Source organism: Enterobacter cloacae complex sp. P38RS (genome assembly GCF_014930775.1).
GTDB classification, from domain to species: domain Bacteria; phylum Pseudomonadota; class Gammaproteobacteria; order Enterobacterales; family Enterobacteriaceae; genus Enterobacter; species Enterobacter bugandensis.
The window spans coordinates 57,672-115,342 of sequence record NZ_JADBRS010000020.1 but is presented as its reverse complement, the minus strand read 5'-3'; the positions used below and the strand labels follow the sequence as shown (position 1 = coordinate 115,342).

At 56.9% G+C, this 57,671-nt stretch carries 52 protein-coding genes, 1 pseudogene and 1 riboswitch (2 of these 54 cut by a window edge); of the genes and pseudogenes, 29 read left to right on the top strand and 24 right to left on the bottom strand.

All coding sequences use genetic code 11. The annotated features are described in order from the left end of the window. On the bottom strand, positions 1-15 hold the start of the coding sequence (btuB, locus tag IM303_RS20260; RefSeq protein ID WP_048998208.1) for a TonB-dependent vitamin B12 receptor BtuB. It extends 1,833 nt beyond the left edge of the window; the window shows 15 of its 1,848 coding nt (coding positions 1-15); the start codon lies at positions 13-15; its stop codon lies beyond the left edge, outside the window. A gap of 65 nt (positions 16-80) precedes the next feature. After that, a riboswitch (cobalamin riboswitch) is annotated at positions 81-257 on the bottom strand. 104 nt (positions 258-361) lie between these two features. Here btuB and trmA point away from each other — a divergent pair. Beyond that, complete coding sequence (gene trmA, locus IM303_RS20255) at positions 362-1,462, top strand: tRNA (uridine(54)-C5)-methyltransferase TrmA (RefSeq protein ID WP_048998209.1); 1,101 nt, start codon at positions 362-364, stop codon at positions 1,460-1,462. 55 nt (positions 1,463-1,517) lie between these two features. On the opposite strand, the gene IM303_RS20250 is transcribed toward trmA, so the two are convergent. Together IM303_RS20250 and fabR are read right to left on the bottom strand one after the other, a co-directional pair. After that, on the bottom strand, positions 1,518-1,877 hold the full coding sequence (locus IM303_RS20250; RefSeq protein WP_008501783.1) for a YijD family membrane protein: 360 nt from the start codon (positions 1,875-1,877) through the stop codon (positions 1,518-1,520). 9 nt (positions 1,878-1,886) lie between these two features. Next, entirely contained in the window at positions 1,887-2,525 is a 639-nt protein-coding gene (gene fabR, locus IM303_RS20245; protein ID WP_008501784.1) for an HTH-type transcriptional repressor FabR, read from the bottom strand. Between the two features lie 196 nt (positions 2,526-2,721). On the opposite strand from fabR, the gene sthA reads away from it, so the two are divergent. Continuing rightward, on the top strand, positions 2,722-4,122 hold the full coding sequence (sthA, locus tag IM303_RS20240) for a Si-specific NAD(P)(+) transhydrogenase (RefSeq protein ID WP_045260262.1): 1,401 nt from the start codon (positions 2,722-2,724) through the stop codon (positions 4,120-4,122). Here the strand turns inward: sthA and oxyR are convergent. From oxyR to argC, 4 genes are all read right to left on the bottom strand, one after another. Beyond that, positions 4,105-5,022: a DNA-binding transcriptional regulator OxyR gene (oxyR, locus tag IM303_RS20235; RefSeq protein ID WP_025758848.1), complete on the bottom strand. Its 918-nt coding sequence runs from the start codon at positions 5,020-5,022 to the stop codon at positions 4,105-4,107. The two genes, sthA and oxyR, sit on opposite strands and share 18 nt — an antisense overlap. A gap of 295 nt (positions 5,023-5,317) precedes the next feature. Continuing rightward, positions 5,318-6,691 (bottom strand): argininosuccinate lyase, encoded by a 1,374-nt coding sequence (gene argH / locus IM303_RS20230; RefSeq protein ID WP_045260261.1) that lies wholly within the window; start codon positions 6,689-6,691, stop codon positions 5,318-5,320. Between the two features lie 74 nt (positions 6,692-6,765). Continuing rightward, entirely contained in the window at positions 6,766-7,542 is a 777-nt protein-coding gene (gene argB / locus IM303_RS20225; RefSeq protein ID WP_098946274.1) for an acetylglutamate kinase, read from the bottom strand. 6 nt (positions 7,543-7,548) lie between these two features. After that, positions 7,549-8,553 (bottom strand): N-acetyl-gamma-glutamyl-phosphate reductase, encoded by a 1,005-nt coding sequence (gene argC / locus IM303_RS20220; protein WP_192972076.1) that lies wholly within the window; start codon positions 8,551-8,553, stop codon positions 7,549-7,551. Positions 8,554-8,641: 88 nt separating this feature from the next. Between argC and argE the strand changes: the two genes are divergently transcribed. The 5 genes from argE to IM303_RS20195 all read left to right on the top strand — a co-directional run bounded on the left by argE (position 8,642) and on the right by IM303_RS20195 (position 15,445). Further along, positions 8,642-9,793, top strand: a complete 1,152-nt coding sequence (gene argE, locus IM303_RS20215; RefSeq protein WP_028014830.1) for an acetylornithine deacetylase — start codon at positions 8,642-8,644, stop codon at positions 9,791-9,793. 271 nt (positions 9,794-10,064) lie between these two features. Further along, entirely contained in the window at positions 10,065-12,716 is a 2,652-nt protein-coding gene (ppc, locus tag IM303_RS20210; protein WP_049138076.1) for a phosphoenolpyruvate carboxylase, read from the top strand. 57 nt (positions 12,717-12,773) lie between these two features. Further along, positions 12,774-13,538 carry an AraC family transcriptional regulator gene (locus tag IM303_RS20205; RefSeq protein WP_193360199.1) on the top strand — a complete coding sequence of 255 codons (765 nt, stop codon included), beginning with the start codon at positions 12,774-12,776 and terminating at the stop codon, positions 13,536-13,538. Between the two features lie 128 nt (positions 13,539-13,666). After that, positions 13,667-14,329 (top strand): fructose-6-phosphate aldolase, encoded by a 663-nt coding sequence (fsa, locus tag IM303_RS20200; protein ID WP_048959182.1) that lies wholly within the window; start codon positions 13,667-13,669, stop codon positions 14,327-14,329. Positions 14,330-14,341: 12 nt separating this feature from the next. Then, positions 14,342-15,445: a glycerol dehydrogenase gene (locus IM303_RS20195; RefSeq protein WP_048959186.1), complete on the top strand. Its 1,104-nt coding sequence runs from the start codon at positions 14,342-14,344 to the stop codon at positions 15,443-15,445. 91 nt (positions 15,446-15,536) lie between these two features. Here IM303_RS20195 and katG read toward each other — a convergent pair whose 3' ends face one another. From katG to metB, 4 genes are all read right to left on the bottom strand, one after another. Then, positions 15,537-17,717, bottom strand: a complete 2,181-nt coding sequence (gene katG / locus IM303_RS20190; protein WP_126300697.1) for a catalase/peroxidase HPI — start codon at positions 17,715-17,717, stop codon at positions 15,537-15,539. Between the two features lie 147 nt (positions 17,718-17,864). After that, complete coding sequence (metF, locus tag IM303_RS20185) at positions 17,865-18,752, bottom strand: methylenetetrahydrofolate reductase (RefSeq protein ID WP_041911801.1); 888 nt, start codon at positions 18,750-18,752, stop codon at positions 17,865-17,867. 225 nt (positions 18,753-18,977) lie between these two features. Further along, positions 18,978-21,410 (bottom strand): bifunctional aspartate kinase/homoserine dehydrogenase II, encoded by a 2,433-nt coding sequence (locus IM303_RS20180; protein WP_041911800.1) that lies wholly within the window; start codon positions 21,408-21,410, stop codon positions 18,978-18,980. A gap of 2 nt (positions 21,411-21,412) precedes the next feature. After that, positions 21,413-22,573, bottom strand: a complete 1,161-nt coding sequence (metB, locus tag IM303_RS20175; protein WP_021242813.1) for a cystathionine gamma-synthase — start codon at positions 22,571-22,573, stop codon at positions 21,413-21,415. Positions 22,574-22,848: 275 nt separating this feature from the next. Here metB and metJ point away from each other — a divergent pair, with 275 nt between their 5' ends. Continuing rightward, positions 22,849-23,166, top strand: coding sequence for a met regulon transcriptional regulator MetJ (metJ, locus tag IM303_RS20170; RefSeq protein WP_003862042.1), 318 nt, complete (start codon positions 22,849-22,851; stop codon positions 23,164-23,166). 48 nt (positions 23,167-23,214) lie between these two features. Here metJ and rpmE read toward each other — a convergent pair whose 3' ends face one another. After that, a complete protein-coding gene (gene rpmE / locus IM303_RS20165) occupies positions 23,215-23,427 on the bottom strand; it encodes a 50S ribosomal protein L31 (protein ID WP_003862040.1) in 213 nt (70 codons plus the stop codon). Between the two features lie 200 nt (positions 23,428-23,627). Here rpmE and priA point away from each other — a divergent pair, with 200 nt between their 5' ends. The 11 genes and pseudogenes from priA to IM303_RS22305 form a co-directional block, all read left to right on the top strand. Next, positions 23,628-25,823, top strand: a complete 2,196-nt coding sequence (gene priA / locus IM303_RS20160) for a primosomal protein N' (protein ID WP_193360198.1) — start codon at positions 23,628-23,630, stop codon at positions 25,821-25,823. 119 nt (positions 25,824-25,942) lie between these two features. Then, positions 25,943-26,968, top strand: a complete 1,026-nt coding sequence (gene cytR / locus IM303_RS20155; protein ID WP_048998260.1) for a DNA-binding transcriptional regulator CytR — start codon at positions 25,943-25,945, stop codon at positions 26,966-26,968. A gap of 93 nt (positions 26,969-27,061) precedes the next feature. Next, on the top strand, positions 27,062-28,048 hold the full coding sequence (gene ftsN, locus IM303_RS20150) for a cell division protein FtsN (RefSeq protein ID WP_028014839.1): 987 nt from the start codon (positions 27,062-27,064) through the stop codon (positions 28,046-28,048). Positions 28,049-28,142: 94 nt separating this feature from the next. Continuing rightward, complete coding sequence (gene hslV / locus IM303_RS20145) at positions 28,143-28,673, top strand: ATP-dependent protease subunit HslV (protein WP_008501802.1); 531 nt, start codon at positions 28,143-28,145, stop codon at positions 28,671-28,673. Positions 28,674-28,682: 9 nt separating this feature from the next. Further along, on the top strand, positions 28,683-30,017 hold the full coding sequence (hslU, locus tag IM303_RS20140) for an HslU--HslV peptidase ATPase subunit (protein WP_028014840.1): 1,335 nt from the start codon (positions 28,683-28,685) through the stop codon (positions 30,015-30,017). 62 nt (positions 30,018-30,079) lie between these two features. Further along, positions 30,080-31,006 (top strand): 1,4-dihydroxy-2-naphthoate polyprenyltransferase, encoded by a 927-nt coding sequence (menA, locus tag IM303_RS20135; protein WP_127334627.1) that lies wholly within the window; start codon positions 30,080-30,082, stop codon positions 31,004-31,006. A gap of 92 nt (positions 31,007-31,098) precedes the next feature. Beyond that, a complete protein-coding gene (gene rraA / locus IM303_RS20130) occupies positions 31,099-31,584 on the top strand; it encodes a ribonuclease E activity regulator RraA (protein WP_014885702.1) in 486 nt (161 codons plus the stop codon). A gap of 362 nt (positions 31,585-31,946) precedes the next feature. Next, the gene (locus IM303_RS20125; RefSeq protein ID WP_048998266.1) at positions 31,947-34,598 is read left to right on the top strand and encodes a T6SS effector BTH_I2691 family protein; all 2,652 of its coding nucleotides are present in this window, start codon (positions 31,947-31,949) and stop codon (positions 34,596-34,598) included. After that, on the top strand, positions 34,591-35,685 hold the full coding sequence (locus tag IM303_RS20120; RefSeq protein WP_048998269.1) for a DUF6708 domain-containing protein: 1,095 nt from the start codon (positions 34,591-34,593) through the stop codon (positions 35,683-35,685). The genes IM303_RS20125 and IM303_RS20120 overlap by 8 nt, the downstream gene beginning before the upstream one ends. Positions 35,686-35,903: 218 nt before the next feature. Continuing rightward, the gene (locus IM303_RS20115) at positions 35,904-36,992 is read left to right on the top strand and encodes a DUF6708 domain-containing protein (protein ID WP_048998272.1); all 1,089 of its coding nucleotides are present in this window, start codon (positions 35,904-35,906) and stop codon (positions 36,990-36,992) included. A 31-nt stretch (positions 36,993-37,023) separates the two neighbouring features. Next, a pseudogene (locus tag IM303_RS22305) lies at positions 37,024-37,131 on the top strand (hypothetical protein); the annotation flags it as partial. A 58-nt stretch (positions 37,132-37,189) separates the two neighbouring features. Here IM303_RS22305 and zapB read toward each other — a convergent pair. Next, entirely contained in the window at positions 37,190-37,429 is a 240-nt protein-coding gene (zapB, locus tag IM303_RS20110) for a septal ring assembly protein ZapB (RefSeq protein WP_028014842.1), read from the bottom strand. Positions 37,430-37,827: 398 nt separating this feature from the next. On the opposite strand from zapB, the gene IM303_RS20105 reads away from it, so the two are divergent. From IM303_RS20105 to fpr, 4 genes are all read left to right on the top strand, one after another. After that, complete coding sequence (locus IM303_RS20105) at positions 37,828-38,673, top strand: MIP/aquaporin family protein (protein ID WP_193360197.1); 846 nt, start codon at positions 37,828-37,830, stop codon at positions 38,671-38,673. A gap of 21 nt (positions 38,674-38,694) precedes the next feature. Continuing rightward, positions 38,695-40,203 (top strand): glycerol kinase GlpK, encoded by a 1,509-nt coding sequence (gene glpK, locus IM303_RS20100; protein ID WP_028014844.1) that lies wholly within the window; start codon positions 38,695-38,697, stop codon positions 40,201-40,203. A gap of 123 nt (positions 40,204-40,326) precedes the next feature. After that, a complete protein-coding gene (gene glpX, locus IM303_RS20095; protein WP_028014845.1) occupies positions 40,327-41,337 on the top strand; it encodes a class II fructose-bisphosphatase in 1,011 nt (336 codons plus the stop codon). A gap of 96 nt (positions 41,338-41,433) precedes the next feature. Next, positions 41,434-42,180, top strand: a complete 747-nt coding sequence (gene fpr / locus IM303_RS20090) for a ferredoxin--NADP(+) reductase (protein WP_047362494.1) — start codon at positions 41,434-41,436, stop codon at positions 42,178-42,180. Here the strand turns inward: fpr and IM303_RS20085 are convergent, their stop codons facing one another. Beyond that, a complete protein-coding gene (locus IM303_RS20085; RefSeq protein ID WP_028014847.1) occupies positions 42,181-42,600 on the bottom strand; it encodes a DUF805 domain-containing protein in 420 nt (139 codons plus the stop codon). It lies immediately after the preceding gene. 112 nt (positions 42,601-42,712) lie between these two features. On the opposite strand from IM303_RS20085, the gene IM303_RS20080 reads away from it, so the two are divergent. Then, positions 42,713-43,309 carry a DUF1454 family protein gene (locus IM303_RS20080; protein WP_028014848.1) on the top strand — a complete coding sequence of 199 codons (597 nt, stop codon included), beginning with the start codon at positions 42,713-42,715 and terminating at the stop codon, positions 43,307-43,309. A gap of 111 nt (positions 43,310-43,420) precedes the next feature. After that, a complete protein-coding gene (gene tpiA, locus IM303_RS20075; protein ID WP_006808674.1) occupies positions 43,421-44,188 on the top strand; it encodes a triose-phosphate isomerase in 768 nt (255 codons plus the stop codon). 38 nt (positions 44,189-44,226) lie between these two features. Here the strand turns inward: tpiA and IM303_RS20070 are convergent, their stop codons facing one another. From IM303_RS20070 to cpxP, 6 genes are all read right to left on the bottom strand, one after another. Next, positions 44,227-45,531 carry an SLC13 family permease gene (locus IM303_RS20070; RefSeq protein ID WP_028014849.1) on the bottom strand — a complete coding sequence of 435 codons (1,305 nt, stop codon included), beginning with the start codon at positions 45,529-45,531 and terminating at the stop codon, positions 44,227-44,229. Positions 45,532-45,604: 73 nt separating this feature from the next. Further along, complete coding sequence (locus tag IM303_RS20065) at positions 45,605-46,348, bottom strand: CDP-diacylglycerol diphosphatase (protein ID WP_059357410.1); 744 nt, start codon at positions 46,346-46,348, stop codon at positions 45,605-45,607. Positions 46,349-46,455: 107 nt separating this feature from the next. Next, the gene (locus IM303_RS20060) at positions 46,456-47,445 is read right to left on the bottom strand and encodes a sulfate ABC transporter substrate-binding protein (protein WP_028014851.1); all 990 of its coding nucleotides are present in this window, start codon (positions 47,443-47,445) and stop codon (positions 46,456-46,458) included. 134 nt (positions 47,446-47,579) lie between these two features. Continuing rightward, positions 47,580-48,542: a 6-phosphofructokinase gene (gene pfkA, locus IM303_RS20055; RefSeq protein ID WP_028014852.1), complete on the bottom strand. Its 963-nt coding sequence runs from the start codon at positions 48,540-48,542 to the stop codon at positions 47,580-47,582. Between the two features lie 174 nt (positions 48,543-48,716). After that, positions 48,717-49,610: a CDF family cation-efflux transporter FieF gene (fieF, locus tag IM303_RS20050; RefSeq protein WP_028014853.1), complete on the bottom strand. Its 894-nt coding sequence runs from the start codon at positions 49,608-49,610 to the stop codon at positions 48,717-48,719. A 153-nt stretch (positions 49,611-49,763) separates the two neighbouring features. Next, entirely contained in the window at positions 49,764-50,270 is a 507-nt protein-coding gene (gene cpxP, locus IM303_RS20045) for a cell-envelope stress modulator CpxP (RefSeq protein ID WP_028014854.1), read from the bottom strand. Positions 50,271-50,420: 150 nt separating this feature from the next. On the opposite strand from cpxP, the gene cpxR reads away from it, so the two are divergent. Further along, on the top strand, positions 50,421-51,119 hold the full coding sequence (gene cpxR, locus IM303_RS20040; RefSeq protein ID WP_006179159.1) for an envelope stress response regulator transcription factor CpxR: 699 nt from the start codon (positions 50,421-50,423) through the stop codon (positions 51,117-51,119). Next, complete coding sequence (cpxA, locus tag IM303_RS20035; protein ID WP_003862003.1) at positions 51,116-52,489, top strand: envelope stress sensor histidine kinase CpxA; 1,374 nt, start codon at positions 51,116-51,118, stop codon at positions 52,487-52,489. Before cpxR ends, cpxA begins: the two co-directional genes overlap by 4 nt. A gap of 52 nt (positions 52,490-52,541) precedes the next feature. Here the strand turns inward: cpxA and yiiM are convergent, their stop codons facing one another. Then, positions 52,542-53,216, bottom strand: coding sequence for a 6-hydroxyaminopurine reductase (gene yiiM / locus IM303_RS20030; RefSeq protein ID WP_048959404.1), 675 nt, complete (start codon positions 53,214-53,216; stop codon positions 52,542-52,544). A gap of 70 nt (positions 53,217-53,286) precedes the next feature. Beyond that, positions 53,287-53,907: a superoxide dismutase [Mn] gene (sodA, locus tag IM303_RS20025; RefSeq protein WP_003861999.1), complete on the bottom strand. Its 621-nt coding sequence runs from the start codon at positions 53,905-53,907 to the stop codon at positions 53,287-53,289. Between the two features lie 288 nt (positions 53,908-54,195). Here sodA and rhaT point away from each other — a divergent pair, with 288 nt between their 5' ends. Next, entirely contained in the window at positions 54,196-55,230 is a 1,035-nt protein-coding gene (gene rhaT / locus IM303_RS20020; protein WP_049000057.1) for an L-rhamnose/proton symporter RhaT, read from the top strand. On the opposite strand, the gene rhaR is transcribed toward rhaT, so the two are convergent. Together rhaR and rhaS are read right to left on the bottom strand one after the other, a co-directional pair. Then, positions 55,231-56,079 (bottom strand): HTH-type transcriptional activator RhaR, encoded by an 849-nt coding sequence (gene rhaR / locus IM303_RS20015; protein WP_049000056.1) that lies wholly within the window; start codon positions 56,077-56,079, stop codon positions 55,231-55,233. A gap of 73 nt (positions 56,080-56,152) precedes the next feature. Further along, positions 56,153-56,989 (bottom strand): HTH-type transcriptional activator RhaS, encoded by an 837-nt coding sequence (rhaS, locus tag IM303_RS20010; RefSeq protein ID WP_192972067.1) that lies wholly within the window; start codon positions 56,987-56,989, stop codon positions 56,153-56,155. Between the two features lie 301 nt (positions 56,990-57,290). On the opposite strand from rhaS, the gene rhaB reads away from it, so the two are divergent. Next, on the top strand, positions 57,291-57,671 hold the 5' end (the start) of the coding sequence (rhaB, locus tag IM303_RS20005; RefSeq protein ID WP_049000053.1) for a rhamnulokinase. The gene runs 1,089 nt beyond the window's last position; the window shows 381 of its 1,470 coding nt (coding positions 1-381); its start codon is at positions 57,291-57,293; the stop codon falls past the right edge of the window.

Sequence of the window (57,671 nt, the reverse complement as noted above, 5' to 3'; positions counted from 1 at the left end):
TACTTTTTTAATCATTGTTAAAGCATCCACAATATAAGAAGGATGCCGCAGGCCTCATCTATAGCACGCGATGATGAAACCAAATGCGACGTGATCCCGGCAGGTCTTCGGGCTAGGTGGCGTTATACGGATGAAGACTTCCCATTTTCACAGTGTCTACAGCTCTCATCCCGCCAGTCTTTACCGCTGCGCGTCAGCTCCAGATTTTCACTGGATTCCCTTTTCACTCTCAGGAGACCGGAAACAGAATGCTACAATTAGACACGTATAGATGTCCAGACAGCTATTGGCCATTAAATCTGGACATCCCCTGAACAATCCCTACAATCCCCGCGTAATTCTTTATCACTCAGGACGCATCATGACCCCAGAACACCTCCCGACAGAACAGTACGACGCGCAGCTGGCCGAGAAAGTTGTCCGTCTGCAAAGTATGATGACGCCTTTCAACGCGCCCGTTCCCGAGGTGTTCCGCTCCCCTGTCAGCCACTACCGCATGCGCGCCGAGTTCCGCATCTGGCATGACGGCGACGACCTGTACCACATCATTTTCGATCAGCAGACCAAATCACGCATTCGCGTGGACAGCTTCCCGGCAGCGAGCGAGCTTATCAACCAGCTGATGACGCTGATCATTGAAGGCGTGCGCAACAATCCGGTGCTGCGCCACAAGCTGTTCCAGATTGACTATCTGACCACGCAAAGCAATCAGGCGATTGTCTCTCTGCTGTACCACAAAGCGCTGACCGACGAATGGCGCGAGCAGGCCGAAGCCCTGCGCGATACGCTGCGTGCGCAGAACATCAACGTGCACCTGATTGGCCGCGCGACCAAAACCAAAATCATGCTGGATCAGGATTACGTCGACGAGCGTCTGCCGGTGGCAGGTAAAGAGATGGTTTACCGTCAGGTGGAAAACAGCTTCACCCAGCCGAATGCCGCGATGAACGTGCAGATGCTGGAGTGGGCGCTGAAGGCGACGGAAGGGTCTAAGGGCGATCTGCTTGAGCTGTACTGCGGTAACGGCAACTTCTCGCTGGCGCTGGCGCGTAACTTCGAACGCGTGCTGGCAACGGAAATCGCCAAGCCGTCGGTAGCGGCCGCGCAGTACAACATCGCCGCTAACCATATCGATAACGTGCAGATCATTCGCATGGCGGCAGAAGAGTTCACCCAGGCCATGAACGGTGTACGCCAGTTTAACCGCCTGGAAGGGATCGATTTGAAGAGCTACCAGTGTGAGACGATTTTTGTCGACCCGCCGCGCAGTGGCCTGGACAGCGAAACCGAGAAGATGGTGCAGGCGTATCCGCGTATTTTGTACATCTCCTGTAACCCGGAGACGCTGTGCAAGAATCTGGAAACATTAAGCCAGACGCACAAGGTTGAACGTCTGGCGCTGTTCGATCAGTTCCCGTATACACACCATATGGAGTGCGGTGTACTGCTCACGGCGAAGTAACTAGCCGGCGTTTTTGGCAGGTGGCGCTTCGCTTACCTGCCCTACTCAGACCTCATTACTCTGGCAGTTGGCTCTTGCGGCTACGCATGCGCGAGCCAATCCAGAACACCAGCGCCACGGACAGTACCGCAGGGAAGAAGTTAGAGCCGATATCCGGATACTCCGCGCGCACCACGGTGCTATACAGCAATACGCCCAGAATAAAACAGGCAGCGGCCAGCCCCGGTAACCCGACCGGCATCGTACGGTTCAGGTAACGCTGATGCAGGCAGTAGACCGTCAGCACCAGCGCAATAAGCGGGAAAATCGAAAATGGCACGATGGAGCTAAAAATAGCGGCAAACGTGCCATTAATGGATAAGCCAGCGATCAATGCCAGCAACAGCGTCCCTTTATCCTGACCTGACTGTTTCATTACTCACCTTCACTCTTCGGTTTGATGTGCCAGTTTCTCTTGTTCACGGCGATACCAGTAGTACGCGCCTTTGGAGATCATCCTGAGCTGCAATACCAGTCGCTCTTCAAGCTGCTTGCGTTGTTCAATGCTGACGTCCAGCGCTTCGGCACCCGCGCTGAACACAATCGTCACCATCGCCTCGGCCTGTGCTTCAGTAAAGGCACGCGGCATATGGTTTTCGAGTTCAAGATAGTCGGCAAGTTCCGCGATGAAGTGCTGAATTTCCCGCGCGACGGCGGCACGAAACGCTGCCGATGTGCCCGAACGCTCGCGCAGAAGCAGACGAAACGCGTTGGGGTTATTGCCGATAAATTCCATAAACGTCGACACGGAGGTGCGGATCACGCTGCCGCCTTTGGCGATACGCTGACGCGCCTGGCGCATCAGCTGGCGCAGCATCAAACCGCTCTCGTCGACCATGGTCAGGCCCAGTTCATCCACATCACGGAAGTGACGATAGAAGGACGTTGGCGCAATCCCGGCCTCGCGTGCGACTTCGCGCAGGCTCAAACTGGCAAAACTCCGCTCAGCACTCAGTTGACTGAATGCGGCTTCCACCAGCGAACGCCGGGTTTTCTCTTTTTGTTGTGCTCTTACGCCCATCACGATAGTTGAATCCTTCCAAAGGCCTGATGGCACTATACCAGAGAATAAAATTAATCTGTTTGCTCAGCTTTGTGAATGATTGTTTACGTGCGGTTTGTGCTCCACTGCCGGAAAAAAGCACAACGATAATTGGGTTACCCTGGCAATGATGTTATGATTCTGTTGCTTTTATGTATAAGAACAGGTAAGCCTTGCCATGCCACATTCCTACGATTACGACGCAATAGTTATTGGTTCCGGCCCCGGCGGCGAAGGTGCTGCTATGGGTCTGGTGAAACAGGGAGCCAGAGTAGCGGTCATCGAGCGCTACCATAATGTCGGCGGCGGTTGCACCCACTGGGGCACCATCCCATCGAAAGCCCTCCGCCACGCCGTTAGCCGCATTATCGAATTTAACCAGAACCCTCTTTACAGCGACCACTCCCGACTTCTTCGTTCCTCCTTTGCCGACATCCTGAATCACGCGGATACCGTCATTAACCAGCAGACGCGCATGCGTCAGGGCTTTTATGAGCGTAACCATTGTGAAATCCTGCAGGGCAACGCGCATTTTGTGGATGAACACACCCTGGCACTCGAATGCCACGACGGTTCGATTGAGACGATCACCGCTGAAAAATTTGTGATTGCCTGCGGTTCACGCCCTTACCATCCGGCCGACGTCGACTTCTCACACCCGCGCGTCTACGACAGCGACTCCATTCTGAGCCTGCACCATGAACCCCGCCACGTCATTATCTATGGCGCAGGGGTCATCGGCTGCGAATACGCGTCGATCTTCCGCGGAATGGATGTCAAAGTTGACCTCATTAACACCCGCGATCGCCTGCTGGCGTTCCTCGATCAGGAAATGTCAGACTCTCTCTCCTACCACTTCTGGAACAGCGGCGTGGTGATTCGCCACAACGAAGAGTACGAGAAAATAGAAGGCTGCGATGATGGTGTGATCATGCACCTGAAGTCCGGTAAGAAGCTGAAAGCCGACTGCCTGCTGTACGCCAACGGCCGTACCGGCAATACCGATTCACTGCGGCTGGAAAATATCGGGCTTGAAACAGACAGCCGCGGTCAGTTGAAGGTCAACAGCATGTATCAGACCGCGCTGCCGCACGTATACGCGGTGGGCGACGTAATTGGCTACCCGAGCCTGGCCTCCGCCGCTTACGATCAGGGCCGCATTGCCGCTCAGGCGCTGGTGAAAGGCGAAGCGACGGCGCATCTGATCGAAGATATCCCGACGGGGATCTACACCATTCCGGAAATCAGTTCTGTCGGGAAAACCGAGCAGCAGCTGACGTCAATGAAGGTGCCTTACGAGGTAGGTCGCGCGCAGTTTAAACATCTGGCGCGGGCGCAGATCGTGGGGATGAGCGTGGGAACGCTGAAAATTCTGTTCCATCGCGAGACGAAAGAGATCCTCGGGATTCACTGCTTTGGTGAACGCGCGGCGGAAATCATTCATATCGGCCAGGCAATCATGGAGCAGAAAGGCGGTGGTAACACCATTGAGTACTTCGTTAACACCACCTTTAACTACCCGACCATGGCAGAAGCCTATCGGGTAGCCGCGCTGAACGGCTTAAACCGCCTGTTTTAACGCGCTGTCGAAATGGCCATCCATCGCACCGCGGATGGCCTCTGCCAGCTGCTCATAGCGGCTGCGCAGCGGTGACCCTGGGCGATACACCAGGCCAATGGTGCGACGCGGCTCCGGCTTAATGCACGGCAGGTACACCACGCCATCACGCTTACGCTCGCGCGGCACGGCCAGCGCAGGCAGCAACGTAATACCGCTTCCCGCCGCCACCATATTACGCAGCGTTTCCAGACTGGTTGCGCGGAAGTGGGTATCTTCGTCAGCGCCCGCTTCGAAGCAGAAACCCATCGCCTGATCGCGCAGGCAGTGACCGTCTTCCAGCATCAGCAGCTTTTCCCCGGCCAGATCGGCCATCGGCACGCGATCGCGGTTCGCCCACGGGTGATCTTCATAGATCGCCAGCATCATCGGCTCATCGAACAGCGGTACTTCAATAAACGCTTCGCTCTCTTTTACCAGCGCCAGAATGGCGCAGTCGAGCTTGCCGCTGTCCAGCTGCGCCAGCAGCTGATGGGTTTGCGCTTCGTGCAGGTACATTTCGAGTTTCGGGAACGTCTGGTGCAGCATGGGAATGATGTGCGGTAACAGGTACGGGCCAACGGTTGGGATCAGGCCAATATGCAGCGGGCCGGACATGGCCTCTCCCTGCTGGCTTGCCATTTCCTTGAGCACTTTGACCTCGCGCAGCACGGTGCGCGCCTGATCCACCAGCAGAAGACCGGCCTGGGTGAACAGCACCTTACGGCTGGTGCGCTCCAGCAGCATCACGCCCAGCTCGTCTTCCAGCTTGCGGATCTGCCCGCTCAGCGTCGGCTGGCTGACGTGGCAGGAATCTGCCGCGCGGCGAAAGTGACGATGCTCGGCTAACGCTACCAGGTATTCAAGATCACGAATATTCATTATTCATCCTCCGTCGCCACGATAGTTCATGGCGATAGATAGCATAGCAATGAACGATTATCCCTATCAAGCATTCTGTTGAATAATACACCACATAGACGAGGCGGCACGTGTTTGACCCTTGACGTCCCCGCACCGTCAGCGAGTTTCTCTCAAAACTCGAACAACTAAAGCCAACGTGAACTTTTGCGGACCCCGTGGTCCGCTTTTTTTTTGCGTAAAAAAGCCCAACTCAGGGTTGGGCTGGGGTTTTGTAGGTCGGGTAAGGCGAAGCCGCCACCCGACGTTTCAGGCATCAAATCAGGCGGTTTTTCGCATCCGCAATCGCCTGCGCCACCTGCTTCGGCGACACGCCGCCTTTCGCCGCACGCTTATCCAGGCAGGACTGCAGCGCCAGAATCGGGTACACATCCTCCCCGATCGCCGCGCTGAATTTTTGCAGGTCGGCAAGCGCCAGATCTTCCAGCGGTTTACCCTGACGAATCGCTTCCACCACCGCTTCGCCAACAATATGGTGCGCCTCGCGGAACGGTACGCCCTTCGCGACAAGGTAGTCCGCCAGTTCGGTAGAGTTGGCATAGCCCTGCTGCGCCGCTTCCTGGCAGCGCGGACGTTTCACCTGAATGCCGTCCAGCACCAGCGCGCCCATGTGCAGACAGTCCAGCCAGGTGTCGAGCGCGTCGAACAGCCCTTCCTTGTCTTCCTGCATATCTTTGTTATACGCCAGCGGCAGCCCTTTCAGGGTCATCATCATGCCGGTCAGCGCGCCCTGCACGCGACCGCACTTGCCGCGGATCAGCTCCAGCGCGTCCGGGTTTTTCTTCTGCGGCATCAGGGATGAGCCTGAGGTCACGCGGTCGGACAGCTCAACGAAGCCCGCTTCGCCGGAGTTAAAGAAGATCAGGTCTTCGGCAAAGCGCGAAAGATGCACCATCCCGATAGAGGCATTGGAGAGCAGCTCCAGCACATGGTCACGGTCAGATACGCTGTCCAGGCTGTTGCGGGTGGCGGAAGCAAAGCCCAGCCATCCTGCCAGCTGCTCGCGGTCGATTTCATACGCCGTACCGGCCAGCGCGCCGCTGCCCAGCGGGCTGACGTCCAGACGCTTCAGGGTATCCTGCAGACGGCTTTCGTCACGCGCCAGCATCTCAACGTAGGCCAGACACCAGTGCGCAAAGGTCACCGGCTGCGCGCGCTGCAGGTGGGTATAACCCGGCATCACCGCGTCCTGATTGTTCTGCGCGGTCTCTACCAGCGCACTTTGAAGCTGACGGTTGGCCGCCAGTAGTTCGCCAACGGTCTCTTTACACCACAGCTTCAGGTCGGTGGCGACCTGGTCGTTACGGCTACGACCGGTGTGCAGCTTTTTACCCAGCTGGCCGACTTTGTCGATCAGCTTGCCTTCCACCCAGCTGTGAATATCTTCGGCATCGCTCTGCAGGATTTGCTGCGGATCCAGACGCACCTCTTCCAGCAGGTTGTTCAGCGCCTCTTCCAGCTGCTGCTGTTCGTCTGCGGTCAGTACGCCAACGGTCACCAGCGCTTTGGACCAGGCCACAGAGCCGACAATATCCTGTTCGGCCAGGCGGTAGTCGAAGCGCAAAGAGTCGTTGAACTGTTTGAACCGTTGATCCGCTGCCTGTGTAAAACGCCCACCCCAAAGTGCCATAACATCGTTCCTTTATTCGTTAGTTCCGCCGGGTGGCGCTTCGCTTACCCGGCCTACGGTCATTCACTAAAAACTTACGCTAAAATACGCGTGCCAATCGGCGTGCCGTTAAACAGCGCCGGGAGCTGCTCCGCGTGACGCCAGGAGGCGATATCCACCGGGCGGCCCAGCGTGCGCGCTGCATCCAGCGCGGCGTTCACTTTGACGATCATGCCGTCGGTAATAATGCCCTGAGCGATCAGCTGCTCGGCTTTGGCGGCGGTCATTTCCGCTATGCGCTGGCCTTTACCGTCGAGAATGCCGCTCACGTCGGAGAGCAGGATCAGGTCTGCGCCCAGCGTGGCCGCCAGCGCGGTTGCCGCCTGGTCCGCGTTAACGTTCATCAGCTCGCCCTCTTCGGTCACGCCGATAGAGCTCACCACCGGCAGGAAACCGCCTTCCAGCAGGGTGTTAATCAGCTTAGGCGAACCTGGCTGCGCCAGTCCAACATGGCCGAGCTCTTCATCGAGCTGGGTCACTTTTACGCTATCACCGTCGCCCAGGTAGAGGCCAACGGACGCAATATGGTGTTTCTTCGCCCATGCCAGCAGCGTTTTGTTCGCCGTGCCCGCCAGCGCGCCGGTAATGATGTCAATCTGGTCAGCAGGCGTGACGCGCAGGCCATTTTTCTTTTTCACCGGCAGATTCAGCCCTTTCATCAGCTCATCCACCACGCAGCCGCCGCCGTGCACAATCACCAGCGGACGCTGGTGCGATTCGCGATAGTTCACCAGCGCGGTAAACAGGCGCTCCAGCGCTTCTTCGCTGTCCAGCAGTACACCACCGAGTTTGATAATTAATGGGTTCATCATCACACCTTAAATAAGAGCCTGCGTTTCAGGGAAGCCGAAACGAATATTTGCACACTGCATTGCCTGTGCGGCAGCGCCTTTGAGTAAGTTATCTTCTGCGGCGACCACAATCAGATGCTCGCCCTGTACGGCAAAGCCGATATCGCAGAACGGCAGGCCAACCACGTTTTTGAGCGCCGGCACGCCTTTGTCGTACAGACGCACCAGCGGTTTATCCGCATACGCCTGCGTGAAGGCCTCGCTCACCTGGTCTTTCGTCACGCCCGACTTCAGGCGACAGGTGATGGTTTCGAGGATCCCGCGCGGGAAGCTGCCCAGGTGCGGGGTAAAAATCACCTCCGCGCCCAGATGGGTGGTGATTTCAGGATGATGGCGGTGATTAAACACGCCATACGGCTGAAGGCTCACTTCGCAGAAGCTGTTGGAGATAGCGGCCTTGCGCCCCGCACCGCTCACGCCGCTGGTGGCGTTGATCACCGGCCACTGGCTCAGATCCAGCAGACCGGCGTCGATCAGCGGCTTCAGGGAGAGCTGCGCCGCCGTCGGGTAGCAGCCCGGAACGGCAATCAGGTCCGCTTCTTTCAGTTTATCCGCACTCCACTCCGCCAGGCCGTACACCGCTTTTTCAAGCAGATCCGGATGCTGATGAGTGAAGCCGTAATATTTTTCGTAGAACGCGCCGTCGTTAACGCGGAACGCGCCGGAGAGGTCAAAGACCACGCAGCCGGCCGCCAGGAACTGCGGCGCCAGGTCGTGGCTGACCTCGTGCGCGGTGGCTAAAAACACCACGTCGACGCCGTCGGTAAACTCGCTGATGTCAGACATCGGCTGCAGCGGCAGATCGACAATGCCCTTAAGCTGCGGATGCAAATCGGAAATTAACTTTCCTGCATCATTGCTTTGCGCTGACACGGTCAAAGCGGTTATGGTCATATGAGGGTGGCGATTTACGTAGCTTACAAGCTCTGCGCCCGCATAACCGCTAGCGCCTACAATCAGCGTATTCAACATCGGGTTCCTTTATGCTCAACGTTAATGTATTTTTATTCACATTTATTGCATGAATATTGATACTATCACGACCTAAGGTGTGTCAACAATGAAAATGAACTTACCGCCATTTATCGAGATCTACCGCGCCCTGATTGCCACACCGTCCATCAGTGCGACCGAAGAAGCGCTGGATCAGAGCAATGAGTCTTTAATCAATCTGCTGGCGGGTTGGTTTAGCGATCTTGGGTTTAACGTTGAGGTTCAGCCCGTCCCCGGAACACGCCACAAATTTAACCTGCTCGCCAGCACCGGAACCGGTGCGGGCGGCCTGCTGCTGGCCGGCCATACCGACACCGTACCGTTTGACGACGGCCGCTGGACGCGCGATCCGTTCACCCTGACCGAGCATGACAACAAGCTCTACGGTCTGGGTACCGCCGACATGAAAGGCTTCTTCGCCTTTATCCTCGACGCGCTGCGTGACGTGGACGTGACGAAGCTGAAAAAACCGCTCTACATTCTGGCAACCGCCGATGAAGAGACCAGCATGGCGGGCGCACGTTATTTCTCTGAAAACACGTCGATTCGTCCGGACTGCGCGATCATCGGTGAACCGACTTCTCTGCAGCCGATCCGCGCGCACAAAGGCCATATTTCTACCGCGGTGCGCGTGCTGGGCCAGTCCGGTCACTCCAGCGATCCGGCGCGAGGCGTGAACGCCATTGAGCTGATGCACGACGCCATTGGCCGCATTATGACCCTGCGCGACGATTTGAAAGAGCGGTATCACTACGAGGCATTCACCGTGCCGTATCCGACGCTGAACCTCGGTAGCCTGCACGGCGGCGATGCGTCCAACCGCATCTGCGCCTGCTGCGAACTGCATATGGATATCCGTCCTCTGCCGGGCATGACGCTGAGCGATCTGGATGGCCTGCTGAATGAAGCGCTGGCCCCGGTGAGCGAGCGCTGGCCGGGACGCCTGACGGTCTCCGAACTGCATCCGCCAATCCCGGGCTACGAATGCCCGCCAGACCATCAGCTGGTTCAGGTGGTGGAAAAACTGCTCGGCGAGAAAACCGACGTGGTGAACTACTGCACCGAAGCGCCGTTTATTCAAACGCTTTGCCCGACGCTGGTCCTCGGCCCTGGCTCCATTAATCAGGCCCACCAGCCGGATGAATATCTGGAAACCCGCTTCATCAAGCCCACCCGCGAACTGATTACCCAGGTTGTGCATCACTTCTGCTGGCATTAAAACCGCACCGAAAAGTCCCCTCTCCCTGTGGGAGAGGGTTAGGGTGAGGGCGACAAATCGCATGATCACCGTCACATTTCCATAAGCATCTCTTATCTGACGCAATGCGAATTAAATTTCGTAAATTGCCCGCATTTATTCGTTTGCTGAACCGTTTTCGCAGCAATTGACGACGGGGGTTTTACGTGGCTTTATAAAGGGAGATGACAAAATAATGTCCAGAAGATTTTCGCCTGGGCATAAACAAAAATGATGGGGTGACTGGGTTTTTATGAACGAACAATATTCCGCGTTGCGTAGTAATGTCAGCATGCTCGGCAAAGTGCTTGGAGATACCATCAAAGACGCGCTGGGAGAGAACATCCTCGACCGCGTTGAAACCATCCGCAAGCTGTCTAAATCTTCCCGTGCCGGTAACGAGGCCAGTCGTCAGGAGCTGCTCACCACCTTGCAGAACCTCTCTAACGATGAGCTGCTGCCCGTTGCCCGCGCCTTCAGCCAGTTCCTGAACCTGGCAAACACCGCTGAGCAATACCACAGCATTTCGCCAAACGGCGAAGCGGCCAGCAACCCGGAAGTCATTGCCCGCACCCTTCGTAAACTGAAAGACCAGCCAGACCTCAACGAAGCCACCATCAAAAAAGCGGTGGAGTCCCTTTCGCTGGAGCTGGTGCTGACCGCACACCCAACCGAAATCACCCGTCGTACGCTGATCCACAAGATGGTGGAAGTAAACAGCTGCCTGAAGCAGCTGGATAACAAAGACATTGCCGACTACGAGCGCAACCAGTTGATGCGCCGTCTGCGCCAGCTGATTGCCCAGTCCTGGCATACCGATGAAATTCGTAAGCATCGCCCAAGCCCGGTCGACGAAGCCAAATGGGGCTTTGCGGTGGTGGAAAACAGCCTGTGGGAAGGGGTACCGAACTACCTGCGCGAGCTGAACGAACAGCTGGAAGCGAACCTGGGCTACCGCCTGCCGGTAGACTTTGTGCCGGTGCGCTTCACCTCCTGGATGGGCGGTGACCGCGACGGCAACCCGAACGTGACCGCGGAAATCACCCGTCACGTCCTGCTGCTGAGCCGCTGGAAAGCGACCGACCTGTTCCTGAAGGATATTCAGGTGCTGATCTCCGAGCTGTCGATGGTTGAAGCGACGCCGGAACTGCGCGCGCTGGCCGGTGAAGAAGGTGCCAGCGAGCCGTACCGTTTCCTGATGAAAAAGCTGCGCGGTCAGCTGATGGCCACCCAGGCGTGGCTGGAAGCGCGCCTTAAAGGCCAGCGCCTGCCGAAGCCGGAAGGTCTGCTGAGCCAGAACGAACAGCTCTGGGAGCCGCTATACGCCTGCTATAAATCACTCCAGGCCTGTGGCATGGGCATCATCGCCAACGGCGAACTGCTTGATACCCTGCGCCGCGTGAAGTGTTTCGGCGTACCGCTGGTGCGTATCGACGTCCGTCAGGAAAGTACCCGCCATACTGAAGCCCTGGGCGAGCTGACCCGCTATCTCGGCATCGGCGACTATGAAAGCTGGTCCGAAGCCGACAAGCAGGCGTTCCTGATCCGCGAGCTGAACTCCAAGCGCCCTCTGCTGCCGCGCAACTGGGAGCCAAGCAACGACACCCGCGAGGTGCTCAACACCTGTAAAGCGATCGTCGATGCGCCGAAAGGATCGGTGGCCGCCTATGTGATCTCCATGGCGAAAACCCCGTCCGACGTGCTGGGCGTTCATCTTCTGCTGAAAGAAGCGGGCATCGACTACGCCCTGCCAGTCGCCCCACTGTTTGAGACCCTCGACGACCTGAACAACGCCAACGACGTCATGACCCAGCTGCTGAACATCGACTGGTATCGCGGCTTTATTCAGGGCAAGCAGATGGTGATGATTGGCTATTCCGACTCCGCGAAAGATGCGGGCGTGATGGCGGCGTCCTGGGCGCAGTATCAGGCTCAGGATGCGCTGATCAAAACCTGCGAGAAAGCCGGTATTGAGCTGACCCTGTTCCACGGTCGCGGCGGCTCCATTGGACGCGGTGGCGCGCCTGCTCACGCGGCGCTGCTCTCTCAACCGCCGGGAAGCCTGAAAGGCGGCCTGCGCGTGACCGAGCAGGGCGAGATGATCCGCTTCAAGTATGGCCTGCCGGAAGTGACCATCAGCAGCCTGTCGCTCTATACCAGCGCGATCCTGGAAGCGAACCTGCTGCCGCCGCCGGAGCCAAAAGAATCTTGGTGTCGCATCATGGACGAGCTGTCAGACATCTCCTGCGACCTGTACCGCGGCTACGTGCGTGAAAACAAAGATTTTGTCCCTTACTTCCGCTCGGCCACGCCTGAACAGGAGCTGGGTAAACTGCCGCTGGGCTCGCGTCCGGCCAAGCGTCGCCCGACCGGTGGCGTTGAATCCCTGCGCGCCATTCCATGGATCTTCGCCTGGACGCAGAACCGCCTGATGCTGCCCGCCTGGCTGGGTGCCGGTGCCGCGCTGCAAAAAGTGGTGGAAGACGGCAAACAGAACGAACTGGAAACCATGTGCCGCGACTGGCCGTTCTTCTCTACCCGTCTGGGCATGCTGGAGATGGTCTTCTCGAAGGCCGACCTGTGGCTGGCGGAATACTACGACCAGCGGCTGGTGAAACCAGAGCTGTGGGCGTTGGGTAAAGAACTGCGCGAACTGCTGGAAGGCGACATCAAAGTGGTGCTGGACATCGCCAACGACTCGCACCTGATGGCGGACCTGCCGTGGATCGCCGAGTCAATCCAGCTGCGTAACATCTACACCGACCCGCTGAACGTTTTACAGGCTGAACTGCTGCACCGTTCGCGTCTGGCGGAAGAAGAAGGGAAAGAGCCGGATCCGCGCGTTGAACAGGCGCTGATGGTGACGATTGCGGGCGTTGCGGCGGGTATGCGTAACACTGGGTAATGCTTTATGCCGGGCAGGCGTTTTTAGCGCCGCCCGGCACGTTTCGGTAGTCTTCTCATGTATTCCGATATCACCCGAATTTTGGCTGACCTGGTGAACCGTACGTTACCGCTGGGCCAGATTCATTTCTCAGCGCTGGCTGAACAGCATCCCCGAACATCTCCCTGCCTCGTCATTACCCTTGCTACCCCCTGTGAGGCGATATTTTCATCCTTTGGACACATCACGCTTCCACCGCCTAACGCCCTGAGCATACATTTCGGTAAGCAGCAGCTGACTCTCGATTTACAGCGTGACAACGCATTTTTGCAGCAGCTACAGGTTCCCCGGCGTGGCCCGCGAACGGGTGCTTTTCTTCTGCAAGCGCTCACCGAATTACAGATGCAGCCAGACGAGCAAGACACAGCCATGCTGGTGGTATTAAGCTTGCTCAGCCACTGCCGGGATCTGCTTGGCAGTGACATCCACACCGCTAACCGCAGCCGGGCGCTATTCGAAGCCGTTCGTAACTATATCGAAGAAAATTACGCCTCTTCGTTAACACGCGAATCCGTGGCACAGGCGTTCTACATCTCGCCGAACTACCTTTCCCATCTCTTTCAGAAGATCGGCCACGTGGGGTTCAACGAGTATCTGACACAAACGCGGCTGGAACATGCCCGCCAGCTGCTGAAAGGCTACGATCTCAAAATTAAAGATATTGCCGCACGCTGCGGATTTCCTGACAGCAACTACTTTTGTCGCCTCTTTCGCAAGCACACCGAGCGTTCCCCTTCCGAATATCGTCGCCAGTATCACAGCCAGCTTATCGCCAAAAAATAGCATTGTGATCGCTATCGCACTTCGCTAAGGACATTACATTTGTCCAGTATTTGGCAAAATTGACCTGTATCCGCCGCACTCAGCCGGGCCTTATCCTTTATTCAACCTTTCTGACTTAAGGAAAAATAATGGAACTGTATCTGGATACCGCCAACGTGGCGGAAGTTGAGCGCCTGGCGCGCATTTTTCCCATCGCGGGCGTCACCACAAATCCGAGCATCATTGCCGCCAGCCGTGAATCCATCTGGGACGTGCTGCCGCGGCTGCAACAAGCCATCGGGCCGGAGGGCACGCTGTTTGCTCAAACCATGAGCCGCGACGCCGAAGGCATGGTAGCGGAGGCCAAACGCCTGAGTAACGCCATCCCGGGTATTGTGGTGAAAATTCCGGTCACCGCGCAGGGGCTTATCGCCATTAAAGGGCTGAAAAGAGAGGGTATTACCACGCTGGGCACCGCCGTTTACAGCGCCGCTCAGGGTTTACTGGCCGCGCTGGCAGGCGCGAAATACGTTGCGCCGTACGTCAACCGCGTCGACGCACAGGGCGGCGACGGTATTGGCATGGTACAGGAGCTGCAGTCCCTGCTTGAACTGCATGCGCCGGAAAGCATGGTGCTGGCTGCCAGCTTTAAAACACCGCGTCAGGCGCTGGACTGCCTGCTGGCCGGATGCGAGGCAATCACGATCCCCTTAGACGTAGCGCAACAAATGCTCGGTACCCCAGCGGTAGAGTCGGCCATAGAAAAGTTCGAGCAGGACTGGAAAAACGCGTTTGGTAACCTCAATCTCTAAGGGAGAACTGTTATGGACCGTATCATTCAATCGCCGGGGAAATATATCCAGGGCGCGGATGTGCTGACCCGTCTCGGCGACTATCTGAAACCCCTGGCAAACCGCTGGCTGATCGTCGGCGATAAGTTTGTGCTGGGTTTTGCCGAAGACACCCTGCGCCAGAGTTTTAAAAAAGCCGAACTGCATGCCGAAATCGCGCCGTTTGGCGGCGAATGTTCGCAAAATGAAATCGATCGCCTGAAAAAGTTGGCCGACAGCGCCGACTGCCTGGCAGTACTGGGGATTGGTGGCGGTAAAACGCTTGATACCGCGAAAGCGCTGGCTCACTTTATGGACGTACCGGTCGCCATTGCGCCGACTATCGCTTCCACCGACGCGCCGTGCAGCGCCCTTTCCGTTATTTACACCGACAGTGGCGAGTTCGATCGCTACCTGATGCTGCCGCACAACCCGAATATGGTCATTGTGGATACGAAAGTGGTAGCAGGTGCGCCTGCACGTCTGCTGGCCGCCGGGATTGGCGACGCGCTGGCGACCTGGTTTGAAGCACGCGCCTGCTCGCGCAGCGGCGCGACCACCATGGCCGGGGGTAAATGCACACAGGCGGCATTAGCGCTCGCCGAGCTGTGCTACAACACGCTGGTTGAAGAGGGTGAAAAAGCGATGCTGGCGGCGGAACAGCATGTGGTAACGCCTGCGCTGGAACGCATTATCGAAGCCAACACCTATCTCAGCGGCGTCGGCTTTGAAAGTGGCGGGCTGGCGGCTGCACACGCTATTCATAACGGCATGACGGCGGTGCCTGACGCGCATCACTTCTATCATGGGGAAAAAGTGGCATTTGGTACGCTGACGCAGCTGGTGCTGGAAAACGCGCCGGTAGAAGAAATTGAGACCGTCGCGGCGCTTTGCCACAGCGTAGGGCTGCCGATCACCCTGGCACAGCTGAACATCAAAGAGGATATTCCGGCCAAAATGCGTCTGATTGCCGAAGCCTCTTGTGCGGAAGGAGAAACGATCCACAACATGCCGGGGGGCGTCACGCCGGATCAGGTGTATGCGGCGCTGCTGGTGGCAGACCAGTATGGACAGCGATTCCTGCAGGAGTGGGAGTAATAAAAAAGCCGGGTGGCGCTGCGCTTACCCGGCCTACATGGCACTTTAATTTGTAGGCCGGGTAAGGCGTAGCCGCCACCCGGCACAATGGCTACTTCACGTCAAACCGATCCAAATCCATCACCTTCGCCCATGCGGCAACGAAGTCGCGGACAAACTTCTCGTGCGCATCGCTGCTGGCGTAAACCTCGGCCAGCGCGCGCAGGACGGCGTTCGAACCGAAGACCAGGTCGGCGCGGGTCGCGGTGTATTTCACTTCACCGCTGGCGCGATCGCTACCGGCAAACAGCTCGTTTGAATCGTCGGTCGCTTTCCACTGGGTATTCATATCCAGCAGGTTTACGAAGAAGTCGTTGCTCAGCACGCCCTCGCGGCTGGTGAATACGCCATTCTTGCTGCCATCAAAGTTCGTGCCCAGCACGCGCAGGCCGCCGATCAGCACCGTCAACTCAGGTGCGGTCAGGGTCAGCTGCTGGGCCTTATCAATCAGCAATGATTCCGTCGTGGACACATCCACCTGCGCACGGTAGTTGCGGAAGCCGTCGGCAATCGGTTCGAGCAGGTTAAACATCTCGATATCCGTCTGATCCTGACGAGCATCCACACGGCCCGGCGTGAACGGCACGTTGACGTAAACGCCCGCGGCTTTCGCCGCCTGCTCAACGCCCACAACGCCCGCCAGCACGATGATATCCGCCAGCGAGGCTTTATTGGTGGTGCGCTGAATAGCTTCCAGAGCCGGTAACGCACGTACCGCCGCGGCGTTCACATCCCAGTCGCGCTGAGGCGCCAGCGCCAGACGCGCGCCGTTGGCGCCGCCGCGCTTGTCGCCGCCGCGGAAGGTCGATGCAGACGCCCATGCCACTGAAACCAGCTCGCTCACGGAGAGGCCAGAGGCCGCGATTTCCGCTTTCAGGCTTTCAATGTCTTCCTGCGTCGGATGGAACACCGGCTGAGGCAGCGGATCCTGCCAAATCAGATCTTCTTTCGGCACTTCCGGGCCGATGTACCGCGCTTTTGGCCCCATATCACGGTGGGTCAGTTTGAACCACGCGCGCGCGAAGGCTTCGTTAAAGGCCTGCGGATCGTTCAGGAAGCGACGGGAAATTTTCTCGAATTCCGGGTCGAAACGCAGCGTCAGGTCGGTGACCAGCATGGTTGGCTTACGTTTTTTCGACGGGTCAAACGGGTCTGGCATGATTTCCGGCGCATCCACGGCTTCAAACTGAATCGCACCTGCCGGGCTGCGGGTCTGCACCCATTCGTATTTGAACAGGTTCTCGAAGAAGTAGTTGCTCCACTGGGTCGGAGTTTGCGACCAGATGACTTCCAGCCCGGAGGTGATGGCGTCAGCGCCAATACCGGTGCCGTGCGTGCTGGCCCAGCCTAAGCCCTGCGCTTCAATCGGCGAGGCTTCCGGATCGGTACCTACGTGCGTGGCTTCACCCGCGCCGTGGGTTTTACCGAGCGTATGGCCGCCGGCAATCAGCGCGACGGTCTCTTCGTCATTCATACCCATGTTGCCAAAGGTGGCGCGGATTGCCGCCGCAGCAGACAGCGGTTCACCGCTGGCGTTTGGCCCTTCCGGGTTCACGTAAATCAGCCCCATTTCGGTGGCCGCCAGCGGGCGCTTCGCCAGTGCTTCCGGGTCACGGTGGGTCAGCCAGGCTTTTTCATCACCCCAGTTCACGTCCAGATCCGGTTCCCAGACGTCTTCACGACCGGCGCCAAAACCAAAGGTGCGGAAGCCGGAGTTCTCCAGCGCCACGTTACCCGCGAGAATAAACAGGTCGGCCCAGGAGATTTTTTGTCCGTATTTTTGCTTGATTGGCCACAGCAGGCGGCGCGCTTTATCCAGGCTGACGTTATCAGGCCAGGAGTTCAGCGGCGCAAAGCGCTGTTGGCCGCGTCCGGCGCCGCCGCGTCCGTCAACGGAGCGGTAAGTACCTGCCCCGTGCCAGGCCATGCGAATAAACAGGCCCGCGTAGCTGCCCCAGTCGGCTGGCCACCACGGTTGAGAGTCGGTTAAGAGTGCTTTGAGATCGCCTTTGAGGGCAGAGTAATCAAGCTTGCTGAATTCTTTGCGGTAGTCGAAGTCTTCACCCAGCGGGTTCGAACGATTGGAATGTTGGTTAAGAAGATCGATACGGAGTTGTTTTGGCCACCAGTCGCGGCTGCCCGTACCTGCGCCCGCGCTGTGATCGACGCCGCCGTGATGGAACGGGCATTTGCCGGCTGATGCTGCGTTATTGCTCTCGTCTGACGTGCTCATCGCTATGCTCCCTTTTACAGTGTTACCGTTACGATATACACCACTAGCAATAAGATATAGTTGAATTAATCCACAGATTCGATAGTTAATACCTTTTAACTATTTGTTTGATTAAAAAGCCCTCACTTTGTGAGGGCTTTCAGGTTGTTACGCAGGACGAACGCCCAGGGTGTGACAAATGGCGTAGCTCATTTCCGCGCGGTTTAGCGTGTAGAAGTGGAAATCTTTCACCCCTTCACGGCTTAATATTTTCACCATGTCCATCGCGATATTGGCCCCCACCAGCTTGCGGGTTTCCGCGTCATCGTCCAGCCCTTCGTACATTTTGGACATCCACAGCGGAATGCGAACGTTGGTCATATCGGCGAACTTCTTCGCCTGTTTGAAGTTAGAGACTGGCAGAATGCCCGGGATAATTTCGACGTCGATACCTGCCGAGACGCAGCGGTCGCGGAAGCGCAGATAGCTTTCCACGTCAAAGAAGAACTGGGTGATGGCGCGGTTGGCACCGGCCTCCACCTTACGCTTCAGGTTAAGCAAATCCGCCTGGGCGCTTTTCGCTTCCGGGTGGACTTCAGGGTAGGCGGCCACGGAGATATCAAAATCAGCAACGTCTTTCAGCAGCGCGACCAGATCGGTAGCGTACATGTCCGGCTTGCCGCTCCCCGGCGGCAGATCGCCACGCAGGGCAACGATATGGCGAATCCCGTTGTTCCAGTAGTCCTGGGCAATGGCGCGCAGCTCATCGCGGGTGGCGTCAATACAGGTCAGATGCGGCGCTGCTTCCAGACCAGTACGATCTTTGATGCCTTTAATAATGCTGTGCGTGCGGTCACGCTCGCCGGAGTTGGCGCCGTAGGTCACGGAGACAAACTTCGGCTTCAGGCTGCTCAGGCGATCGATAGAGCTCCACAAGGTTTGCTCCATTTCACTGGTGCGCGGCGGGAAAAATTCAAAAGAGACGTTAATCTGGCCGTTTACTTCGGCCAGGCTCTGATTCAGTGCTTCCCGCTGGTTGGCGTGAAAAAAGCTCATACCTTACCTCTATCTTTCGCGTGTCATTGTCTGTTGTGTTGTGAACTTCTATACGTTTAGACGTCCAGATGTAAAAATGACGGAAAAGCGGCGTGACGTCAACAGAAATAATCACAATAACGGTGAGGTTTGCTCAGGGAAGATGAAGGGAGTTCATGATGAGAGTGAGCGCGGTCTGATGCCCTCACCCTAACCCTCTCCCTGTGGGAGAGGGAAATTCACTTTTTACAGCAGCTTAGCCAGACGGTTAATATCGGACTGGATAGCCCCAGCGGTGACATCGCGCCCCGCGCCCGGGCCGCGGATCACCAGCGGGTTATCGCGGTACCAGCGGCTTTCAATGGCGAAGACGTTATCGCACGGCAGCAGGGCCGCCAGCGGATGGTCAGGACGCACCGCCTCGACACCCACACGCGCCTTACCGTTCGCCTCGAAACGCGCCACGTAGCGCAGCACCAGCCCCATCTCGTTTGCCGCTTCCAGACGCTGCACCATCTGGTCATTCAGCTCGTCGCCGTTTTCGAAGAAGTGGTCTACAGAACCTTCTTCGCAGCCCGCAGGCACCAGCGACTCGACGCGGACGGAATCCGGCTCGATGTCATAACCGGCTTCACGCGCCAGGATCACCAGCTTGCGCATCACGTCTTTACCGGAGAGGTCAACGCGCGGATCGGGCTCGGTTAAGCCCTGCTGCCACGCCTGATCCACCAGGTCGGTGAACGGTACGGTGCCGTCAAACTGCAGGAACAGCCAGGAGAGCGTGCCGGAGAAGATCCCGCTCAGCGCCAGAATGCTGTCGCCGCTTTCAATCAGGTCACGCACGGTATGGTTAACCGGCAGACCCGCGCCAACGGTGGCATTATAGAGCCAGTGGCGGCCCGTTTTTTCAAAAGCGTCGTGGATTTGACGGTATTTATCGGTGCTGCTCGCCCCCGCCAGCTTGTTGGCGCTGATGACGTGGAAACCGTGGCTGGCGAAATCCAGATACTGATCGGCAAGCTGTTCGCTGGCGGTGACGTCCAGCACCACCAGATCGTCATACGGGTGCGCGCGCATCCACAGGAACAGCGACTCTTCATCCTGCTCAACCGCTTCATCGTTAAAGAAGGCAAGCGCCCGGCTGGCGTCCAGCCCTTCATAGTTCAGCAGGCTGCGGCGGCTATCCACCACGCCCGCAAGAATAAATTCAAACCCGGTACGCGCCGAAAGCGTGACCTGTTCGCGGGCGAACAGCTCCAGCCAGCGGGAACCGATGTTACCCTTACCAAACAGCACCAGGCCGATGCGTTTTTCCGCGCGGAACAGCGAGGTGTGCAGACCCTGAATCAGGCTTTCGGTTGGACCTTTACGCAGCACGGCGACCAGGCTGATGCCCTCTTCCGACTGCCAGGTGAACTCCACCGGCTGGCCCTTCAGTTGCTGCCAGAAACGGTGGCAGTGCAGCGGGTTACGGGTGACGCCCGCGCCGACCATCGCCACCAGCGCCAGCCCCTGACGCAGGCGAAGCTCGCCCGGCAGGCCCGCTTCGTCGAGAATTTTCAGCGCGCTGTCCGCCACTTCGGCGGTATAGCAGAACTGCAGCAGCTGACGATCGTTATGCACGCCAACGGCCAGCGGACGCACCTGGGCGCGTTTCAGGATCGTGTCGATATCTTTATGCGCCAGCCTGAAGTCCTGACCCGCAGGCACCTGGAACTCAATCAGGCAGATGTCGTCGTGGCTGGTGACGATGCGCGCGCCCGTGCCGGACGCCAGCACGCGCTCAATGCGGGTAGACCCCTGATCCGGCGTATAGCTACAGCGCAGCTGCAGGTCAATATCGCTGCCGGAAACCGGCTGCAGCGTGCGCGCGTGCAGCACCGGGGCCGCCAGACGCGCCAGCTCGCTCGCTTCGTCGAGACGCAGCAGCGGAAGCAGGCAGGCATCTTTCACTTTACGCGGGTCCGCGCTGTAGACACCGGCCACGTCGCTCCAGATGGTAACGCGGGACACGCCCGCCAGGGCACCGATCTGCGTTGCCGAGTAGTCCGAGCCGTTACGGCCCAGCAGCACGGTTTCACCGGCGTTGCTGCGGCTGATAAAGCCGGTGACGACAATACGTTTGCCCGGATGCTGCACCAGCAGCTGCTGCAGCAGCGGGTAGGACAGGCCTTCATCCACCTGTGGCTGGGCGGCGCGTTCGGCGCGCAGGAAATCACGCGCGTCGAGCCAGGCGGCGTCCACGCCCAGGTGTTGCAGCACGGCGGCCATCAGGCGCGCGGACCACACTTCACCGTGCCCCACCACTTCGGCATACACCGCGTCGGTAATCCCGCTGTCCAGCAGAGCAGCCAGACGCTCAAGGTCATGCGTGAAGGCGCTGATCAGCCCGTCCGCCACGTCCGCAGGCAGCAGGCCGGCAATCAGCTCGCTCTGGTAACGACGTAAGGACTGTTGCACCTGATGCGCAGAAAGGCGATCGGTCTGGCTCAGTTTCAGCCAGCTAATCAACTGGTTGGTGGTGCTGCCCGCCGCCGAGACAACCATCATGTCACCCGGCTGTGAATATTCGGTCATGATCCCTGCGACGCGCAGATAACATTTCACATCAGCAAGACTACTACCACCAAACTTGTGCAGCTGACGACCCTTCGCCCCTGCCTGCGCTATCACACTCATGATTACCCCTTGGCTGCGACCCGGAAGCCATTTTCCAGATCGGCAATTAAATCTTCAGAATCTTCAATACCGGTCGAGATACGCAGCAGCGTCTCGGAAATCCCGGCGGCGGCACGTGCTTCCGGTGCCATACCTGCGTGCGTCATGGTCGCGGCGTGGGAGATCAAGCTTTCAACCCCACCTAAGGATTCCGCCAGCGTAAACAATGACAGCCCGCTCAGGAAGCGACGCAGCGTTTGCTCGTCACCGTCCAGTTCAAAACTTAACATCGCGCCAAATCCCTTCTGCTGGCGCGCGGCAATCTCATGCCCCTGGTTTTCCGGCAGCGACGGGTGATAAAGCTTCTTCACCAGCGGCTGGGTTTTCAGGAAATCGACAATCGCCTGGGCATTACGCTGCGCCACGTCCATGCGCGGCGACAGCGTGCGGATGCCGCGCAACAGCAGGTAGCTGTCGAACGCGCCCGCGGTGACGCCGATATTATTAGCCCACCATGCCAGTTCCGTGACAACGTCGGGATCTTTTGCAATCACCACGCCTGCCACCACGTCAGAATGGCCGTTCAGATATTTAGTGCATGAATGCAATACCAGATCCGCACCCAGTGCTAACGGGTTCTGAAGGGCCGGACTGAGGAAGGTATTATCCACTACACTTATCGCTCCCGCATCCCTTGCGAGCTGACAAATTTTCGCAATGTCGACAACGCGCAACAATGGGTTGCTTGGACTTTCCACCAGAACCAGCTTCGGCTTCTCTGCCAGCGCCTGTTTCAGCGCCTGTTCGTCGTTTTGATCGACAAACAGCACGCGGTAGCAGCCGCGCTTTGCCAGGCTATCAAACAGACGATAACTACCGCCGTAACAGTCGTGCGGCGCAACCAGCAGATCGCCAGGCTTCAGGAACACCGTGGTCACCAGGTGAATGGCAGACATACCGGTATTGGTTAATACCGCACCCGCGCCGCCTTCCAGTTCCGCCAGCGCGCGCTGGGTTACATCACGCGTAGGGTTGCCGCGACGCGAGTAGTCATGCGCGCGCGGTTCATTAAATCCGGTGAAATTGTAGGTGCTGGAAAGATGAATGGGCGGGACAACGCAGCCGTACTGCTCGTCATCATTTAATCCGCTACGCACTGCGATCGTGGCCTGTTTACGCGTCATGGTGAGGGCTTCCTGGCGAATGAGGTGAAAAGTCAGTCACCAGAGTAAACATTGAAAGTATGGACGTCAATACATCTGGACATCTAAACTTCTTTGCGTATAGATTGAGCAATGCGCAAATAGCCGTTAAAATTATATGCTTTAGTGCACGCTGCAGCGGCAATATCCGTGCCACGGTATCGTCTCTACGGTAAACTACGCAAGATTACGGTTCAAAACGGGCAGTGACCGGTTTGCACCTTTAGATTAATGACTGAGAGGATTAAAGGTATCTCATGGCTGAATGGAGCGGCGAATATATCAGCCCATACGCTGAGCACGGTAAGAAGAGTGAGCAAGTAAAGAAAATTACGGTTTCCATTCCTCTGAAGGTGTTGAAGATCCTCACCGATGAACGTACGCGTCGTCAGGTGAACAACCTGCGTCACGCAACCAACAGCGAACTGCTGTGCGAAGCGTTCCTGCATGCGTTTACCGGCCAACCGTTGCCGAACGATGACGATCTGCGCAAAGAGCGTAGCGACGAAATCCCGGAAGAGGCGAAGGTGATCATGCGTGAACTGGGTATTGACCCGGAGACGTGGGAATACTGAGAAGCGGATACAAAAAAGGCACCTTGCGGTGCCTTTTTTTCGGGAAACTTATTTAGCGCCCGGGATGCTGAAACGCTTGTTGAAGCGGTCAACACGGCCACCGGTTGCAACATCACGCTGCTTACCAGTGTAGAACGGGTGGCATTTGCCGCACACGTCCAGGTTCAGATCGTGACCCACGGTAGAGCGGATCTGGATAGAGTTACCGCAAGAGCAGTTTGCAGTAATCATTTCGTATTTCGGGTGAATATCTTTTTTCATGGGAGAACCTCAGTTAAGGCCGCGTCGCTCTTCCAGCCCTAACGCCAGACACCACGCGATGTTGAATGTAAGTTCTTTGGCGTAAAGTACACCAAAGGCGGCGAATCATACAGAATTTAACCAACGTATGCAAACTGATCCGCACGCCGCTTTTACTAATGTGTATACTAACGCGCCACTTTTCAAGTCAGGAAGATTCGATGCCCGTCGCTCACGTTGCCCTGCCCGTTCCGCTTCCCCGCACCTTTGACTACCTGCTGCCCGACAGCATGAGCGCCAAAGCGGGCTGTCGCGTGGCCGTGCCGTTTGGCAAACAGCAGCGCGTGGGGATCGTCGTCTCCGTCAGCGATACAAGCGAATTGCCCCTCAATGAACTGAAATCGGTGGTTGAGGTGCTGGACAGCGAGCCGGTTTACTCCAACAGCACCTGGCGACTGCTGCTGTGGGCGGCAGATTATTATCATCACCCGATTGGCGACGTCCTGTTCCACGCCCTGCCGATCCTGCTGCGCCAGGGCAAGAGCGCCAGCCACGCCCCGATGTGGTACTGGTTTGCCACCGAACAGGGGCAGGCCGTGGACATCAATAGCCTGAAGCGTTCGCAGAAACAGCAGCAGGCGCTGGCGGCGCTGCGCCAGGGAAAAATCTGGCGGCACCAGGTCGACGAGCTTGAGGTCAGCGAAACGGCGCTACAGGCATTAAGAAAGAAAGGATTGAGCGAGCTGGCCAGCGAAGCGCCCGCCCTTCACGACTGGCGCGACGGCTTCTCCGTCTCGGGCGATCGCCTGCGCCTGAATACCGAGCAGGCTACCGCGGTAGGCGCCATTCATAGCGCCTCGGACCACTTTTCCGCCTGGCTGCTGGCGGGCGTGACGGGCTCCGGCAAGACCGAAGTCTATCTGAGCGTGCTGGAAAATGTGCTCGCGCAGGGCAAACAGGCGCTGGTGATGGTGCCGGAAATCGGCCTGACACCGCAGACCATTGCCCGCTTCCGCGAGCGCTTTAACGCGCCCGTTGAGGTGCTGCACTCCGGGCTGAACGACAGCGAGCGCCTCAGCGCCTGGCTGAAAGCGAAAAACGGCGAAGCGGCGATTGTGATCGGCACCCGCTCGTCGCTATTTACGCCGTTTAAAAACCTCGGTGTCATCGTCATCGACGAAGAGCACGACAGCTCCTATAAACAGCAGGAAGGCTGGCGCTATCACGCCCGCGATCTGGCGGTCTACCGTGCGCACAGCGAGCAAATCCCTATTATTCTCGGATCCGCCACGCCTGCGCTCGAAACGCTGCACAACGTGCGCCAGCGTAAATACCACATGCTGCGCCTGACGCGCCGCGCGGGGAATGCCCGCCCGGCCATTCAGCACGTGCTGGATCTCAAAGGCCAGCAGGTGCAGGCCGGCTTAGCGCCCGCCTTGATTTCCCGCATGCGCCAGCATTTGCAGGCGGGGAACCAGGTCATTCTGTTCCTCAACCGTCGCGGATTTGCCCCCGCCCTGCTGTGCCACGACTGCGGCTGGATTGCCGAGTGCCCGCGCTGCGACCACTACTACACCTTCCATCAGGCCCAGCGACATTTGCGCTGCCACCACTGCGACAGCCAGCGTCCGGTTCCTCGCCAGTGCCCGTCATGTGGTTCCACGCATATCGTGCCGGTGGGGCTGGGAACGGAACAGCTGGAACAGGCGCTTGGCCCTTTCTTCCCGGACGTGCCTATTTCCCGAATCGACCGGGACACCACCAGCCGCAAGGGGGCGCTGGAGCAGCAGCTGGCGGAAGTGCATCGCGGCGGCGCGCGCATCCTGATTGGCACCCAGATGCTGGCCAAAGGACACCACTTCCCGGACGTGACGCTGGTAGCCCTGCTCGACGTCGACGGCGCGCTGTTCTCGGCAGATTTCCGCTCCGCCGAGCGCTTCGCCCAGCTTTATACCCAGGTTGCCGGGCGTGCCGGACGCGCGGGTAAACAGGGAGAGGTAATACTGCAAACGCATCACCCTGAGCACCCGCTGCTACAGACTCTGCTGCACAAAGGCTATGACGCCTTTGCCGAGCAGGCGCTGGCCGAACGCCAGACCATGCAGCTGCCGCCGTGGACCAGCCACGTCATCATCCGCGCGGAGGATCATAACAACCAGCAGGCGCCGCTTTTCCTGCAACAGCTGAGGAATCTCCTGCAGGCCAGCCCGCTGGTGGATAACCAGCTGTGGATCCTGGGCCCGGTGCCGGCGCTGGCGCCAAAACGCGGTGGACGTTTCCGCTGGCAGATTTTACTTCAGCACCCCTCGCGTATTCGCCTGCAGCACATCGTCAGCGGCACGCTGGCGCTCATCAATACCCTGCCGGAAGCGCGTAAAGTGAAGTGGGTACTGGACGTCGATCCCATCGAAGGCTGAAGACGGATCGAAAAATTTAACGCGCCTCACACTTTTTATGAAAATTCTGTAACCGATTCCATTAACTATCTGTAAAAATGGTGATGTCCGCAGTTCGGTGTTCAGGCGAGGAGAAGACGTTGAAGTCCAGGAAAGAGGTTGCCACGGCGACCATGAAAGACGTTGCCGAGAAAGCACAAGTCTCAACGGCAACTGTGTCCCGCGCATTAATGAACCCGGATAAAGTCTCCCAGGCGACCCGTAACAAGGTTGAACAGGCGGCGCTGGAAGTGGGGTATTTCCCGCAGGCGATGGGGCGGAACGTCAAGCGCAATGAATCGCGGACCATCCTGGTAATAGTGCCGGATATCTGCGATCCCTTCTTCAGCGAGATCATTCGCGGTATCGAAGTGACGGCGGCGGAGCAGGGCTATCTGGTGCTGATTGGCGACTGCGCTCACCAGAACCAGCAGGAAAAAACCTTTATCGACCTCATTATCACCAAGCAGATTGACGGCATGCTGCTGCTTGGCTCGCGCCTGCCGTTTGATGCCAGCATCGAAGAGCAGCGCAATTTACCGCCGATGGTAATGGCCAACGAATTTGCGCCTGAGCTTGAGCTGCCGACGGTCCACATTGATAACCTCACCGCCGCGTTCAACGCCGTAAACTATCTCCAGGAGCTGGGACATAAGCGGATTGGCTGCATTGCCGGGCCGGAAGAGATGCCGCTGTGCCACTACCGCCTGCAGGGCTATGTTCAGGCGCTGCGCCGTACCGGTGCGATTGTCGATCCGCACTATATTGCGCGCGGTAATTTTACCTTTGAAGCGGGCGGACAGGCGCTGGAGAAACTGCTGGCGCTGCCGGAACCGCCAACGGCGGTGTTCTGCCACAGCGACGTGATGGCGCTGGGTGCGCTTTCACACGCCAAGCGCCGTGGCTTACGTGTGCCGAAAGATTTGTCGATTATCGGATTCGATAACATTTCACTTTCAGAGTTTTGCGATCCACCGCTCTCCACCGTTTCACAACCGCGCTATCAGATTGGCCGCGAAGCGATGCTACTTCTGCTGGATCAGCTGCAGGGTCAAACGGTTAGCAGCGGCTCGCGTTTGCTGGACTGCGAGCTGATTATTCGCGGCTCTACCCAGGCATTGACTTAAAGTAAACGCCTTTCGGACACCCTTATCTGGTCAAAGCCCCGCCGCTTAAGTAACATGGCGGGCTGACGAACGAATAAATACAGCGAAACGATAGTGGCACAACGAGATTATGTACGTCGCGGCCAGCCGGCACCTTCGCGACGCAAAAAGAGCAGTTCAAAAAGCAAGCAGCGTAATCTGCCTGCGGTCTCGCCAGCAATGGTCGCTATTGCTGCGGCCGTGCTGGTGGCCTTTATTGGCGGCCTGTACTTCATCACGCACCATAAAAAAGAAGAGTCCGAGGCCCTTCAGGGCAACAAAGTGGTGGGAAATGGTCTGCCGCCGAAACCTGAAGAGCGCTGGCGCTATATTAAAGAGCTGGAAAGTCGTCAGCCCGGCGTGCGTGCGCCTACTGAGCCCTCAGCCGGTGGCGAAGTGAAGAATGCCGATCAGCTGACGGACGAGCAGCGCCAGCTGCTGGCACAGATGCAGGCCGATATGCGCCAGCAGCCGACGCAGCTGAATGAAGTGCCGTGGAATGAACAAACGCCAGCGCAGCGTCAGCAAACGTTGCAGCTGCAGCGTCAGCGCCAGGCACAAATTCAACAGCAGCAACAGCAGCAGTGGACGCAAACTCAGCCGGTACAGCAGCCGAAGGCCCAGCCATACCAGCAACCGCAGCAGCAGACGCGTACGGTGCAGTCGCAGCCTGTTCAACAGCCAAAAGCGCAGCCGCCAAAGCAAGCGGCGCAGCCGTATCAGGATCTGCTCCAGACGCCAGCGCATACCACCGCGCAGCAGCCGAAAACGCAGCAGGCCGCGCCGGTGACCAAAGAGACCGAAGCGCCGAAGCAGACGGCAGAGAAAAAAGACGAGCGCCGCTGGATGGTGCAGTGCGGTTCGTTTAAAGGTGCCGAACAGGCGGAAACGGTACGTGCTCAGCTGGCGTTCGAAGGATTTGATTCACGCATTACCACCAATAACGGCTGGAACCGCGTGGTGATCGGCCCGGTTAAAGGCAAAGAAAACGCAGACGGCACCATTTCCCGTTTGAAAGTGGCTGGCCACACAAACTGCATTCGACTCGCCTCCGGGGGTTGAAACCCCCAAAATCCCCCCCATCTATCATTTAATTCAGCCCTGAGCACAGGTTCAGGGCTTCTGTTTCCCGAATCTGTAACCAGGGGGTCTGCTCGTGACAACAATAGTAAGTGTACGCCGTAACGGCCATGTGGTAATCGCCGGTGATGGCCAGGCCACGCTGGGTAATACCGTCATGAAAGGCAACGTGAAGAAAGTCCGTCGTCTCTACAACGACAAAGTGATCGCCGGTTTCGCAGGCGGCACGGCGGATGCCTTCACGCTGTTTGAACTGTTTGAACGCAAGCTGGAAATGCACCAGGGTCATCTGGTGAAAGCTGCCGTAGAGCTGGCAAAGGACTGGCGTACCGACCGTATGCTGCGCAAGCTCGAAGCGCTGCTGGCGGTCGCGGATGAAACCGCTTCGCTTATCATCACCGGTAACGGTGACGTGATTCAGCCGGAAAACGACCTGATTGCCATCGGCTCTGGCGGCCCTTATGCCCAGGCTGCAGCCCGCGCGCTGTTGGAAAATACCGACATGAACGCGCGTGATATCGCGGTGAAGGCGTTGGATATTGCAGGTGATATCTGCATCTATACCAACCACAACCACACCATCGAAGAATTGACCTCCAAAGCGTAAGGATCTCCTATGTCTGAAATGACCCCACGCGAAATTGTCAGCGAACTGAACAAACACATTATCGGCCAGGATAACGCCAAGCGCTCCGTGGCTATCGCGCTGCGTAACCGCTGGCGTCGTATGCAGCTTGACGAAGAGCTGCGTCACGAAGTCACCCCGAAAAACATTCTGATGATCGGCCCGACCGGCGTCGGTAAAACCGAAATCGCCCGTCGTCTGGCGAAGCTGGCGAACGCGCCGTTCATCAAAGTTGAAGCCACCAAGTTCACCGAGGTGGGCTATGTGGGTAAAGAAGTGGACTCCATCATCCGCGACCTGACCGATTCTGCAATTAAGATGGTGCGCGTCCAGGCGATTGAGAAAAACCGCTACCGCGCGGAAGAGATGGCCGAAGAGCGTATTCTCGACGTGCTGATCCCACCGGCGAAAAACAACTGGGGCCAGGCTGAACAGCAGGCTGAGCCTTCAGCCGCGCGTCAGGCGTTCCGCAAAAAACTGCGTGAAGGCCAGCTGGACGACAAAGAGATTGAGATCGACCTCGCGGCCGCGCCGATGGGTGTGGAAATCATGGCGCCTCCGGGCATGGAAGAAATGACCAGCCAGCTGCAGTCCATGTTCCAGAACCTGGGCGGCCAAAAGCAGAAAGCGCGTAAGCTGAAAATCAAAGACGCGATGAAGCTGCTGATTGAAGAAGAAGCGGCGAAGCTGGTGAATCCGGAAGAGCTGAAGCAGGACGCTATCGACGCGGTTGAGCAGCACGGTATCGTGTTTATCGACGAAATCGACAAAATTTGTAAGCGCGGCGGCAACAGCTCCGGCCCGGACGTGTCCCGCGAAGGCGTACAGCGCGACCTGCTGCCGCTGGTTGAAGGCTGCACCGTCTCCACCAAGCACGGCATGGTGAAAACGGACCACATCCTGTTTATCGCTTCCGGTGCGTTCCAGGTGGCCAGCCCGTCGGATCTGATCCCGGAACTGCAGGGTCGTCTGCCTATCCGCGTTGAGCTGCAGGCGCTGACCACCGAAGATTTCGAGCGCATCCTGACGGAGCCAAACGCCTCTGCTACCGTACAGTACAAGGCGCTGATGGCGACCGAAGGCGTGAACCTCGAGTTCACCGAAGACGGTATCAAGCGTATCGCCCAGGCCGCATGGCAGGTCAACGAAACCACCGAGAACATCGGTGCGCGTCGTCTGCACACCGTGCTGGAACGTCTGGTTGAAGACATCTCATATGACGCGAGCGACCTCAACGGTCAAACCATTACCATCGACGCAGACTATGTGAGCAAACATCTGGATGCGTTAGTGGCAGATGAAGATCTGAGCCGTTTTATCCTATAATCGCGGTTACTGCATTCTCATCACTGTTAATGGGGGCTAAGGCCCCCATTTTTATTGGCTAAATTACTATGACTGATATCAGCCGTACTCAGGCGTGGCTCGAAAGTCTGCGCCCTAAAACGCTTCCTCTGGCTTTTGCCGCCATTATTGTCGGCACCGCGCTTGCCTGGTGGCAAGGGCATTTCGATCCGCTGGTGGCAGGTCTGGCGCTCATTACCGCCGGGCTGCTGCAAATCCTCTCTAACCTCGCGAACGATTATGGCGATGCGGTAAAAGGCAGCGACAAGCCTGACCGTATCGGGCCGCTGCGCGGGATGCAAAAGGGGGTGATCACCCAGGCACAGATGAAGCGTGCGCTGATTATCACCGTGGTGCTGATTTGCTTATCTGGCCTGGCGCTGGTGACGGTCGCCTCGAAAACTACCAGCGATTTCATTGGCTTCCTGGTGCTGGGCCTGCTCGCCATCATCGCGGCCATCACCTACACCGTCGGCACGCGCCCTTACGGCTATATTGGCCTTGGGGATATCTCTGTGCTGGTGTTCTTCGGCTGGCTGAGCGTAATGGGGAGCTGGTACTTACAGGCGCATACGGTGATCCCTGCCCTGTTCCTCCCGGCGACCGCCTGCGGCCTGCTGGCGACGGCGGTACTCAATATCAATAATCTGCGCGATATCGACAGCGATCGTGAGAACGGCAAGAACACGCTGGCGGTGCGTCTGGGGCCGGTGAATGCGCGCCGCTATCATGCCTGCCTGCTTATTGGCGCGCTGGTTTGCCTGGCGCTGTTTAACCTGATTTCCTTGCAGAGTCTGTGGGGCTGGCTGTTTGTGCTTGCCGCGCCGCTGCTGGTTAAGCAGGCCCGCTTTGTGATGCGTGAACTCAGCCCGGCAGCCATGCCGCCAATGCTGGAGCGAACGGTAAAAGGTGCGCTGCTGACTAACCTGTTGTTCGTCATCGGGATTGTGTTAAGCCAGACGCTCAGTTAGCTGACAAATATCAATTAACAATTGATGATTTTGCCAACAACGCATTTCGCACGATATACTGAACACATTCGCAGCAACTGAGCGTTAAACCTATGAAATACGATACCTCCGAGCTTTGTGACATCTACCAGGAAGATGTCAACGTCGTTGAACCGCTGTTCTCCAACTTTGGTGGGCGGTCATCGTTTGGCGGGCAAATCGTCACGGTGAAATGTTTCGAGGACAACGGGTTGCTGTACGATCTGCTCGAACAGAACGGCCGTGGCCGCGTTCTGGTGGTCGACGGCGGCGGGTCCGTGCGTCGCGCACTGATTGATGCCGAACTGGCCGGCATTGCCGTCCAGAACGAGTGGGAAGGCATCGTGGTGTACGGCTCCGTGCGTCAGGTGGACGATCTCGAAGACCTGGATATTGGAATTCAGGCCATCGCGGCCATACCGGTAGGGGCGGCGGGCGACGGCATCGGCGAAAGCGACGTGCGCGTTAACTTCGGCGGCGTGACCTTCTTCTCAGGCGATCATCTCTACGCCGATAATACCGGCATTATCCTTTCTGAAGATCCGCTGGATATTGAGTAATTTACCAGGCCATCTTTTATCGGATGGCCTTTGTTTTTATCATCACCCAAACCGTGAAGTTAACACAGGTTTAGATATCTCCTCTTTTTATACTGCAATAACACTCCCCCGTAGCGTCTCCTGATGGTTTCGGCGCTCCCGAATAACCGTTTATTCAATCGCCGTCGTTTGCCACATATTTTGCATATCACGTCGTACTTTCCCTGCACAGCAAATGCGCACTAACTGCTTACGAAATAAAGAAAATTTAGCTTAGGTTAACGTCTTTACGGTGTATTATGAGTAAATAACCACCACAATTTCAGGGTTACCTTTCCTGCTTACCGGACGGGCTTACCTGACAGAAGAAGAATGGATTCATCATGAGCAATGAAAAGGGATGTAAGTTCTGCCAGCGCGACGGTTTACCCGTCCTGCCGGTTCGTCCGGCAATCATGGAAAAAGGTGACGCGTTACCGGCTTTATCCGGCAGTATCACCGTACCGGTAACGGCCGAAGGAGGTGCAGACTATACCGCCCGTCTGCTGAGGCAGGGCTTTTTATACATCTGGGCGGAACGTTCACAACGCTGGATTAACTATTATGCTACCGGCGACGGCTATTTTTATCCTCTTCCAGAGGACGGCATCGTGCCGCCGCGCGTGGAAAGCGGGGACATTACCCCCTGTATTACCCGACCAGATGAACTGGCAACCGCTTCCCTGGTGACACTGCCGGTAAAGCCCGCCGGAATCCTTAACGGGGTGTACTGGTTTGCGTGGTCTGAAGAGTCGTGGACACCGGTGGTACGCAAACAGCATGAAGATGTCGCCTGGCGGCGCCAGTATATGCAGAAATTTGATATGGATGCCTGGCTTGCCAGCCACAACGGTCAGCAGGCCCTGCCCTTCAGTCAGCTCGTTAATTGCGTGGCTGAATACAGCCCAGGACTGCGCAACAGCAGTCTTAAAGCCTGGACTCCCTCTCCCCTCAAAGCGGTCAGTAGTCATTCTGCGGCCGCTTTACGACAGGCGGCAGATAATCTGAACGCGGGCAACGGTGCGATTCTAATGTTGTCTGACCCGGTTGGGGTGGCGACGGAGATTTCAGCCCTGGCACGCTACCGGATGCAGCAGGCTATCGCCACGGATCCGGAGTTGAGCCGTGGCACTGCATTGCTGACCATGCTCGGCAGCGTCGAACTGGCAATGCGTAATTATTTTTACCTGCGGACAGAAGCCGGGGATGAAAGCTATGAGCGCCAGATGCGCTACGGCAGGGACACGCCGGCAGGACCGAGATTTCCGGCTCCGGACATGGCTGACCGGATGCATGTCCTCAATGAGGCCAGCCGGAAGGACCGGGTGGACGAGGCATGGCAGACCGGCTACGAAAAATACATCGACCGGGCAAAGACACAGACATTCAGTCAGACACTGAAAGACTGGCTGACCGAGTATGACAAAAGTTCAGTCATTCCCATCACCCGGATGTATCTGGCCTGGCTGCAGGGACCGGCGATGGCGAATTACTTTGTGCAGCACTTTGATCCGACCTGCGCGCACAGCGGCGGACGCTATATCCAGACAGTAGCGAAAGTACTGGCAGGAATGAACGACAAAGGCGGAGTGATTACCCACATCGATCAGCAGCTGAATCAGGCTCAGCTGACGCCGGAAAACTTTCTTCAGCGGGCGGCCTTCTTTAATCATGACGGCTGGATTGCCGAGGCAAATGCACAGCTGAAAAGCGGCGGACCAGACTGGTGGCTGGGCATAAGCTGGGACCGTCTGGCGGACGGCGCGAAGGAGTACAGCGGCAACTATGCCAGCGCGATCCTGACGGGGCTGGAAAAGCTCAGCATGCTCTGGTCTGAGGCGATGATGAAATCGGTGGATCTGATGGTGAAAGGAACGCCGGTGCGCTTTGCTATCGGGATACTGGCGATGCAGGGTAAGGCGTTCTCTGCCGTCAGCGTGGTGCCGGGGACGAAAAACTTTGTCGGGGCGATGACCCGGGGGATGGCCGGGATGCTGGAAATGAGTGGACGCAGCGGCGGGCAATTATATACCGCGATGCAAAAGCTGACCGACCGACTGGTGAAGGAGCTACCGGAGCGCTCGCTGGAGAAAATATCTCTGCCGCGGATTATTGACGTGCATGAGGCGAAGGCACTGGCCGCCCTGCCGGTTAAAGAGCGGCTGGCGAAGCTCCGTACGGCAATGCTCACGGAGGACGAGCTGGCGCGAATGCTGTTCCCGAAATCGCTGGGCTCATCGGTGGCTCAACTGAGCGGGATGAAACCCGGCACGCTGGCGACGGAGATGGCGGCGAAAGGCATGACGTTTGGCGGGACGGTGTTCTCAGCGTACTTCCAGTGGATGGTGCTGGGGTACGGGGTGAAAGAAAGCGGCCTGCCGTCCGAAGGTAAAGCTGCGACGGTGTTCGCGGCGAATGCCAGCATGGCGGTGGCGTCAACGGCGGAAGCATTGAAGCTGGCGATGACACCGCTGATGAAGCTGGAGCTGTCATCGACCTTATCGGTAATCAGGAACGGCGCCATGGCGGTTGTCGGGGCGGGTATCTGGGGATTGTTTGGGTTCGGCGGTGGATTGGTTTACACAATGATTGAAGGTTTGAATGGGGGCGTTGATCTTTACCGTGGAAAAATGGGGGAAGGCATTGCTCATCTGATTAATGCCCTCGGTGTCGGAATGATGACAGTCGGGGGCGGTAGCGAAATATCCGTCACTCTCCTCGGCTTGGCTGGTGTGTCAGCTACTTTCATTGAGGAATCCACCGTGTTGGCTTTTTTCCTCGGACCTGCGGGGATTTTTGTCGGAATGATACTGGTTCTGGGGGCCGGGGCCTGGCTGTTAAGTCATACCCGGAACGATATACAGACCTGGCTGCTCAGTACGCAGTGGCGGCGGGTGCCGCCGGGTGAGAGCGATATCCCGGCTATCTGGCCGAATGCACAAATGGAAAAGGACGGCTATATGGCCCTGAATGCACACGGAGGAGCACATGTTTAACCCTTTTAAGCGATTCCCTGTCGACCCGTCATCGAATCGGTTCTATAAGGGATTTCGTCGTCTCAGCGATAAAGGTGTTTTTAAAATTTATTCGCAGAAAACAGGTGATCCGGATGTTCCTGGTATATCCGGGTTCGACAGCGTGGTGCGGCTGAACACGACGTATCTGGAGCTGGTTGACCGTTCTTACAACTGGCGCGGAACATGGACACTGGCAGGGGTAATCTTTTTCTGCCTGTCCTTTAGTTTGTTTTGCTACAGCATTATCGGGGTGGTATTGGGATGGGGAGGACGCAGTTTTGGCATCTGGTTTGGAACCGTTTTAATTTGGGCCATTACATTGCCGGTTTCTTTACTCACATACCGGCTGATGACCTCCGAGGTATTTTTCAGCACCTACTATCCGATCCGCTTTAACCGTAAAAATAGGATGGTGTATGTGTACCAGTCCGGCGGAAAAGTGATGTCTGTGCCGTGGGATGAGCTCAAATTTGTCCTGCACCCAACGAAGGGGCGACTCTCAACGCAGTGGACCATTGTGGGTTGTCTTACGGGAGATGACGGGGATACTGTCACAGGGGCTATTCCTTTGCCGATTAATCTGGAAAGTGACCCCGATGTGCTGTCCATGTACTGGGAGTTTATCCGCTGCTATATGGAAGAAGGAGATGAGTATCTCCCGGACCTGGCTGACTCCATTGCCTGGTGCCCGCCGGTGGAAAAACAGAAAGAGGGCTGGCTGTTCGGGCTGCTTTACCTCAGTAAGCAATGGTTCGGGCGGCTCGGGTTGCTGGTGAATGCGCTGCAGTTGCCTCTCTTTTTCGTGCTCAGTTTTCCGCGCTGGCTGGTGATGGCGACCAGTAAAATTCCGGTATGGCCGGCTGACGTGGTCGCGGCCTGTCAGCCGGCTGAGAATGACCCTGTCAACAAAGGCGCTGAGCATAATCCACCGCAGGTCTGGCGACCAATGCTGGGCTTGCAGGGCAAGGAGCGTTATGCCCGCACGTTTGCAAAAGAGCGCGGAGCAATGGACCGGGTTGTTGCCCGGCTGAAAGCCAAATATGGCGGGCAGAACCATGCGGACTGAGGGGCTTATCGGTCTGGCGGGAATATTTGTCGGGATGCTGCTGGTTCTGGGGGCCGGGGCCTGGCTGTTAAGCCATGCCCGGAACGACATACAGACCTGACTGCTCAGTACGCAGTGGCGGCGGGTGCCGCCGGGTGAGAGCGATGTCCCGGCTATCTGGTCGGATGCACAAATGGAAAAGGAGGGCTATATGGCTCTGACCGACCAAGGAGGCGCGCATGTTTAATCCCTTTAAACGATTCCCTGCCGACCCGACAAAACGGTTCTATAAGGGATTTCTCCGCCTCAGTGATGAACGTGTTTTTAAAATTTATTCGCAGAAAACAGGCAATTCGAATGTTCAAGGGGTCTCCGGGTTTGACAGCGTGGTGCGCCTGAACTCGACCTATCTGGAGCTGGTTGACCGTTTTTACAACTGGCGCGGAACATGGACGCTGGCCGGAGTTTTCTTTTTTTGTCTGTCTTTTTATGTGTTTTTACAGCCATTAATCACGTTGTTGCAAGATGGTTTTCATAGTGCAGCTCTCTGGATTGTTGACATCATTATCTGGGGAATTACGCTGCCGCTCTGTTTGGGATTATACCGGATGATGACCTCCGAGGTATTTTTCAGTAGCTACTATCCGATCCGCTTTAACCGTAAAAACGGGATGGTGTATGTGTACCAGTCCGGCGGAAAAATCCTCTCCTTGCCGTGGCAGGATCTCAGATTTGTTCTGCGTTCAACGAAGGGACGGCTGGCAAAAGAATGGACAATTGTGGGATGCCTTACGGGTGAGGACGGGGACACTGTTACGGAATGTATCCCTCTCCCAATTAATCTGGAGAGTGACCCCGATGTCCTGACCATGTACTGGGAATTTATCCGCTGCTATATGGAAGAGGGAGATGAGTATCTCCCGGACCTCGCGGACTCCATAGCCTGGTGCCCGCCGGTTGAAAAACAGAAAGAGGGCTGGCTGTTCGGACTGTTCTATCTCAGTAAGCAGTGGTTCGGGCGACTCGGTCTGATGGTGAATGCGCTGCAGCTTCCTGTGTTTTTCGTTCTCAGTTTTCCGCGCTGGCTGGTCATGCTGACCTGCAAAATCCCGGAATGGCCTGCGGAAGTGGTCGCGGCCTGTCAGCCGGACGAGAATGACCCTGTCAATAAAGGCGCTGAGCATAATCCACCGCAGGTCTGGCGACCGATGCTGGGCTTGCAGGGCAAGGAGCGTTATACCCGCACGTTTGCAAAAGAGCGCGGAGCAATGGACCGGATCGTTGCCCGACTGAAAGCCAAATATGGCGGTCAGGACCATGCGGACTGAGGGGCTTATCGGTCATGAACCGAATACTGACGAAAGCGACGTACGCGTGAATTTCGGCGGCGTGACCTTCTTCTCCGGCGACCATCTTTATGCTGATAATACCGGCATTATCCGGTCGGAAGATGCGCTGGATATCGAGAAAAAAAACCGGGTAGCGGCGACGCTTACCCGGCTATTTCTGTTCAATCCCGACAGAATTAAACCTCTTCCATACGTCCCAGCAGCGCCTGCAGGCGATCCTGCCAGCCGTTCTGCTGTTCGCGCAGCTGGTTGTTTTCGCGCTCCAGTTCTTCGCGGCCGTGCTGAGCGTTCTGAACTTCCTGCGCCAGGCTGTTGTTCTTCTCTTTCAGCTCTTCAATTTCCATCTGCAGCAGCGTGATGGTGTCAATCGCCTGCTGTACTTTCGCTTCCAGTTTCTCAAACACTTCTAAAGACATGATCCTACCTCTCCTGAATTGCAAGGCGACGCTTTAACGTAAACGCGCACAACATATGTTCCGATTGTATGGAGCGCAGTCGCCCCTGTCCAGCGGCATGCCACGCAGATCGCGGTTTGCAACACTTTTCGGCCTCGTCCTGGTGCGTTCGCGGCATATACCTCTAAGTTGTTAACCCATTCGTTAAAAAAATGATTCAGCTCACCATACGCGACTGATGCAAAAACGCGCTTTATGGCGCGAAAACGCTCATTTTATTGACACAGACCACACATTTTAATTTCGATATTTCTCGTTTTTGCTCGTTAACGATAAATTAACACTATGTCTACAGGGCATCGTGGCTGTCACGGGCGGCCACGCTAACAATAAACATCAATTTCTTCAGGATTCCGATTATGAGTCAGACATCAACCTTAAAAGGCCAGTGCATTGCCGAGTTCCTTGGTACCGGGTTGTTGATATTCTTCGGAGTGGGCTGTGTCGCTGCACTGAAAGTGGCGGGTGCCAGTTTTGGTCAGTGGGAAATCAGTATCATCTGGGGTCTGGGCGTGGCGATGGCCATCTACCTGACTGCAGGGGTCTCTGGCGCACATCTTAACCCGGCGGTGACTATCGCACTGTGGCTGTTCGCGTGCTTCGACGGACGCAAAGTTGCTCCTTTCATTATTTCTCAATTTGCCGGCGCGTTTTGCGCAGCGGCGTTAGTTTACGGGCTTTATTACAATCTTTTCATCGACTTCGAACAGACGCATCATATGGTGCGCGGCAGCGTCGAAAGTCTGGATCTGGCAGGCATCTTCTCAACCTACCCTAACCCGCATATCAATTTTGTGCAGGCGTTCGCAGTTGAAATGGTGATTACCGCTATTCTGATGGGCGTCATTATGGCTTTGGGCGATGATGGTAACGGCATTCCACGTGGCCCGCTGGCGCCATTGCTGATTGGCCTGCTGATCGCCGTCATCGGTGCGTCCATGGGGCCGTTGACAGGGTTTGCGATGAACCCGGCGCGTGACCTGGGTCCAAAAACCTTCGCCTTCTTTGCAGGATGGGGCGACGTGGCTTTCACCGGCGGCAAAGATATTCCTTACTTCCTGGTACCGCTGTTCGGACCAGTCGTAGGGGCGGCACTGGGTGCATTTGGCTATCGCAAATTAATTGGTCGCCACTTACCGTGCGACACCTGTGTGGAAGAGGAGAAGGAAACGACTTCTACCGCACAACAAAAAGCTTCGCTGTAATCTGACTACGGGACACATACCATGACCGAAAAAAAATATATCGTTGCGCTCGACCAGGGCACTACCAGCTCCCGCGCTGTCGTAATGGATCATGACGCGAATATCGTCAGCGTGTCACAGCGCGAATTTGAGCAAATTTATCCGCGTCCAGGCTGGGTAGAACACGACCCGATGGAGATCTGGGCGTCACAAAGCTCCACGCTGGTGGAAGTGCTGGCGAAAGCCGACATCAGTTCCGACGAAATCGCCGCGATTGGTATCACCAACCAGCGTGAAACCACCGTGGTGTGGGAACGCGAAACCGGTAAGCCGATTTACAACGCCATCGTCTGGCAGTGCCGCCGTACGTCAGAGATCTGCGAACAGCTTAAGCGTGACGGGATGGAAGAGTACGTGCGTAGCGCCACCGGCCTGGTGGTTGACCCGTACTTCTCCGGCACCAAAGTGAAGTGGATCCTCGACCACGTGGAAGGTTCACGCGAGCGTGCAAAACGCGGCGAGCTGCTGTTCGGTACCGTCGATACCTGGCTTATCTGGAAGATGACTCAGGGACGTGTCCACGTTACTGACTACACTAACGCCTCGCGCACCATGCTGTTCAACATCAACACCCTGGAGTGGGATGACAAGATGCTGGACGCGCTGGATATTCCGCGCGCGATGCTGCCTGAAGTGCGTAAGTCGTCTGAAGTCTACGGCCAGACCAACATCGGCGGTAAAGGCGGCACCCGTATTCCTATCGCCGGTATCGCCGGTGACCAGCAGGCGGCGCTGTTCGGCCAGCTGTGCGTCAAGGAAGGGATGGCGAAGAACACCTACGGCACCGGCTGCTTTATGCTGATGAACACCGGCGAGAAAGCGGTGAAATCAGAAAACGGCCTGCTGACTACCATCGCCTGCGGCCCGCGCGGCGAGGTGAACTATGCCCTGGAAGGTGCGGTGTTTATGGCGGGCGCATCTATTCAGTGGCTGCGCGACGAGATGAAGCTGATCAGCGATGCGTTTGACTCCGAGTACTTCGCGACCAAAGTGAAAGACACCAACGGCGTGTACGTGGTGCCAGCGTTCACCGGTCTGGGCGCACCGTACTGGGACCCGTATGCCCGCGGCGCAATTTTCGGCCTGACGCGCGGGGTGAACTCAAACCACATCATTCGTGCGACCCTGGAATCCATCGCCTACCAGACGCGTGACGTGCTGGAAGCGATGCAGGCAGACTCCGGCATTCGTTTGCACGCCCTGCGCGTGGACGGCGGCGCGGTGGCCAACAACTTCCTGATGCAGTTCCAGTCCGACATTCTGGGCACCCGCGTTGAGCGCCCTGAAGTACGTGAAGTGACGGCACTGGGTGCGGCGTATCTTGCGGGTCTCGCGGTAGGCTTCTGGCAAAACCTGGACGAGCTGCAGGAGAAAGCGGTCATCGAACGCGAATTCCGCCCTGGCATCGAAACCACCGAGCGCAACTACCGCTACAGCGGCTGGAAGAAAGCGGTGAAACGCGCCCTGGCGTGGGAAGAGCACGAAGAGTAAGCCAATATTCCCTCTCCCCTGGGGAGAGGGTTAGGGTGAGGGGCTCCAACCGCACCGGTCCCCTCCCCCCTCCCCACTCTGTGATAAACTTCGTGCAATTCCTTTTGATTGTACGAGTCCCTCATGAAACGTGAACTTGCTATCGAGTTTTCCCGCGTCACCGAAGCAGCCGCCCTTGCAGGCTATAAATGGCTGGGTCGTGGCGACAAAAATACCGCAGACGGCGCGGCCGTCCACGCCATGCGCATTGTGCTTAACCAGGTCAACATCGACGGCACTATTGTCATCGGTGAAGGCGAAATCGACGAAGCGCCGATGCTCTACATCGGTGAAAAGGTCGGGACCGGCAAAGGCGATGCGGTGGATATCGCGGTGGACCCGATCGAAGGCACGCGCATGACGGCGATGGGCCAGGCCAACGCCCTGGCGGTGCTGGCCGTGGGCGATAAAGGCTGCTTCCTCAACGCGCCAGACATGTACATGGAAAAGCTGATTGTCGGCCCTGGTGCGAAAGGCGCAATCGATCTCAGCCTGCCGCTGGACGCCAACCTGCGCAATATCGCGGCGGCGCTGGCTAAACCGCTCAACGAACTCACCGTGACCATTCTGGCCAAACCGCGCCACGACGCCACCATCTCTTATCTGCAGGCACTCGGCGTACGCGTGTTTGCCATTCCGGATGGCGACGTTGCCGCGTCTATTCTGACCTGCATGCCGGACAGCGAAGTCGACGTGCTTTACGGCATCGGCGGCGCGCCGGAAGGCGTGGTCTCTGCGGCGGTGATCCGCGCGCTGGACGGCGATATGCAGGCGCGCCTTCTGCCGCGCCATGAGGTGAAAGGCGACAGCGACGAAAACCGTCGTATCGGTGAGGACGAGCTGGCGCGCTGCGCAGCGATGGGCATCGAAGCCAATAAAGTACTGGCGCTGAACGACATGGCGCGCAGCGATAACGTCGTCTTCTCTGCAACCGGCATCACCAAAGGCGATCTGCTGGACGGCATCACCCGCAAGGGCAACATGGCGACCACCGAAACGCTGCTGATCCGCGGTAAATCGCGCACCATCCGACGCATTCAGTCCATTCACTATCTCGACCGTAAAGACCCGGACGTGCAGACCCACATTCTGTAAAACCGTTTGATCGATAGAGCTTTCCGGCCCGAAGGGGCTGGAAATGTTTCCCACAAGTACGGAAGATAGAACAGAGAAACAGCATAGGAGAAGATCATGGCGGACTGGGTAACAGGTAAAGTCACAAAGATAGAATTCTGGACCGATGCGCTATTTAGTCTCACCCTGCATGCTCCCGTTCACCCGTTTAAGGCCGGGCAATTTGCCAAGCTGGGTCTGGATGTCGACGGCGAGCGCGTGCAGCGCGCCTACTCTTACGTTAACGCGCCGGATAACCCGGATCTCGAGTTCTATCTCGTCACCGTTCCTGACGGTAAGCTCAGCCCGCGCCTTGCCGCCCTTAAGCCCGGCGACGATGTGCAGATTGTGAGCGAAGCGGCAGGCTTCTTTGTGCTCGAAGAGATCCCTGACTGTGACACGCTCTGGATGCTGGCAACCGGCACGGCCATCGGTCCGTATCTCTCTATCTTGCAGTACGGTAAGGATCTGGAGCGCTTCAAAAACATCGTGCTGGTGCACGCCGCGCGCTATGCCGCAGATTTAAGCTATCTCCCGCAGATGCAGGCGCTGGAACAGCAGTACGGCGGAAAGTTAAAGATTCAGACGGTAGTCAGCCGCGAAACCGTAGCAGGAGCGCTTACCGGTCGCGTACCGGCGTTAATTGAGAGCGGCGCACTGGAAGACGCGGTGGGTTTACCGATGACGGCCGAAACCAGCCACGTCATGCTGTGCGGTAACCCGCAGATGGTCCGGGACACGCAGCAGCTTCTGAAGGATACCCGGCAGATGACGAAACATCTTCGCCGCCGGCCGGGCCATATGACCGCCGAACACTACTGGTGATCAGCGGTATTTCACCTCGACGGTATCTTTACCGTATTTATTTTCGCTCTGGGTGCCGATAAACGCGCCCAGATCGACAATCATCATCACGAAGATGACCGACGGCAGCAGCCTGCCCACGACCCACGGCAGGATGGAAGGCAGCATCGCCCAGTTCCCTGCCACCAGCATCCACGCCAGTATGATCAAAAATGCCCACGCGCCGGAGCGGCCGCGATCGTGCAGGCGTTTCACCACGACGGCCGCCGTCGGCCATAGCAGGCAGACCAGTGCAAATGCCGCCGTTTGCGTGCTCAGCCAGGCGTTATAAGCAACGAAAAAAAGAAGCAGCATGGCGACGACCCACGTCACCATCCAGACCCAGAAATCACGGCGTCCAATACGCCCTTTGAATGAAAACAGCCACTGCTGTATGGTCATGTAAGGTTCCTTATTATCGTTTAGCCCGCATTTTACCCTGGAGTTGTGACCTTTTGACAAGCCGACCAGATATCGTTTTAATCATGAGCACTTACGGCCAGGTGCAATGTTGATGAAAAATTCGGCACATTCTCTTTTCCTGTGTTTAGCGATGCTCGGCGCGGGTTTTCCGCTGCACGCCGCCAACACCGCGGCCCCCACCACTGCGCCGTATTTGCTGGCGGGCGCACCGTCTTTCGATCAGTCCATCAGCCAGTTTCGCGAAGCTTTCAATCAGGCCAACCCAGGGCTGCCGCTGGATGAGTTTCGCGCCATTGATAGCTCGCGCGATACCCCTACACTGACCCGTGCAGCGAGCAAGATTAACGAGAATTTGTATGCTTCCACGGCGCTGGAGCGCGGTACGTTAAAAATCAAAAGCATGCAAATCACCTGGCTGCCGATTCAGGGGCCAGAGCAGAAAGCGGCTAAATCGAAGGCGCTTGATTACATGAGCGCGGTGCTGCAGGCGTTTACGCCTGCGCTGACGAAAAAGCAGAGCCAGCAAAAGCTGCAAAAGCTGCTGACCGCCGGTAAAAACAAGCGGTACTACGCCACAACCGAAGGCGCGATTCGCTATGTAGTGGCGGATAACGGCGAAAAAGGACTGACCTTCGCCGTTGAACCGATTAAGCTGGCGCTATCTGACACCCTTGGCGGGGCCAATTAATGACAAAAAGCAAAGCCTTTCGAGGGAAAATCTCTATACTGATTCACAGACCATGCTGCCCGACAGGGCGGCCATATTCCTTAATTCGCTTATTTAGCGTGGAGAATTGAAATGCGACATCCTTTAGTGATGGGTAACTGGAAACTGAACGGCAGCCGCCACATGGTAAACGAACTGGTTGCAAACCTGCGTAAAGAGCTGGCTGGCGTGACCGGCTGCGCGGTTGCTATCGCTCCGCCGGATATGTACCTGGATCTGGCTAAACGTGCCGCTGACGGCAGCCACATCGTGCTGGGCGCGCAGAACGTTGACGTTAACCTGTCTGGCGCGTTCACCGGTGAAACTTCCGCTGAAATGCTGAAAGATATCGGCGCGAAATACATCATCATCGGCCACTCCGAGCGTCGCACCTACCACAAAGAATCTGACGAGTTCATCGCGAAGAAATTTGCCGTGCTGAAAGAGCAGGGTCTGATCCCGGTTCTGTGCATCGGTGAAACCGAAGCGGAAAACGAAGCGGGCAAAACCGAAGAAGTGTGTGCACGTCAGATCGACGCCGTGCTGAAAACGCAGGGCGCGGCAGCGTTCGAAGGCGCGGTTATCGCTTACGAGCCAGTCTGGGCGATCGGTACCGGCAAATCTGCTACCCCTGCGCAGGCTCAGGCAGTTCACAAATTCATCCGTGACCACATTGCTAAAGCCGACGCGAAAGTGGCTGAGCAAGTGATCATCCAGTACGGCGGCTCCGTAAACGCCTCCAACGCTGCTGAGCTGTTCACCCAGCCAGATATCGATGGCGCGCTGGTTGGCGGTGCATCCCTGAAAGCGGACGCTTTCGCGGTGATCGTTAAAGCGGCAGAAGCGGCTAAACAGGCGTAATGGCCTTTGTGGCGGGTGGCGCTTGCGCTTACCCGCCGCTACAAACGCCCTAACACGCTAAACCACAGATAATCCAGCGGCAGCAGCACCAGATACGTCGCAATCGCCAGCGCCAGGCAGAGCACCATCCCCGCCCTTGCAGGCACCTTTCCTAGCCCCATCGCCACCACAATCGGCGACGCCTGATACGGCAGTAGCGGCGTGGAATAGCCCAGTACCTGAATCATGATCACCGACAGCAGCGGGAAACCGGTCGCATCCGAGAAGCTCTGCGCCAGCGTGGTGTACAGCGCCGGAACGCCGTTGGCAGTCATAATGAAGTTGAGTGCCGTAGTAATTCCGGTTAGCGCCAGGAAGCTGGTGAATGGTTTGTCCGCATCCAGCGGCATTATGCGCAGCAGCGCCTCGCCTACGGCCGCTCCGATACCCGTTTGCGTCACGACGATCGCCAGCCCGAGAATACCCGCAACGTAAATGCAGGTGCGCATATTTACCCCCGCCGAGAACTCCTCGCCGGTGATAAAACCAATGCGCGGCAGCATAACGATAATCGAGGCCGCCAGCCCCGTCCACGCCGGCCCCACGCCGTGCCAGCTCTCCGTCACCCACATCATCAGTACCACCACCAGCAGCCAGGCGAGTCGTTTTTCGTCACGCCCCATCGGTTCAGACAGCGTGAAATCCTTCGCCGGTTTCGGGCTGCCGGGGAACAGCCAGCAGATGAGGCCAATCAGAATCAGGCCTTTGAGAATACCGAGCACCGGCGTGTGCAGCAGCAGATACGGGACATAGTTCAGGTGAATGCCGTACGAGCCTTCCGCCGCGCCGCTCATGACCAGGTTAGGCACGTTGGCGGGCAGAATGGTGGCCGAGAGCTGGAAGGTACCGAAGCCGACTGCCAGCGCAAGGCCGAACCAGGCGCGGGAGCCGTCGGCGATACCGGCGCGTTTCGCCATCGCCGCGACAATGGGCATCAGCAGCGCAATACGCCCCATGTTTGACGGCATCACAAACGCCAGCGCGTAGCTGAGCAATACCACGCTCGCCACCATCAGCATCCAGGAGTCAGTGAGCTTTGCCGACAGCGCCCGGGCGGCCCTGTCCGCCAGGCCGGTTTTACGGATCGCCACGCCGAGCACAAAGCCGCTGAAGACCAGCCAGAAAGCCGACGAGGCAAAACCGCCAAAAATCACCTCCGGCGGGGCGATTCTGGCGGTCATCGCCGCCGTGAAAAACAACAGCGCGGTGATAAATTCCGGCAACAGCGACGTCGCCCACAGCACGATGGTGACGCCGACGATCAGCGAGGGCAGCAGCAGAGGATGCGTTAACCAGAGCGACATACCTGTCTCCTGTAGATTTTTTCAGCAAGTCTACGGTGACAGGCAGCCTGAGTAAACGCGATTTATAGTGGGGTTACTTCAGGATAGCGCATTGATGATCCTGCAATTCCTCTGCCGACGCGCGGTTAAGCGTGAGCAGGTTACGCTCGGTCGCCAGCAAAACAAACGAACCATCCGACTGCTGCGCCATCGCCAGCGCGAAGCGTCCCATATGGTCGCGCGCTTCCGGCAGCTCTTCCGCCAGCATCATAAACGGACTGCGCTGGACCAGTTCATTCTCCGTCACCCGGCGTGCGAGGTACTCATGTCCTTCCAGCCCACCCGGGAACGGTAGCCACTGGGTGCTGATGTCTCCCTGCGCCGCGTTGAGCTTCTCGCGCACGTCCGGGCGCAGGCAGGAGATATGGATATGGAAATGGTTCTGCGTGCGTCCGGTTGGTGAGTTAATCGTCAGCGAAATAGCGCTGTCCGGCACTTCAGAGCCACGCTTCAGGGTCATAAAGCTGCGCGACTGCCACGCCAGCCAGAAGAAGTTTGGCGTATGAGGCTCGGTCAGTAGCGGGCTTTCAGTGCCGTTGATGCGATACGTTGGCATCAGCAGATACTGCAGCGGCCCGTTGCGGTCCTTAAATACCACATAGCCCGCGTCAGGCTTCACCTGCGCGCAGGGTGCCGGGTTACGGAGTTGCAGCTGATTAGGCAGACACTGGTCGAGGACGATATGGCGCAACGCATTCGGATTACCCGCTTTTATCCAGTACACGCCGCCTGCGGCAAGGGCGATGACAATCAGGATCAGTAAGATAATTTTTTTCACAACGCGTTCCCTGTTTTCAATAGAGGCAAAAGAGTAACGCAAAATGATGACCAAATAAAAAACCCGGTGGATTTCTCACACCGGGTCGCCGTGTCGTTTGCTAACCGTTAGCGCTGGCTAATCTGGTCGAAGGTGCCGCCATTAGAGAAGTGCTCTTTCTGCGCTTTCGTCCAGCCGCCGAACACATCATCAATGGTGAAGAGCTTCAGTTTCGGGAATTCGCTGTCGTATTTCTTCGCGACAGCCGCATCGCGCGGACGATAGAAGTTCTTCGCCGCGATTTCCTGGCCTTCCGGCGAGTAGAGATACTTCAGGTAGGCTTCCGCCACCGCTTTGGTGCCTTTCTTATCAACGACCTTATCGACCACGGAAACGGTCGGCTCGGCGAGGATGGATTCGCTCGGCGTCACGATCTCAAACTTGTCTTTACCCAGTTCGTGGGTCGCCAGCAGGGCTTCGTTTTCCCAGGCAATAAGCACGTCGCCAATTCCGCGCTCGACGAAGGTGTTAGTGGCACCGCGCGCGCCGGAGTCCAGCACTTCAACGTTTTTGTACAGGGATTTGACGAACTCCTGTGCTTTAGCCTGGTCACCGTTGTTGTGGTGCAGCGCGTAGCCCCAGGCCGCCAGGTAGTTCCAGCGTGCCCCGCCGGAGCTTTTCGGGTTCGGGGTAATCACAGAAACGCCCGGTTTGATCAGGTCGTTCCAGTCCTTAATCTGTTTCGGGTTGCCTTTACGCACCAGGAAGACGATGGTCGAGGTGTATGGCGCGGAGTTGTCCGGCAGGCGTTTGATCCAGTTTTTGTCGATACGGCCACGCTCGGCGATAGCGTCGACATCATAGGCCAGCGCCAGGGTAACCACGTCGGCTTCAATACCGTTAATCACAGATGTCGCCTGCTTACCAGAGCCACCGTGCGACTGGCGAACCACCACGTTATCGCCGGTTTCCTGCTTCCAGTGCGCCGCGAAGGCTTTGTTGTATTGATCGTACAGCTCACGCGTCGGGTCGTACGACACGTTGAGAAGTTGAATGTCCTTTGCCAGCACGCTGGTCGATGCCAGCAATAATGTTAACCCCACGCCCCATTTATTCATCGCCCAGCTCTCTTGTGTAGTGTTTTGATGAATGCAGCGTGCCAGAAAGCGAATCGATGATTAAAGAATAAAAAAAGATTGGCTATAACGTGGAGGAATAAAAGCCCTCTTCAGAAAGAAGAGGGCTCGAAGGATCAGTACAGTTTTTTCGCGCAGTCCAGCCAGTCACCTTTGAACGGACGCTTCATGTTTTCAATGGCGTCGATGATGTCATGGTGAACCAGCTGTTCGTTCTGAATACCGACGCAGCGGCCGCCGTGGCCCTGCAGCAGCAGCTCGATAGCGTACGCGCCCATGCGGGACGCCAGAATACGGTCGTACGGGCCAGGGGAACCACCGCGCTGGATGTGGCCCAGAACGGTCGCGCGGGTTTCGCGTTTGGTTTCGGTTTCGATGTACTTCGCCAGCTCGTCAACGTCACAGATGTGCTCGGTGATAGCCACAATCGCGTGTTTCTTACCTTTCGCGATACCGGCTTTGATCTCAGCAACCAGATCTTCGCGGCTGAATTCCACTTCAGGAACCACCACAAACTCACAACCACCGGCGATAGCCGCTGCCAGGGTCAGGTCACCGCAGTAACGGCCCATCACTTCAACGATAGAGATACGCTGGTGAGAAGAAGAGGTGTCACGCAGGCGGTCAATGGCTTCCACAACGGTGCCCAGCGCGGTGAAGTAACCGATGGTGTAGTCAGTGCCTTTGATGTCGTTGTCGATGGTGCCCGGCAGGCCGATGCACGGGAAGCCCATTTCGGTCAGACGTTTTGCACCCATGTACGAGCCGTCACCGCCGATAACGACCAGCGCGTCCAGACCACGCTTTTTCATGTTCTCGATAGCCACTTCACGGATGTGTTCGTCACGGAATTCCGGGAAGCGCGCAGACCCAAGGAAGGTACCGCCACGGTTGATCATGTCAGACACGCTGTAGCGGTCGAGCTGAACCATACGGTCTTCATACAGACCCAGGTAACCATCATAGATACCAAAAACTTCCAGACCTTCCGTCAGCGCTGCACGGACAACCCCACGAATTGCCGCGTTCATGCCCGGCGCATCACCGCCGCTTGTCAACACACCGATTTTCTTAATCATGACTACCTCTGAACTTAGGAATGCAAAATTGAAATCTGTTGCCGGAAGAAACTTATCGACCAACGAATACTGCAAATAGTATATCAATCCCTTCTGGCTGAATTGATTCAGGTCAGACCAAATGGCGGTAATTTATACACAAAATGCTGGCCTGGCTCACTTTTTTACAACGAATTACGAAAGCCCAACATGTCCGGGTACAACCGAGCAGGGATCCTGGTGAATGATGACGTCTGAACCAGGAAAACGCTGCAAAATCGCCTGCTCGACCTGCTCAGCAATAACGTGAGCCTGTACCAGTGGCAGGTTGTCTTCCATTTCAATATGAATCTGAATAAAGCGGGTCGGCCCTGACTGCCGCGTTCGAAGATCGTGTGCACCGCTGACGCCGGGCCAGGAGGTCACGATAGAAAAAATTTCGTTACGTTCTGAGTCCGGAAGAGCGCGATCGAGCAGTGATTGCACCGCGTCATACCCCATCCGCAGGGCGCTATATAAAATATAGATACCAATCCCTAACGCAAACAACGCATCGGCCCGATGCCAGCCATACCAGGCCAGACCGAGCGCAATAAGAATAGCCCCATTCATCATAACATCAGATTGATAATGAAGCATATCCGCCCGTACGGCCTGACTTTGCGTTTTGCGAACGACCCAGCGCTGGAACGTTACCAGAACAAGTGTGCTTATAAGTGCAATGACCGTGACGACCACGCCGACACCGGGATTGTTCATCGGTGAAGGCGAAACCAGATGCTGAATACCGGTCAAAAACAGGAACAGTGCAGAGCCAGAAATGAACATACTTTGCGCCAGCGCCGCGAGCGACTCCGCCTTGCCGTGCCCAAACGTGTGCTCTTCATCCGCCGGCTGCAGCGAGTAGCGCACCACCAGAAGATTGGTCAGCGAGGCGGCGATATCGACCAGTGAATCCACCAGCGCCGCCAGAATACTGACCGAGCCGGTATACCACCAGGCAAAGATTTTGATCAGCAGCAGGCCAGAGGCCATGACGGTCGCCGCAATGGCGGCCCGGCTTACCAGCCTTCCATAGGATTGATTCATAAACGCTCCTGTCATGTCATGCCGCTAGTATAACGGAAGCATGGGGAGGCAAAGGATGAATAAACGGTTAACAAATCAGAATGCGGGGCAAAAAAAACCCCCACATCATGTGGGGGAAGACAGGGATGGTGTCTATGGCAAGGAAAACAGGGTTTACTGGTTACTACGGGTACTGCTATTGCTACTGAAAAACGTCGCTTCTGAGCTTCGCTGCATCCGTGCAACCTCACGCAGCTGGTCCATACGCTGCTGATGTTTGGCATTCAAAACCGCTTGCTGCTCGGGCGTTAGCAGGTGGAACATCTGGTTGCGGACCTTCGCCATTTCTACCTGGCGGGCAACCTGTTCCTGTGCCATTTTTTCGGCCTGAGCGCGAACAGCGCTTTCGTCAAAATTTTCTGCGGTGACAAGGCGATGCATTGTCTCCATTTCGCTAACATTAACAGGGGGCTGGTCGTGTCGTGCCCTCTGCATCAGATCTCGCATCTGTTGACGCTGATGTTCGGTTAAACTTATGCCGTCAAACATATGGCTTTGGCTGCTGTGCTGCGTTGCGCCCTCTTGCGAGGAACCGTTATCGCCGATGATAGCTACAGCAGCCTGGCTAAACGCACTGAACGCCAGCGTTGAGGCCATGACGGCAGCGGTAACTTTGCGCATCACTTGCTCCCAAAATCTTTCGTGTCGCGATTCAACGAGAGACAGTCTACGATTCAGGCTGCAAACATGCGTCAGGGGGTGTAAAACAACGTAAAGTCATGGATTAGATAGCCTTGATGTCGTAATTTCTGCCTCGGAGGTATTTAAACAATGAATAAAATCCTGTTAGTTGATGATGACCGAGAGCTCACATCTCTTTTAAAGGAGTTGCTCGACATGGAAGGTTTCAACGTCCTGGTTGCCCATGATGGCGAGCAGGCGCTGAGTCTCCTTGACGACAGCATCGATCTACTTTTGCTCGACGTAATGATGCCAAAGAAAAACGGTATTGATACGCTGAAAGAGCTTCGCCAGACACACCAGACCCCCGTTATCATGCTGACCGCCCGCGGCAGCGAGCTTGACCGCGTTCTCGGCCTTGAGCTGGGTGCGGATGACTATTTACCGAAGCCGTTCAACGACCGTGAACTGGTGGCCCGTATTCGCGCGATCCTGCGTCGTTCCCACTGGAGCGAGCAGCAGCAGAATACCGACAACAGCTCGCCAACGCTGGAAGTGGACTCCCTGAGCCTGAACCCGGGCCGTCAGGAAGCAAGCTTCGACGGCCAGACGCTGGAGCTTACTGGCACCGAGTTCACACTGCTGTATCTACTGGCGCAACATCTTGGCCAGGTGGTATCACGTGAACATTTAAGCCAGGAAGTGCTGGGCAAACGCCTCACGCCGTTTGACCGCGCCATCGACATGCACATCTCTAACCTGCGCCGCAAGCTGCCGGAGCGTAAAGACGGTCACCCATGGTTTAAAACCCTGCGTGGTCGCGGTTATCTGATGGTTTCTGCTTCATGATAGGCAGCTTAACCGCCCGCATCTTCGCCATCTTCTGGCTGACGCTGGCACTGGTTTTAATGCTCGTTTTGATGTTGCCAAAACTCGACTCACGCCAGATGACGGAGCTGCTCGACAGCGAGCAACGTCAGGGCGTGATGATCGAGCAGCACGTGGAAGCGGAGCTGGCAAACGATCCGCCGAACGATTTAATGTGGTGGCGCAGGCTGTTTCGCGCTATCGACAAGTGGGCGCCGCCAGGACAACGTCTTTTGCTGGTTACCAGCGAAGGCCGCGTGATTGGCGCCGATCGCAATGAAATGCAGATCATCCGCAACTTTATTGGCCAGGCGGATAACGCCGATCACCCACAGAAAAAGAAATATGGTCGGGTAGAGATGGTCGGCCCTTTCTCGGTACGGGATGGGGAAGATAACTACCAGCTCTACCTGATTCGCCCTGCGAGCAGTTCCCAGTCCGACTTCATCAACCTGCTGTTTGACCGTCCGCTTCTGCTGCTGATCGTCACGATGCTGGTCAGTTCCCCGCTGCTGTTATGGCTGGCGTGGAGCCTGGCGAAACCGGCGCGTAAGCTGAAAAATGCGGCGGACGAAGTGGCACAAGGCAACCTCAGGCAGCATCCGGAGCTGGAATCCGGGCCGCAGGAGTTCCTGGCCGCCGGCACCAGTTTTAACCAGATGGTCAGCGCGCTTGATCGGATGATGACGGCCCAGCAACGCCTGCTGTCGGACATCTCACACGAACTGCGTACGCCGCTCACGCGCTTACAGCTGGGCACCGCCCTGCTGCGTCGCCGCAGCGGGGAGAGCAAAGAGCTGGAACGTATTGAAACGGAAGCGCACCGTCTGGACAGCATGATCAACGATCTGCTGGTGATGTCGCGTAATCAGCAGAAAAACGCGCTGGTGAGCGAAACGGTGAAAGCCAATCACCTGTGGCACGAGGTGCTGGACAACGCGGCGTTCGAAGCGGAGCAGATGGGTAAATCGTTCACCGTCAACTTCCCGCCGGGCCCGTGGCCGCTGTACGGTAACCCCAACGCGCTGGAAAGCGCGCTGGAGAATATCGTGCGTAACGCCCTGCGCTACTCGCACACGAAGATTGAAGTGGCGTTCTCGGTGGATAAAGACGGGATCACCGTCATTGTTGATGACGACGGTCCTGGCGTCAGCCCGGAAGATCGCGAGCAGATTTTCCGTCCGTTCTACCGCACCGACGAAGCGCGCGACCGTGAGTCTGGCGGTACGGGGCTGGGGCTGGCGATTGTAGAAACCGCCATGCAGCAGCACCGCGGCTGGGTGAAAGCCGACGACAGCCCGCTGGGCGGGCTGCGGTTAACGCTGTGGCTACCGCTGTATAAGCGTTCGTAACGGTATGTGCCGGGTGGCGGCTTCGCCTTACCCGGCCTACTTTCTACGGAACCTATTTCCCCCACAATCTCCGCGAACTACTCTCGATCTTCCCGCTTATACGCCGCTTCTGCATCGTTCTCGTCCAACTGGTAGACAACCCCGCCGCCGACAGCAGGCGATGATACTGTTCATCGTCAAACGGCATATGCCAGGCAATCGCGCAGGCGTCGTAAACGGACACGTCGCTCAAACGCGACGCGAGCTCAAGCGGGGCATCCGCAGATACTTGTCCTGCAAGCACCACGCGGTACAGCCAGCCGGTTTTACCCGCGTTTTGCAGCTGGGCCGACATATCCTGAATACCGAAATGGTAGTTGAGCTTAAAGCACGGCGAGCGCGGCTGGGTGACCTGAATCAGGGCATCGCCCCAGCGGTAAATATCGCCAATAAAGACGTTCTTTTCCGTCAGCCCTTCCGTTGAGAGATTTTCGCCAAACGCGGGCGCGACGAAGAGGTCCGCCTGCTCAGGAAATTCGGTTTTCCAGTGCTGATAGTGCTCGCGCGGATAGTGGCACAGCGCGCGATCGGGCCCGCCGTGGATTTTCTTTTCGGCCTGCTGGTCGCCCACAAGCCCGAGCTCGGTCAGCGACAGCTCACCGTCAACCTGCACTTTAGCGATGGCGCTCGGGCGGCTGCCGTCGTATTCCCTTACCTTGCCTGTAAACACGTTCACCGGGTAATGCATCGCTGCCTCCATTACGCAGATACAAAAAAGCGAGTCATCAGACTCGCTTCTCACAGGCGTCAATGCAACCTTATTTTTTAGCGGCGAAACGCGCTGCTGCTTCGTCCCAGTTCACGACATCCCAGAACGCTTTGATGTAGTCAGGGCGACGGTTCTGGAACTTCAGGTAGTAAGCGTGTTCCCACACGTCCAGACCCAGGATTGGGAAACCGGATGCGCCAGAGATCGCTTCACCCATCAGCGGGGAGTCCTGGTTAGCAGTAGAAACCACTGCCAGCTTGTCGCCTTTCAGAACCAGCCACGCCCAGCCAGAGCCGAAGCGGGTTGCAGCGGCTTTTTCGAATTCCGCTTTGAAGTTGTCTACGGAACCGAAGTCGCGCTCGATAGCCGCTTTCAGGTCGCCCTGCAGGGTGGTGCCGGTTTTCAGGCCTTTCCAGAACAGGCTGTGGTTAGCGTGACCGCCCGCGTTGTTACGCAGTACGGTTTTCTTGTCTGCTGGCAGCTGGTCCAGCTTGGTGATCAGCTCTTCAACAGGCAGATTAGCGAACTCTGGCAGGCTTTCCAGCGCCGCGTTCGCGTTGTTCACGTAGGTCTGGTGGTGTTTAGTGTGATGGATTTCCATCGTCTGCTTGTCGAAATGCGGTTCCAGTGCGTCGTAGGCATACGGCAGGGATGGCAGTGTATAACTCATAATCCTCTCCATTATTGTCGGGCGGCACAGCTGTTAATGCCGCGTAAGCAGTTGGTTCATTATAGTTAATTAAATGATATTGAAAATGATTATCAATGCCGTAGTTTTTATATGGTTATTCGGTTTTTGAGAAATAAAGGAATTGTGAGTCTGCTCACGCGCTTAACGTGCTGATTGCCATTCAAAACAAAAGTGCGGCAACCTTCTGAAGGTTCCTGAACAGCCTAATTTTTACACTCATCAAGTCGGGGGGAAGCCTCCGGCTATAAAAACGATGAGGACGTAAAAATGAATCATGCGATTACGATGGGTATCTTCTGGCATTTAATAGGCGCAGCCAGTGCAGCCTGTTTCTATGCCCCATTCAAAAAGGTGAAAGGCTGGTCGTGGGAAACCATGTGGTCCGTTGGCGGTACCGTGTCCTGGCTGATTTTGCCGTGGACAATCAGCGCCATGCTGCTGCCCGATTTCTGGAGCTACTTCTCCTCCTTCAACGCTTCCACCCTGCTGCCGGTATTCCTGTTCGGCGCGATGTGGGGCATCGGCAACATCAACTACGGCCTGACCATGCGCTACCTCGGGATGTCGATGGGTATCGGCATCGCGATTGGCATTACGCTGATCGTCGGCACGCTGATGACGCCAATCCTTAACGGCCATTTCGGCGTGCTGATCAACACCCAGGGCGGCCGGATGACGCTGCTGGGCGTGCTGGTGGCGGTGATCGGCGTGGGGATCGTCACCCGCGCAGGCCAGCTAAAAGAACGCAAGATGGGCATCAGGGCCGAAGAGTTCAACCTGAAGAAAGGGCTGCTGCTGGCGGTGATGTGCGGGGTCTTCTCGGCGGGCATGTCGTTCGCCATGAACGCCGCCAAACCGATGCACGACGCCGCCGCGGCGCTGGGCGTTGACCCGCTGTATGTTGCCCTGCCAAGCTACGTGGTGATCATGGGCGGCGGCGCGCTGGTAAACCTCGGTTTCTGCTTTATCCGTCTGGCAAAAGTGAAGAACCTGTCGGTAAAAGCCGACTTCTCGCTGGCAAAACCGCTGATCCTCACCAACGTTCTGCTCTCCGCGCTCGGCGGCCTGATGTGGTATCTGCAGTTCTTCTTCTACGCCTGGGGCCACGCCAGCATTCCGCCGCAGTACGACTACATAAGCTGGATGCTGCACATGAGCTTCTACGTGCTGTGCGGCGGGCTGGTTGGGCTGGTGCTGAAGGAGTGGAACAACGCCGGACGTCGTCCGGTTGGCGTACTGAGCCTGGGCTGCGTGGTGATTATCATTGCGGCCAATATCGTCGGCCTCGGCATGGCGAACTGATTACGCTGCTTTTCGACTGCGATGACGCCACTGAACCGGCGTCATCCCCACCTCACGGTTAAACACCACCGAAAAGTAGTTACTGTCCTCAAAGCCGCAGCGCATCGCCACTTCACTGACCATCAGCTCCGTATGCTGTAACAGATACTGGGCGTGGCAGATGCGCAGCTGGCGCAGGTAATGGTTTATCGTCATCCCCGTCTGGGTGCGGAACTGCTGGCGCAGCGCGCGCTCGCTGCACTGCTCCTGCTCGCAGAATTTTTCCAGTACGAAACTCTTGTTCAGACTGCCCGCAAGCCGGGCGATCAGCTTATCCAGCAGCGCTTCCTGCGTGGTGGCGGAAGGATTATCCGTGGCGTAACGATGGCGCTTCAGGGTCATCACCAGCTGAGCGAATAGCAGCTCCGACATCTGGTTTGCCACCGGGTCGCCCTTCTGGCTCTCCTGCTCCAGCTGGGAAATCGTCTGGCGCACCTGAGCCATGCCGCTGCTGCTTAAGCGCCAGTGCGGTTCGCCTCCGGCATTCAGAATGCCCGGAATGTTGCTCGCCCAGTCGACATTCAGTTTAAGCCTGTCAGGGCAGTAGATGACGTTCTGCAACACCAGATCGTTAACCGAGGCGTAGGCGTGTTTGTCTTCGGCGCGAATGTAAAACAGATCCCCGCGCGTGATGCGGTAGGGCCGGTCGTTGAGGACGTGCAGGCCGTTGCCGCGCCACACCAGCACCAGCTCGCAGAACTCATGGGTGTGCTCGGCAAAGACATTTTGCGGGTAACGGTCGGCCACCGCGACGGCCTGACTCGCGGAGGCAAAAAAATCATCTTTGCGAAGAATTAACTGAGCGGCCACACCACAACCTCTACGGCGAATAACCGAGCATTATTAGCTTTTTTGCGGCCAGAAAACGGTGACTGCCCTCGCGTTACTGAAGCAACGCGTCTTTCCCCTGACGAATATCGCGCGGCGACCAGCTAAATTCCCGGCGAAATAGCGTCGAAAAGTGGTTACTGTCGCCGAAACCGCAGCGATAAGCAATTTCTGTAACGCTTTCGTCGGTATGCCGTAAAAGGTGACGCGCTTTAATCAGGCGCAGACGGTTAAGGTAACGCTGCGGCGTGAGCCCGGTATGCTGCTTGAGCTGACGATGCAGCGTGCGCAGCGAGAGCGAAAAGTCGTCCGCCAGCGTTTCCCAGCAGACATCTTCAGCAAAATGATCTTCCAGCCAGGCCATGAGCTGGTTCAGCCGTGCGTCATTATTTTCCATCCCTTCCACCAGGCTGCTTCGGCGCAGCAGCACCAACAGCTGCATAAACAGCAGCTCGCGGGTGGCAATCGCGTGCGTCTCCTGCCCGTCCTCGCTCTGCTCCATCTTGCTCACCAGCTGACGCACCTGCTGTAACGTGGATTGATTCACCCGCCAGTGCGACGGGTAGTGGCCGTCCTTCTCCTGCGGCAACAGCTGATTCAACCCGGAGAGAAACTGGAACGCATCCGGGGAACGATAAAGAACGTTGGTCAGACACAGGTTGTCGGTATGTTCATACAGGTGCCTGTCGTGGTCGCGCACGAAGCACACCGTACCGCCGCTGATGGTATACGGCTGACCGTTGAACACGTGGATGCCCGTTCCGTGCTCAACAATCACAATCTCATGAAAATCATGATGATGCTCCGGGAACGCAGCCTGGGGAAGCCGTGGCTCAATCGCGACCGCAGAAGCTCCCGAAGGAAAAAAATCGACGCTGTGCAGTACGGTCATAACGGCCCCCACCAATGAGAAAAGTTCTCAAAATAGTAATTAAGGCCCTCCACGCTCACCTTAAATTTTTGACAGTAAACCGCGCAAAAGCTGCCGGTTTTTCAAGAAACAGGCGGAAAGATCGGGAAATGCGGTCAGCGTCACACTGCCTGCAAACCCCGTCATTACTGGAAACTGTGAACTCCCTCACGTTCACCTTTGCTTTCTTGCCAGCGCGAGATTTGGGCTGTCAGTGGCGAGAAGGTGGCTATTTCTTCCCTTTCTTACACTCATCGCTAATGACTTAAGAAAGGACCCGACCATGAATTTTCGCCATTGTGTGGCTGTCGATTTAGGCGCATCCAGCGGCCGTGTAATGCTCGCCACCTGGGACTGTGACCAGCACACCCTTACGCTTCGCGAAATGCACCGTTTCGCCAATTGTCTGCAAAAACAGGACGGTTTTGTGACCTGGGATATCGATGCGCTGGAAGCGGAGATCCGCACCGGACTTCACAACGTCTGCGAAGACGGTATCCGCATCGACAGTATCGGCATTGATACCTGGGGCGTGGATTACGTGCTGCTGGACAGTCACGGCGAACGCGTTGGCCTACCCGTCTCCTACCGCGACAGCCGCACCGATGGGCTGATGGCGCACGCCATCGCGCAGCTTGGCAAAGAGAATATCTATGGTCGCAGC

Coding starts and splice junctions, on each gene's coding strand:
- trmA (WP_048998209.1), top strand. CDS start 362: ATGACCCCAGAACACCTCCCGACAGAACAGTACGACGCGCAGCTGGCC.
- IM303_RS20250 (WP_008501783.1), bottom strand. CDS start 1,877: ATGAAACAGTCAGGTCAGGATAAAGGGACGCTGTTGCTGGCATTGATC.
- sthA (WP_045260262.1), top strand. CDS start 2,722: ATGCCACATTCCTACGATTACGACGCAATAGTTATTGGTTCCGGCCCC.
- oxyR (WP_025758848.1), bottom strand. CDS start 5,022: ATGAATATTCGTGATCTTGAATACCTGGTAGCGTTAGCCGAGCATCGT.
- argH (WP_045260261.1), bottom strand. CDS start 6,691: ATGGCACTTTGGGGTGGGCGTTTTACACAGGCAGCGGATCAACGGTTC.
- argB (WP_098946274.1), bottom strand. CDS start 7,542: ATGATGAACCCATTAATTATCAAACTCGGTGGTGTACTGCTGGACAGC.
- argC (WP_192972076.1), bottom strand. CDS start 8,553: ATGTTGAATACGCTGATTGTAGGCGCTAGCGGTTATGCGGGCGCAGAG.
- argE (WP_028014830.1), top strand. CDS start 8,642: ATGAAAATGAACTTACCGCCATTTATCGAGATCTACCGCGCCCTGATT.
- ppc (WP_049138076.1), top strand. CDS start 10,065: ATGAACGAACAATATTCCGCGTTGCGTAGTAATGTCAGCATGCTCGGC.
- IM303_RS20205 (WP_193360199.1), top strand. CDS start 12,774: ATGTATTCCGATATCACCCGAATTTTGGCTGACCTGGTGAACCGTACG.
- fsa (WP_048959182.1), top strand. CDS start 13,667: ATGGAACTGTATCTGGATACCGCCAACGTGGCGGAAGTTGAGCGCCTG.
- IM303_RS20195 (WP_048959186.1), top strand. CDS start 14,342: ATGGACCGTATCATTCAATCGCCGGGGAAATATATCCAGGGCGCGGAT.
- katG (WP_126300697.1), bottom strand. CDS start 17,717: ATGAGCACGTCAGACGAGAGCAATAACGCAGCATCAGCCGGCAAATGC.
- metF (WP_041911801.1), bottom strand. CDS start 18,752: ATGAGCTTTTTTCACGCCAACCAGCGGGAAGCACTGAATCAGAGCCTG.
- IM303_RS20180 (WP_041911800.1), bottom strand. CDS start 21,410: ATGAGTGTGATAGCGCAGGCAGGGGCGAAGGGTCGTCAGCTGCACAAG.
- metB (WP_021242813.1), bottom strand. CDS start 22,573: ATGACGCGTAAACAGGCCACGATCGCAGTGCGTAGCGGATTAAATGAT.
- metJ (WP_003862042.1), top strand. CDS start 22,849: ATGGCTGAATGGAGCGGCGAATATATCAGCCCATACGCTGAGCACGGT.
- rpmE (WP_003862040.1), bottom strand. CDS start 23,427: ATGAAAAAAGATATTCACCCGAAATACGAAATGATTACTGCAAACTGC.
- priA (WP_193360198.1), top strand. CDS start 23,628: ATGCCCGTCGCTCACGTTGCCCTGCCCGTTCCGCTTCCCCGCACCTTT.
- hslU (WP_028014840.1), top strand. CDS start 28,683: ATGTCTGAAATGACCCCACGCGAAATTGTCAGCGAACTGAACAAACAC.
- rraA (WP_014885702.1), top strand. CDS start 31,099: ATGAAATACGATACCTCCGAGCTTTGTGACATCTACCAGGAAGATGTC.
- IM303_RS20125 (WP_048998266.1), top strand. CDS start 31,947: ATGAGCAATGAAAAGGGATGTAAGTTCTGCCAGCGCGACGGTTTACCC.
- IM303_RS20120 (WP_048998269.1), top strand. CDS start 34,591: ATGTTTAACCCTTTTAAGCGATTCCCTGTCGACCCGTCATCGAATCGG.
- IM303_RS20115 (WP_048998272.1), top strand. CDS start 35,904: ATGTTTAATCCCTTTAAACGATTCCCTGCCGACCCGACAAAACGGTTC.
- zapB (WP_028014842.1), bottom strand. CDS start 37,429: ATGTCTTTAGAAGTGTTTGAGAAACTGGAAGCGAAAGTACAGCAGGCG.
- IM303_RS20105 (WP_193360197.1), top strand. CDS start 37,828: ATGAGTCAGACATCAACCTTAAAAGGCCAGTGCATTGCCGAGTTCCTT.
- glpK (WP_028014844.1), top strand. CDS start 38,695: ATGACCGAAAAAAAATATATCGTTGCGCTCGACCAGGGCACTACCAGC.
- glpX (WP_028014845.1), top strand. CDS start 40,327: ATGAAACGTGAACTTGCTATCGAGTTTTCCCGCGTCACCGAAGCAGCC.
- fpr (WP_047362494.1), top strand. CDS start 41,434: ATGGCGGACTGGGTAACAGGTAAAGTCACAAAGATAGAATTCTGGACC.
- IM303_RS20085 (WP_028014847.1), bottom strand. CDS start 42,600: ATGACCATACAGCAGTGGCTGTTTTCATTCAAAGGGCGTATTGGACGC.
- IM303_RS20080 (WP_028014848.1), top strand. CDS start 42,713: ATGAAAAATTCGGCACATTCTCTTTTCCTGTGTTTAGCGATGCTCGGC.
- tpiA (WP_006808674.1), top strand. CDS start 43,421: ATGCGACATCCTTTAGTGATGGGTAACTGGAAACTGAACGGCAGCCGC.
- IM303_RS20070 (WP_028014849.1), bottom strand. CDS start 45,531: ATGTCGCTCTGGTTAACGCATCCTCTGCTGCTGCCCTCGCTGATCGTC.
- IM303_RS20060 (WP_028014851.1), bottom strand. CDS start 47,445: ATGAATAAATGGGGCGTGGGGTTAACATTATTGCTGGCATCGACCAGC.
- pfkA (WP_028014852.1), bottom strand. CDS start 48,542: ATGATTAAGAAAATCGGTGTGTTGACAAGCGGCGGTGATGCGCCGGGC.
- fieF (WP_028014853.1), bottom strand. CDS start 49,610: ATGAATCAATCCTATGGAAGGCTGGTAAGCCGGGCCGCCATTGCGGCG.
- cpxP (WP_028014854.1), bottom strand. CDS start 50,270: ATGCGCAAAGTTACCGCTGCCGTCATGGCCTCAACGCTGGCGTTCAGT.
- cpxR (WP_006179159.1), top strand. CDS start 50,421: ATGAATAAAATCCTGTTAGTTGATGATGACCGAGAGCTCACATCTCTT.
- cpxA (WP_003862003.1), top strand. CDS start 51,116: ATGATAGGCAGCTTAACCGCCCGCATCTTCGCCATCTTCTGGCTGACG.
- yiiM (WP_048959404.1), bottom strand. CDS start 53,216: ATGCATTACCCGGTGAACGTGTTTACAGGCAAGGTAAGGGAATACGAC.
- sodA (WP_003861999.1), bottom strand. CDS start 53,907: ATGAGTTATACACTGCCATCCCTGCCGTATGCCTACGACGCACTGGAA.
- rhaT (WP_049000057.1), top strand. CDS start 54,196: ATGAATCATGCGATTACGATGGGTATCTTCTGGCATTTAATAGGCGCA.
- rhaS (WP_192972067.1), bottom strand. CDS start 56,989: ATGACCGTACTGCACAGCGTCGATTTTTTTCCTTCGGGAGCTTCTGCG.